General features: G+C 43.2%; 51 protein-coding genes and 3 pseudogenes (1 of these 54 cut by a window edge). 38 read left to right on the top strand and 16 right to left on the bottom strand.

Annotated elements, in window-relative coordinates:
* Positions 1 to 269: 269 nt before the first annotated feature.
* Positions 270 to 1433, bottom strand: a complete 1164-nt coding sequence (locus L0M13_RS04355; protein WP_235198491.1) for a hypothetical protein — start codon at positions 1431 to 1433, stop codon at positions 270 to 272.
* 143 nt (positions 1434 to 1576) lie between these two features.
* Entirely contained in the window at positions 1577 to 2482 is a 906-nt protein-coding gene (locus tag L0M13_RS04360; protein ID WP_235198492.1) for an oxidoreductase, read from the bottom strand.
* Positions 2483 to 2680: 198 nt separating this feature from the next.
* On the opposite strand from L0M13_RS04360, the gene L0M13_RS04365 reads away from it, so the two are divergent.
* From L0M13_RS04365 to L0M13_RS04405, 9 genes are all read left to right on the top strand, one after another.
* Entirely contained in the window at positions 2681 to 3580 is a 900-nt protein-coding gene (locus tag L0M13_RS04365) for a 3-hydroxyacyl-CoA dehydrogenase (RefSeq protein ID WP_235198496.1), read from the top strand.
* 145 nt (positions 3581 to 3725) lie between these two features.
* Complete coding sequence (locus L0M13_RS04370; protein WP_235198497.1) at positions 3726 to 4517, top strand: alpha/beta fold hydrolase; 792 nt, start codon at positions 3726 to 3728, stop codon at positions 4515 to 4517.
* On the top strand, positions 4514 to 5149 hold the full coding sequence (locus tag L0M13_RS04375) for a CPBP family intramembrane glutamic endopeptidase (protein ID WP_235198499.1): 636 nt from the start codon (positions 4514 to 4516) through the stop codon (positions 5147 to 5149). The genes L0M13_RS04370 and L0M13_RS04375 overlap by 4 nt, the downstream gene beginning before the upstream one ends.
* Before the next feature lie 153 nt (positions 5150 to 5302).
* Positions 5303 to 5863, top strand: coding sequence for an MEDS domain-containing protein (locus L0M13_RS04380; protein ID WP_235198500.1), 561 nt, complete (start codon positions 5303 to 5305; stop codon positions 5861 to 5863).
* A gap of 109 nt (positions 5864 to 5972) precedes the next feature.
* Positions 5973 to 6662 (top strand): response regulator transcription factor, encoded by a 690-nt coding sequence (locus L0M13_RS04385; protein ID WP_052652580.1) that lies wholly within the window; start codon positions 5973 to 5975, stop codon positions 6660 to 6662.
* Positions 6655 to 7671: a sensor histidine kinase gene (locus tag L0M13_RS04390; protein ID WP_235198501.1), complete on the top strand. Its 1017-nt coding sequence runs from the start codon at positions 6655 to 6657 to the stop codon at positions 7669 to 7671. The genes L0M13_RS04385 and L0M13_RS04390 overlap by 8 nt, the downstream gene beginning before the upstream one ends.
* A 245-nt stretch (positions 7672 to 7916) precedes the next feature.
* Positions 7917 to 8684, top strand: coding sequence for an ABC transporter ATP-binding protein (locus tag L0M13_RS04395; RefSeq protein ID WP_235198502.1), 768 nt, complete (start codon positions 7917 to 7919; stop codon positions 8682 to 8684).
* Positions 8677 to 9018, top strand: coding sequence for a hypothetical protein (locus tag L0M13_RS04400; RefSeq protein ID WP_235198503.1), 342 nt, complete (start codon positions 8677 to 8679; stop codon positions 9016 to 9018). Before L0M13_RS04395 ends, L0M13_RS04400 begins: the two co-directional genes overlap by 8 nt.
* Positions 8955 to 10652, top strand: a complete 1698-nt coding sequence (locus tag L0M13_RS04405; protein ID WP_235198504.1) for an FtsX-like permease family protein — start codon at positions 8955 to 8957, stop codon at positions 10650 to 10652. The genes L0M13_RS04400 and L0M13_RS04405 overlap by 64 nt, the downstream gene beginning before the upstream one ends.
* A 51-nt stretch (positions 10653 to 10703) precedes the next feature.
* On the opposite strand, the gene msrB is transcribed toward L0M13_RS04405, so the two are convergent.
* On the bottom strand, positions 10704 to 11816 hold the full coding sequence (gene msrB, locus L0M13_RS04410; protein ID WP_235198505.1) for a peptide-methionine (R)-S-oxide reductase MsrB: 1113 nt from the start codon (positions 11814 to 11816) through the stop codon (positions 10704 to 10706).
* 20 nt (positions 11817 to 11836) lie between these two features.
* Positions 11837 to 12361, bottom strand: coding sequence for a TlpA family protein disulfide reductase (locus L0M13_RS04415; protein ID WP_235198506.1), 525 nt, complete (start codon positions 12359 to 12361; stop codon positions 11837 to 11839).
* 381 nt (positions 12362 to 12742) lie between these two features.
* Between L0M13_RS04415 and L0M13_RS04420 the strand changes: the two genes are divergently transcribed.
* Complete coding sequence (locus tag L0M13_RS04420) at positions 12743 to 13864, top strand: NADH-dependent flavin oxidoreductase (RefSeq protein ID WP_235198507.1); 1122 nt, start codon at positions 12743 to 12745, stop codon at positions 13862 to 13864.
* 128 nt (positions 13865 to 13992) lie between these two features.
* On the opposite strand, the gene L0M13_RS04425 is transcribed toward L0M13_RS04420, so the two are convergent.
* The 6 genes and pseudogenes from L0M13_RS04425 to L0M13_RS04450 all read right to left on the bottom strand — a co-directional run bounded on the left by L0M13_RS04425 (position 13993) and on the right by L0M13_RS04450 (position 19307).
* Entirely contained in the window at positions 13993 to 14238 is a 246-nt protein-coding gene (locus L0M13_RS04425; protein WP_235198508.1) for a hypothetical protein, read from the bottom strand.
* Positions 14216 to 14742: pseudogene (locus L0M13_RS04430) on the bottom strand (RNA polymerase sigma factor). The gene L0M13_RS04425 and the pseudogene L0M13_RS04430 overlap by 23 nt, the downstream one beginning before the upstream one ends.
* Before the next feature lie 10 nt (positions 14743 to 14752).
* Positions 14753 to 15130 carry a group-specific protein gene (locus tag L0M13_RS04435; RefSeq protein WP_235198509.1) on the bottom strand — a complete coding sequence of 126 codons (378 nt, stop codon included), beginning with the start codon at positions 15128 to 15130 and terminating at the stop codon, positions 14753 to 14755.
* 252 nt (positions 15131 to 15382) lie between these two features.
* Complete coding sequence (locus L0M13_RS04440) at positions 15383 to 16303, bottom strand: DMT family transporter (protein ID WP_235198510.1); 921 nt, start codon at positions 16301 to 16303, stop codon at positions 15383 to 15385.
* 111 nt (positions 16304 to 16414) lie between these two features.
* On the bottom strand, positions 16415 to 17377 hold the full coding sequence (locus L0M13_RS04445) for an AEC family transporter (RefSeq protein WP_235198511.1): 963 nt from the start codon (positions 17375 to 17377) through the stop codon (positions 16415 to 16417).
* A gap of 97 nt (positions 17378 to 17474) precedes the next feature.
* Positions 17475 to 19307 (bottom strand): LTA synthase family protein, encoded by a 1833-nt coding sequence (locus L0M13_RS04450; protein WP_235198512.1) that lies wholly within the window; start codon positions 19305 to 19307, stop codon positions 17475 to 17477.
* Positions 19308 to 19545: 238 nt separating this feature from the next.
* Between L0M13_RS04450 and L0M13_RS04455 the strand changes: the two genes are divergently transcribed.
* From L0M13_RS04455 to xylF, 8 genes and pseudogenes are all read left to right on the top strand, one after another.
* On the top strand, positions 19546 to 19992 hold the full coding sequence (locus tag L0M13_RS04455) for a putative immunity protein (RefSeq protein WP_235198513.1): 447 nt from the start codon (positions 19546 to 19548) through the stop codon (positions 19990 to 19992).
* A 194-nt stretch (positions 19993 to 20186) separates the two neighbouring features.
* Positions 20187 to 21320 carry a sugar ABC transporter substrate-binding protein gene (locus tag L0M13_RS04460; RefSeq protein ID WP_235198514.1) on the top strand — a complete coding sequence of 378 codons (1134 nt, stop codon included), beginning with the start codon at positions 20187 to 20189 and terminating at the stop codon, positions 21318 to 21320.
* 88 nt (positions 21321 to 21408) lie between these two features.
* Positions 21409 to 22929, top strand: a complete 1521-nt coding sequence (locus L0M13_RS04465; protein WP_235198515.1) for a sugar ABC transporter ATP-binding protein — start codon at positions 21409 to 21411, stop codon at positions 22927 to 22929.
* 12 nt (positions 22930 to 22941) lie between these two features.
* On the top strand, positions 22942 to 24117 hold the full coding sequence (locus tag L0M13_RS04470; protein WP_235198516.1) for a sugar ABC transporter permease: 1176 nt from the start codon (positions 22942 to 22944) through the stop codon (positions 24115 to 24117).
* Between the two features lie 137 nt (positions 24118 to 24254).
* The gene (locus L0M13_RS04475; protein WP_235198517.1) at positions 24255 to 25232 is read left to right on the top strand and encodes a sugar ABC transporter substrate-binding protein; all 978 of its coding nucleotides are present in this window, start codon (positions 24255 to 24257) and stop codon (positions 25230 to 25232) included.
* The gene (locus L0M13_RS04480; protein ID WP_235198518.1) at positions 25229 to 26677 is read left to right on the top strand and encodes a sensor histidine kinase; all 1449 of its coding nucleotides are present in this window, start codon (positions 25229 to 25231) and stop codon (positions 26675 to 26677) included. The genes L0M13_RS04475 and L0M13_RS04480 overlap by 4 nt, the downstream gene beginning before the upstream one ends.
* A pseudogene (locus L0M13_RS04485) lies at positions 26670 to 28228 on the top strand (response regulator). The gene L0M13_RS04480 and the pseudogene L0M13_RS04485 overlap by 8 nt, the downstream one beginning before the upstream one ends.
* Positions 28229 to 28246: 18 nt before the next feature.
* Positions 28247 to 29335 (top strand): D-xylose ABC transporter substrate-binding protein, encoded by a 1089-nt coding sequence (gene xylF, locus L0M13_RS04490; protein WP_235198519.1) that lies wholly within the window; start codon positions 28247 to 28249, stop codon positions 29333 to 29335.
* 457 nt (positions 29336 to 29792) lie between these two features.
* On the opposite strand, the gene ald is transcribed toward xylF, so the two are convergent.
* Together ald and L0M13_RS04500 are read right to left on the bottom strand one after the other, a co-directional pair.
* Positions 29793 to 30923, bottom strand: coding sequence for an alanine dehydrogenase (gene ald / locus L0M13_RS04495; protein ID WP_235198520.1), 1131 nt, complete (start codon positions 30921 to 30923; stop codon positions 29793 to 29795).
* A 111-nt stretch (positions 30924 to 31034) separates the two neighbouring features.
* Entirely contained in the window at positions 31035 to 32285 is a 1251-nt protein-coding gene (locus tag L0M13_RS04500) for a PucR family transcriptional regulator (protein WP_235198521.1), read from the bottom strand.
* A gap of 181 nt (positions 32286 to 32466) precedes the next feature.
* Here L0M13_RS04500 and L0M13_RS04505 point away from each other — a divergent pair, with 181 nt between their 5' ends.
* Both L0M13_RS04505 and L0M13_RS04510 read left to right on the top strand, forming a co-directional pair.
* Positions 32467 to 33327: a PPK2 family polyphosphate kinase gene (locus tag L0M13_RS04505; RefSeq protein WP_235198522.1), complete on the top strand. Its 861-nt coding sequence runs from the start codon at positions 32467 to 32469 to the stop codon at positions 33325 to 33327.
* A 286-nt stretch (positions 33328 to 33613) separates the two neighbouring features.
* Positions 33614 to 34414 (top strand): SDR family NAD(P)-dependent oxidoreductase, encoded by an 801-nt coding sequence (locus L0M13_RS04510; protein WP_235198523.1) that lies wholly within the window; start codon positions 33614 to 33616, stop codon positions 34412 to 34414.
* A 76-nt stretch (positions 34415 to 34490) separates the two neighbouring features.
* On the opposite strand, the gene L0M13_RS04515 is transcribed toward L0M13_RS04510, so the two are convergent.
* On the bottom strand, positions 34491 to 35459 hold the full coding sequence (locus tag L0M13_RS04515; protein ID WP_235198524.1) for a sugar phosphate isomerase/epimerase family protein: 969 nt from the start codon (positions 35457 to 35459) through the stop codon (positions 34491 to 34493).
* A gap of 195 nt (positions 35460 to 35654) precedes the next feature.
* Here L0M13_RS04515 and L0M13_RS04520 point away from each other — a divergent pair, with 195 nt between their 5' ends.
* The 5 genes from L0M13_RS04520 (at position 35655) to L0M13_RS04540 (ending at position 41374) form a co-directional block, all read left to right on the top strand.
* Positions 35655 to 36644 carry a LacI family DNA-binding transcriptional regulator gene (locus L0M13_RS04520; RefSeq protein WP_235198525.1) on the top strand — a complete coding sequence of 330 codons (990 nt, stop codon included), beginning with the start codon at positions 35655 to 35657 and terminating at the stop codon, positions 36642 to 36644.
* A 100-nt stretch (positions 36645 to 36744) separates the two neighbouring features.
* Positions 36745 to 37743: a substrate-binding domain-containing protein gene (locus L0M13_RS04525; protein ID WP_235198526.1), complete on the top strand. Its 999-nt coding sequence runs from the start codon at positions 36745 to 36747 to the stop codon at positions 37741 to 37743.
* Between the two features lie 79 nt (positions 37744 to 37822).
* Positions 37823 to 39337 carry a sugar ABC transporter ATP-binding protein gene (locus L0M13_RS04530; protein WP_235198527.1) on the top strand — a complete coding sequence of 505 codons (1515 nt, stop codon included), beginning with the start codon at positions 37823 to 37825 and terminating at the stop codon, positions 39335 to 39337.
* Positions 39330 to 40304 (top strand): ABC transporter permease, encoded by a 975-nt coding sequence (locus L0M13_RS04535; protein ID WP_235198528.1) that lies wholly within the window; start codon positions 39330 to 39332, stop codon positions 40302 to 40304. Before L0M13_RS04530 ends, L0M13_RS04535 begins: the two co-directional genes overlap by 8 nt.
* Before the next feature lie 11 nt (positions 40305 to 40315).
* Complete coding sequence (locus L0M13_RS04540; protein WP_235198529.1) at positions 40316 to 41374, top strand: Gfo/Idh/MocA family protein; 1059 nt, start codon at positions 40316 to 40318, stop codon at positions 41372 to 41374.
* Here L0M13_RS04540 and L0M13_RS04545 read toward each other — a convergent pair.
* The 3 genes from L0M13_RS04545 to L0M13_RS04555 all read right to left on the bottom strand — a co-directional run bounded on the left by L0M13_RS04545 (position 41369) and on the right by L0M13_RS04555 (position 43794).
* On the bottom strand, positions 41369 to 42241 hold the full coding sequence (locus L0M13_RS04545) for a GNAT family N-acetyltransferase (RefSeq protein WP_235198530.1): 873 nt from the start codon (positions 42239 to 42241) through the stop codon (positions 41369 to 41371). The two genes, L0M13_RS04540 and L0M13_RS04545, sit on opposite strands and share 6 nt — an antisense overlap.
* Positions 42242 to 42339: 98 nt before the next feature.
* Complete coding sequence (locus L0M13_RS04550; protein ID WP_235198531.1) at positions 42340 to 42684, bottom strand: hypothetical protein; 345 nt, start codon at positions 42682 to 42684, stop codon at positions 42340 to 42342.
* Between the two features lie 285 nt (positions 42685 to 42969).
* Positions 42970 to 43794, bottom strand: coding sequence for an STAS domain-containing protein (locus L0M13_RS04555; protein ID WP_235198532.1), 825 nt, complete (start codon positions 43792 to 43794; stop codon positions 42970 to 42972).
* A 325-nt stretch (positions 43795 to 44119) separates the two neighbouring features.
* Between L0M13_RS04555 and L0M13_RS04560 the strand changes: the two genes are divergently transcribed.
* The 13 genes and pseudogenes from L0M13_RS04560 to L0M13_RS04620 form a co-directional block, all read left to right on the top strand.
* Positions 44120 to 45187, top strand: a complete 1068-nt coding sequence (locus L0M13_RS04560; protein ID WP_235198533.1) for an S-layer homology domain-containing protein — start codon at positions 44120 to 44122, stop codon at positions 45185 to 45187.
* Positions 45188 to 45375: 188 nt separating this feature from the next.
* Positions 45376 to 45555 carry a glycine zipper domain-containing protein gene (locus L0M13_RS04565; RefSeq protein WP_235198534.1) on the top strand — a complete coding sequence of 60 codons (180 nt, stop codon included), beginning with the start codon at positions 45376 to 45378 and terminating at the stop codon, positions 45553 to 45555.
* A 259-nt stretch (positions 45556 to 45814) separates the two neighbouring features.
* Positions 45815 to 48193, top strand: coding sequence for a glycoside hydrolase family 65 protein (locus tag L0M13_RS04570; protein WP_235198535.1), 2379 nt, complete (start codon positions 45815 to 45817; stop codon positions 48191 to 48193).
* Between the two features lie 64 nt (positions 48194 to 48257).
* A complete protein-coding gene (locus L0M13_RS04575; protein ID WP_235198536.1) occupies positions 48258 to 49511 on the top strand; it encodes a sugar ABC transporter substrate-binding protein in 1254 nt (417 codons plus the stop codon).
* Positions 49512 to 49604: 93 nt separating this feature from the next.
* Complete coding sequence (locus L0M13_RS04580; RefSeq protein WP_235198537.1) at positions 49605 to 50480, top strand: carbohydrate ABC transporter permease; 876 nt, start codon at positions 49605 to 49607, stop codon at positions 50478 to 50480.
* On the top strand, positions 50480 to 51316 hold the full coding sequence (locus L0M13_RS04585; RefSeq protein ID WP_235198538.1) for a carbohydrate ABC transporter permease: 837 nt from the start codon (positions 50480 to 50482) through the stop codon (positions 51314 to 51316). The genes L0M13_RS04580 and L0M13_RS04585 overlap by 1 nt, the downstream gene beginning before the upstream one ends.
* A gap of 23 nt (positions 51317 to 51339) precedes the next feature.
* A complete protein-coding gene (locus tag L0M13_RS04590; RefSeq protein ID WP_235198539.1) occupies positions 51340 to 52065 on the top strand; it encodes a YesL family protein in 726 nt (241 codons plus the stop codon).
* Between the two features lie 15 nt (positions 52066 to 52080).
* Positions 52081 to 52800 carry a LacI family DNA-binding transcriptional regulator gene (locus tag L0M13_RS04595; protein WP_235198540.1) on the top strand — a complete coding sequence of 240 codons (720 nt, stop codon included), beginning with the start codon at positions 52081 to 52083 and terminating at the stop codon, positions 52798 to 52800.
* Positions 52760 to 53140 (top strand): annotated as a pseudogene (locus tag L0M13_RS04600) (substrate-binding domain-containing protein); the annotation flags it as partial. The gene L0M13_RS04595 and the pseudogene L0M13_RS04600, both read left to right, overlap by 41 nt.
* A 44-nt stretch (positions 53141 to 53184) precedes the next feature.
* Entirely contained in the window at positions 53185 to 53868 is a 684-nt protein-coding gene (pgmB, locus tag L0M13_RS04605) for a beta-phosphoglucomutase (RefSeq protein WP_235198541.1), read from the top strand.
* Positions 53869 to 53928: 60 nt separating this feature from the next.
* Complete coding sequence (locus L0M13_RS04610; RefSeq protein ID WP_235198542.1) at positions 53929 to 56205, top strand: glycoside hydrolase family 65 protein; 2277 nt, start codon at positions 53929 to 53931, stop codon at positions 56203 to 56205.
* A 393-nt stretch (positions 56206 to 56598) separates the two neighbouring features.
* Positions 56599 to 57306 (top strand): helix-turn-helix domain-containing protein, encoded by a 708-nt coding sequence (locus L0M13_RS04615; protein ID WP_235198543.1) that lies wholly within the window; start codon positions 56599 to 56601, stop codon positions 57304 to 57306.
* A gap of 96 nt (positions 57307 to 57402) precedes the next feature.
* Positions 57403 to 57671 carry the 5' portion of a hypothetical protein gene (locus L0M13_RS04620; RefSeq protein ID WP_235198544.1) on the top strand. It continues 67 nt past the right edge of the window, so the window shows 269 of its 336 coding nt (coding positions 1-269); it begins with the start codon at positions 57403 to 57405; its stop codon lies off the right edge, out of view.

Here is a 57671-nt window from a genome sequence, read left to right on the forward strand (position 1 = left end):
TAAACGGACGCTTCCGCTTTTCTTTGTCCAGACTCCAGCAGCCAGATTCTCGGGACATAAGCCAGCCCATTGTCCAGTCTTCAACACCTAGCTCTTCGGGGCATAAGCCAGCCCAGCTGTGTGGCAAAGAACGCCACTTGGCTATTCCGTCTTATGCCCGTCAGAGCTGGACAGGCGTTTCCGCATTTCGGGGTTGCGCGGCAAAGAACGCCACTTCGCTGTTCCGTCTTATGCCTGTCGAATCTAGATGGCTGCTTCCGCTTTTCTTGCTACCAAGCGGCGTCTTTTGGCTTGCTGCCTGGAGCAGGCTGCGGCATTCTTTTGACGACTACGTACGGGATCCAGATGAACGCCGGGAGGAGCAGCGAAGCCGATCCTATTCCTAAGGCTAGTGCACCTTCTGTCTCGGCCGCGATAAAGCTGACGAAACCAAGAAACAGGACCATTGCATAATAGATAAGCATGTAATGCCAGCGAAGATAATTTTTCAATAGAAAGAAGAAAAGAAATCCGCCAAACAGGAAGATAGCAATTCCGGGCAATACATTGGCTGATTGAACATTATAGGATTGGCCAAGCTGCGTAACCATGAACATTAAAATCCCCATTAGCTGCAGAGGGAGCACGATGGAAATGATCCATTTCCGGAACGAATGTTTTTGGCGGGCTACTTTTAAAGCAGGATCTTTTGCTTCTGCTCTTTCCAGGTTTTGTGTTTCGACTTTTCGCCAGGCCGTTAATGCGAAAGGTTCGTCTTTCAGCCAAGAAGTTTGAAATGGAAACGCTACATTTTCATCAGTTGACAGCAAATATTCTAGGCGCTTTTCATCGCTTAAGATAGGTGTGTCGGTCCTGAACATCTGCCGCGCATTATATAGAAGGGGAATTTGGTTTTCTGTGCAATGCTTGAACCATAGATTGATTCCTTCGTCGCCGTGATTTGGAAAAAGCACATTTTGTATTTGCTTGCCTTCATCAGTCGTATAGATGATGTAAAACATCGGGGCATTTTCAATGCTGCCGTCGTTTATCAGTCCTTGGGGAAGAATTTCCCTTACGATGTAATAAGAGGCAACCACTGAAACGATATTTTCAAAATGAATCGTTCGCTGCTTTGGCACCGATTTGAAAAGATCTGGCCACTCCAAGGTTTCAATTTGATTTTCGTAGAGGACATAGCGTGCACGGTGCCGTTGTTTCCATAGAGTGGTTTTCCATAAACGCAATAGGCTCCCATTCAATAAGATTCCTGCGATGAAAAATGGAATTGTAAATAGCACCCACCATGTCTGGTACTCTAATAGAATAAGAAACGGCACAACGACCATTGAAAGGCCGAGCAGCAGCATGAACCCTGTGATGAACCAAAATACGATCCGCCAGAATCCTTTCATTTTCGGTTCGGTATATGTATGGATTAATTTACTGGTCATAGGGCCTCCTCGACGGCGTGAAATAATGTAGAGAAAGTGATCTCATCTTTTATTGTACGATAAGGACTGGGAATTGTTTCAATTTTTTCTCTAGCTGTTCAGGCATATAAGAAAACGCCTCCCAATAAGGAAGGCGTTAAAGATTATTCAGAAGTTGAAAATGAAAACGTAACGCCGGTGAGTTGTTCCGAGACTTCCCAAAGTTTAGCTGAGACGGCTTCATCGTTCGCAGAAGCATGGGGTGTATCAATCGCCGGGGAGCCTTTTCGCTGCCCTTTGCCGTCTGGACCGATATATTCTCCGCCTTTTAGATCCGGATTGATCGCTGCATAGACGGTGGGAAGTGCGCCCATTGCAGGTGGCTGCAAGAAACGGTGCATCAAGGTCTTCATCCAGCCCGGCGCATCCGATTTTCCGAATTTAAAAAGGTTTGTGGCAGATATCCCGGGATGGCAAGCAAGGCTGATAGTGGGCAAGCCATGCTGTTTCAGGCGCTTATCCAATTCTTGTGCGAACAAAAGGTTAGCGAGCTTGCTTTGGCCGTAAAACTTCATGGCTTTATAGCCTTTCGAGCCGTCTAAATTGTCGAAGTCAATCGCTGCTCCTTTATGCGCCAAGCTGCTCAAACTCACCACACGAGAGCCTTCTGTCTGAATTAGTAAGGGCAAAAGAAGTCCGGTCAACGCAAAATGGCCGAGATGATTGCCGCCAAATTGCATTTCAAATCCATCTTTCGTTTTTGAATAAGGAGGCGTCATCACTCCGGCATTATTAATAAGAAGATCTACTGTTGGAAGCTTTGCTTTCACTTCTTCAGCAAATGTCCGGACGCTTGATAAGTCAGCCAAGTCTAAATGCATAATATCGATTTTCGCTTCCGGATGCCGAACTAAGATTGTGTTTTTTTCTGCTTGGGCTTTTTCTTCGTTTCGGACAGCCATGATTACTGCTGCACCTTCATTTATAAAAACTTTCATCGCTTCTAATCCAATGCCGCTATTGGCACCGGTGATGATGGCCGTTTTTCCTTTTAAATGCTTTAAAGCCATTTTCTCCAACTCCCTTTTAGAAATATCTTTTCTGTCTCATTTTCTATTCCCAAAATAACATAACTCAACCTTAGTACTAACTATTCAGATTGGCATAAGACTTTGTGAGCAGATAAATAGCATTCTATAAAAAATCGGCGTAAACTACAAAAATGTAGGGAAGTTATTTATTAATACGAGGAATAGAGGAGAATGGATATGAATTACAAAAACGTAACCGTAGCAGGAAGCGGTGTACTTGGAAGCCAGATCGCTTATCAAACAGCTTTTAAAGGCTTCAACGTAACCGTCTATGATATTAATGATGCCGCAATCGAAGCTTCGAAAGAAAGAATTGCTAAGCTTCAGGAAAATTATAAAAAAGATTTGAATGCAAGCGACGAAGAAGTGAAAGCTGCTTTTGAGCGCATGGCTTTCCATACGGATTTGGCAACAGCCGTGGCGGATGCAGATCTTGTCATCGAAGCAATTCCGGAAGTGGTTGCCATCAAAACCGAATTCTATACAAATTTAGGCAAAGTGGCACCGGAAAAAACGATTTTTGCCACAAACTCATCAACTTTATTGCCTAGCCAGTTCGCGGATGCAACTGGACGCCCTGAAAAATTCTTGGCGCTTCACTTCGCCAATACGATCTGGTTGAACAATACGGCTGAAATCATGAAGCATGCGAAAACCGATATGCAGGTATTTGATGATGTGGTTGAATTTGCAAAAGCGATCGGCATGGTGGCATTGCCATTGCATAAAGAACAGCCAGGCTATATTTTGAATTCTTTGTTGGTGCCGCTGCTTGACGCGGCTGAATTGCTCTTAGTGAATGAAGTATCAGATGCTGAAACAATCGATAAAACGTGGATGATTGCAACTAAAGCACCGATGGGTCCTTTTGCGATATTAGACATAGTTGGCATCAATACAGCTTACAATATTGTATCAGCGAAAGCTGAGGCAACTGGCCGTGAAGACTACAAGAAGCTCGCTGCCATGCTGAAAACCGACTATATCGACCAAGGAAAATTAGGGAAAGCAACAGGGGAAGGGTTCTATAAATATCCGAAGCCGAATTATTTGAATCCTGATTTTTTGAATAATTAAGAGTGATACTTTAAAGCCATCCGCAGCAGCTGCTGCGGTGGCATTTTTATTAGCGTTTTGTTCAAGTGGGAATTAGGGTATTCTGTACTACTGGCAATATGCCTGGAATGTTCAATGGACACCATCTTCGAAGGAGTGAAAATAGATGCCATATGCCAAAATCGATGAATCTTTATCGCTTTATTATTATACGCAAGGACAAGGGCTTCCGATTGTTTTTATCCATCCTTTTGTTATGGGACATAATGTTTTCATGCACCAGGAAAGCCTCGCTGAAAATTATCGGCTGATTTTCTACGATTTGGCTGGCCATGGACAAAGCACAAGCGGCAATACTTCTCTGACTATCGAACTCCTCGCGAATCATTTGAAAAAATTATTGGATCATCTAAAGGTGGAGAAAGCAGTAATCTGCGGCTATTCCCATGGAGGGTTGATAGCCCAGGAATTCGCGTTGCAGTATCCTGAAAGGACGTCTGCTTTGATTTTAGCCGGTGGCTATTCGGAATTGAATAATTTCACACCGAAATTTTTTATCAAATCCGTCATGTATATGGCGAAATTCCGCCAAATTCCTTTAGCTGCCAAACTGCAGGCAAAACTGAATAAATATTTTCCAGAAGATGAACAAAAGATATATGAGTATGCCAAGCATACGGATGCGGAACGGGCTTATGAATTCTGCAAGACGGGCCTTCACTACAAATCCACATATTCCCTTTATCGCTTAAAAATGCCGATCCTGCTTGTCTATGGGGAGTTGGAAAAACCGATGCACCATTACCGCTTCCCGTTTGAAAAGGCAGCTCCCCAAACGCAAGTGGTGTTTGTCGAAAAAGGAACCCATCAAGTACCGCCTCAATTTTTCATGGAATTCAATGCAGCGGTTAATGGATTTTTAGAACCATTAACTGATGTAAGGAGGGACACACGATGAAAAATGCCATCCGCTTGATTGGACCAACGATCATGATCTTTATCGGGCTGTGGTTTTTTGAAAACGTCGTTATCACATTTCTTCTTTTCTATAGCTGGCTCCTGTTTGTACCGATGATCGACAAAGCGTTTCCAAAAGAGCAGTTAAAGTTAACGAAGAAATCAGCTATATTAGGGATCATCAGCGGCCTGATTTTCTTCCTTTTCATTTATGGAGGCTTGGAATGGCTTCATGTGTATTTACTGGATATTGACAGTTTGAGGGTTCTATTATTGGAGTGGGGATTTTCTGGAGCTGGTGAAATCGGGCTTGTTTTAGTTCTGCTGCTCGCCAACCCAATCTTAGAAGAAGTTTATTGGCGGGGCTATATGTTCAATCGGCTCCGGCAGAAAGGGACAGCATTTTCAGCCATCGCGCTGACCGCTCTTTTTTATACCTTATATCACCTCCTGTCGATCATTCCTATATTTGCAGCAGGATACAGCTTTGCCGCTGTCATTCCTGTCTTGATTGCCGGTTTGTTCTGGGGCTTTATCCGTGAAAGGACCGGTTCTATTTCAGCAACAATGATTGGCCATGTCCTGGCAGATTTTGGGATTATGTGTGTCTATTGGTTTATCATTAGAGGATAAACTGATCCGTACAAAAAATGGGGATTTCAACCGTTTTTTTTATGATGTATATCGTTCGGCCTATATTATTCTTTGGAAATTAAAGGGTATATTAGAGAGAGAGTTTACGAGAAATCATCGCGCAGGAAAATGCGAATAGGGGGTAGGCCGTTCATGAGAGAAGCAAGTGTCGAATTGGCAAAGCAAATTGGCCAAACTAAAGGTGCCCATGTTTTTTATAGTTACAACCAATTGGAATCGTATATTGAAAATGCGGTATCGTTTATTGTCCAAGGGCTGGCACAAGGAGAGCGTGTGCTGTTTGTCGAAAATAGACGCATTTCTCCAATGGTCTTTAAAGAGCTGCAAAATTCATTATCTGAAAAAGAGATGGAAGGCATCCATTTTATCAATAACTTTGATTTCTATTGGCGCAACGGGAATTTCCATCCTCCGACTATTTTAGCCCATTTTAAAAAAGCGACCGATGTTTTTGTTGAGAATGACTTAGCCTTCCGGACATGGGGGCATATTGAGTGGGGACACGAGCAAGACATTCTCAATGAAATTGAACTTTATGAAAAAAATGTAGCCAGCGAAGTGGAAGAGCGAAACGCGATTTCTGTGTGTGCTTACGATGCTTCCCATGTCTCTGATGATTTAAGGCGGCGGCTGATTGCTTGCCACGGCTATTTAATGACAGACGACTCGATTACTTCTTTGACTGCGAAATAATAAAGGCGTTTCAGGAAATTCATTTCCTGGAACGCTTTTTGCTGTCTGCAAGAACTTCGGCTAAACTAGAAGGAGCATTTGGAATCTACTAAATGATTGGACTGAGAGCATGTTTAAAATCATGATTGTTGAAGATGATTTAACGATTGCAGGCGTTTTGAATGAAGAATTGAAGAAATGGAATTATGAAGCTTTCATTGTGGAGGATTTCGGCAAAGTGATGGAGGAATTTGCAGAAAAGAACCCTCAGCTTGTGCTGATGGATATCCAATTGCCGAGTTTCAATGGCTATTATTGGTGCCAGGAAATCCGCAAAGTTTCCCAAGTCCCGATCATTTTCATTTCTTCGCGCAATGAAAACATGGATATTGTCATGGCGATCCAGATGGGGGCAGATGATTTTATCAGTAAGCCTTTTGATCTGACGGTCGCGATTGCCAAAACCCAAGCGCTTCTCAGAAGGACTTATGATTTCAATGAAAGTGATAATTTCCTGAACTTCAATCGCGCGGTGTTAAAACCTTCGGAATCGAAATTGTATTATGCCGAACAAGAAGTGGATTTGACCCGGACTGAACTCAGAATTTTGGAATTGCTGTTTTTACATAAAGGCGATTACGTCGCAAGAGAAGAAATCATGGTTAAATTATGGGAAGATGAGTCGTTTATCGATGACAATACCCTGGCTGTGAATGTGGCCAGACTGCGGAAAAAATTGACGCAAGTCGGACTGTCGGATTTAATTGTCACGAAAAAAGGAGTGGGCTATGCGCTCAATAAAGAGGCCGCCCATGCGTAGTTCTTTTAATCGGACCATCGCACGGAATTTTCTCTCGGCGATACGCGGACAACTTCTGGTCTTTTTTGGCATGCTATTCATTTTTGGACTCATTTATATATTAGGGAAATTGCCAATCGGCCTTTTTCTTTATAGCGTGGAACTCTCGGCTTTTCTTTTTGGCATTTATTTAATCATTCGTTATATCCAGTATGCTGAGCGATACAAAACGATTGAAGCTTTTCATACAGCTGACATCTCAAGAGTGGTTGAGCTTTCAGAAGCGGTGCATTCCACGGATCGATTGTATCTGCAGAAAATCGCTTTTTTGCTGGAAGAACTGAAAGAGAAAGAACAGACCCATCTCGTGCGGCAAGCCGATCAGCTCGATTATTTCACCCTTTGGCTCCACCAGATTAAAACGCCGATTTCAGCGATCAGTTTGTTGACGCAAAGTTCAATGGCGAAAGAAGCCAAGCAAATTTCGCAGGAATTGCTGCGGCTTGAAGATTATACCCATATGGCGCTGAATTATGTGAAATTGGAAGAAACCGGTGCAGAGATGGATTTGGCTTTAGTGGATTTAGACGAAGTGATTAAGAGAGCCGTTAAGAAATATTCCATCCTCTTTATCTACAATGGCATCAAACTCAATTACGAGCCGCTTCAGTTGAAAGTGCTGTCCGATGGAAAATGGCTGCAGAACTTAATCGAGCAAATCTTGTCGAACAGCTTAAAATACACGGCGAGCGGCTCCATCTCCATTTATGTGGATCCGTCCCATCCGCAAACCCTGCTCATTGAAGATACAGGCATCGGCATCCGGCCGGAAGATTTGCCGAAAGTTTTCAAGAAAGGCTATTCGGGATTTAATGGCCGCCTTCACGAAAAATCAACAGGGCTCGGGCTATTTCTCGGCCAGAAAATTGCTGAGCGTCTTGGCCACACGCTCAGCATCCAGTCTGAGCTTGGCAAAGGAACGCGTGTGGCGATCCAGATGGCGAGAGAAGAATACACGGATTTTGACTGACGGCGCTTTCGCTTTCCTCGTTGTCCAGACTTCAACAGCCAGGTTCTCGGGTCATAAGCCAGCCCAGCTGTGCGGCAAAGAACACCGCTTCGCTGTTCCGTCTTATGCCTGTCGAACCTAAGCGGCTGTTTCCGCTTTTCTCAATCATTCTTACGAAATCGTAAGATACGTTTTGTCTTTGTAAGAATAGGTACAGGCACCCCGTTTTCGAATGGCCTATGATTAAATGCAAGGAGGGGTTCGCAATGGCCTTATTGGAAATCAAAAACCTTAAAAAAATATATACAGCCCGTTTTTCTGCTCAGCAGACAGAGGCGTTATCAACAGTCAATTTTTCAGTGGAAAAAGGGGAATTCGTTTCCATTATGGGGGAATCGGGTTCCGGGAAAACCACTTTATTGAATATCATCTCGACTTTGGACGATGCCACATCAGGGGAAGTTTACCTTGACGGCAATCCTTTATCCAAAATTAAAGACAAAGAGGTTTCAGCATTCCGCCGCAACACGTTAGGATTTGTGTTCCAGGATTTTAATTTGCTCGATAACTTCTCGATCAAGGACAATATTTTATTGCCTTTAGTGTTATCGAAAACGCCAATTGATGAAATGGAGGCCCGGTTGACGCCGATTGTCCGGAATCTTGGAATCGAAGCGCATATCGATAAATATCCGTACGAAATTTCAGGCGGCCAAAAGCAGCGGGTAGCGGTGGCACGCGCTTTGATTACACAGCCCAAAATAATTCTGGCGGATGAACCAACAGGAGCCCTCGATTCGAAAGCTTCTCAAAACTTGATGGAAATCTTAAAAGGCATCAATGAGGAAGGGCAGACGATTTTAATGGTGACTCACAGTACGCGTGCTGCGAGCTTTTCAAAACGGGTGCTGTTTATCCGGGACGGATCGGTTTACCACGAAATTTACCGGGGAGACCAAACGGCAGATGAATTCATGGATCGCATTTCGCAATCATTGACGGTGTTATCGAGCCGGGGTGAAGGGCATGAATAACCGTTTCTTTTCATCGTTAGCGCTGCGGAATATCAAGTCGAATAAAACCTTATACATTCCGTATTTGCTATCATCCATCGCAATCATCATGATGTTTTATTTGATGGCATCGTTGTTGGCGAATCAATTTGTGCAGCAACGTTCTTCTGCTTTGCCTACTCTGTTTTCGCTTGGTGTCATCGTCATCGCGATTTTTTCAGTCATTTTCATTCTTTATACGAATAGCTTCGTCATCAAGAAAAGAAAAAAGAAATCGGCCTTTACGGAATCTTGGGTCTGGAGAAAAGGCATGTCGCGAAAATCTTATTGTTCGAAACAATGTTTACAAGCTTGACCAGCATTTTGACAGGACTGGTGGCAGGACTTGTTTTTGGCCGCCTTTTCTTCATGCTGTTGAATTATTTACTGAAGCTGCCAACGGATATCGCCTATGTCGTAGCCATCAATCCGATGCTTTGGACCATCCTGCTGTTTTTGGCAATCTTTGCGATTACTTATATTTATAACGTGAGCCAATTCACTTTCTCGAATCCGATTAAGTTATTGAAAGGCAAGACGGAAGGGGAAAAGGAACCGAAAGGATCAATCATCCTCTTTATTTTGGCACTTGTGTTCCTTGGCTGGGGATATGGAATTTCGTTGACGATTCCTGACCCGATCAGCGCCATTTCAAAATTCTTCTTGGCCGTATTTCTTGTGATTATCGGCACCTATCTGTTATTCATCTCGGGATCGATTTTCATTTTAAAAGCGCTGAAGAAAAACAAGCGAATTTATTATCGTCCAGGTGCATTCATCTCCATTTCCGGGATGCTGTACCGAATGAAACAGAATGCAGTAGGCTTAGCGAATATTTGTATTTTAGCTTCCATGGTCATCATTGCGCTGTCGACGACTTTGACGATTTTTATCGGCAGCGAAGAAACTCTGGAAAATCGTTATCCCTTTGAAAACAATATGAGTTTATTCGGTGATCCGGAACAGCCGGAACTTATCCAGCAGCAATTCACTGAGCTGCAAGCGCATTACTTGCAGGAAACGGAAAAGTTGGGGCTTGAAGTGACAGAGATGGAGGCGCTGCGTTTCCAGTCCATCTACGGCTCGCTTGACAATAATCGCTTTAATTTTACAGGGGCCTTTGATGGCTTGGAGCTCAATGTGTTTGGGCAAGTTATCCCGTTGGAAGATTACAATGGAATGACTGGAAAAACCATTGAACTGGCAGAAGATGAAGCCTTGTTTTACCATTCAACTGGAAAGTATACAAAGGAAGAACTGGTCATCGGCGACCGTCTTTACCAATTGGCGCCGATTGAAAATGACTTCAGCTCTGAAACGGGATTGACGGAAACCATCGTCCTGGTTGTCCCTGATATGTCTCATATTGAGGGGATGATGGCGGCTTATCAAGAGCAATTCCCGGATGCGCCGGTTGTCGGTCTTTCTGCAGACATCGGCTGGAATACGACAGGTACGGAAGAAGAAAAGATGGCCTACGGCGATCATATCCGCATGCAATCTTACTCGGTCGAAAGTGCAAACTATGAATCGCGGGGCCTTCAGCGTGAAGATTGGTACAGCACAAATGGCGGATTCCTGTTTCTTGGCATTTTCCTCGGATTGCTGTTTACCATCGGAACGGTATTGATCACGTACTTCAAACAAGTTTCGGAAGGATTCGATGACCGGGAGAAATTCCAAATCATGCAGAAAGTCGGATTGGATAAAGAAATGATCCAGGACTCGACCAAATCCCAGATTATTTGGATGTTCCTGTTGCCGATTGTGGTTGCTACGATCCATGTCATCTTCGCATATCCCATCGTCAGCAAATTATTGACGCTCTTTGGCATTACGAACGAAAAAACGTGGCTGCTATCCTTTATCGGCGTCGTTATCGCTTTTGCTGCCATCTATTGGATCATTTACCGCGTTACGTCAAAAGTCTATTACAGCATCGTGAAATAAAAAACAGCCGCTCTACCGAATGGAAATCCCGGTAGAGCGGCTATTTTTGTTTTAAAGTTTTCCTTCTAGGTAGCCGTAGCCTTTTTCAGCCATGTCTTCCTGTGGAATAAAGAGGATGGATGCACTATTGATGCAATAGCGGAGTCCGCCTTTGTCTTTTGGACCGTCATTGAAGACGTGGCCTAGGTGGCTGTCGCCTGCCCGGCTCCGTACTTCGATGCGGACCATATTGTAGCTGGTATCTTCATGTTCCGTTACAACTTCCGGTTCAATCGGCTTGGTGAAGCTCGGCCAGCCGCATTTGGAATCGTATTTGTCAGCAGAAGAGAAAAGCGGTTCACCGGTCGCCACATCCACGTAGATGCCGGGCTCGTAATTGTCCCAGTATTCATTGGAATAAGCCGTTTCCGTATCGTTTTCCTGTGTCACTTTGTACTGGGCTTCGGTCAATGTCGCTTTCAATTCTTCGTCGCTCGGCTTCGGGTAAAGGGAAGCGTCGATAAGCGACGGAACGTCTTGATCTTCAAGTGAATCGAATTCCACATGGCAATAGCCGTTCGGATTTTTCTCGAGGTAATCTTGGTGGTACTCTTCCGCCAAATAATAATGCTCGAGCGGTTCCACTTCGGTCACGATTGGATCATCGTATTTGGATTCTTCCGCAGCCATCACGTTTTCAATCACAGCACGGTCCGCTTCGTTTTCATAATAGATGCCGGTGCGGTATTGTTCTCCGCGGTCGTTGCCTTGCTGGTTCAGCAGTGTAGGATCGATGATCATGAAATAATGGCCGAGCAGCTTTTCGAGGTCGACACGTTCCGGATCGTAGCGAACATGAACGGTTTCAGCGTGCCCGCTATTTTCTTTTGTCACGTCCTCGTAAGTCGGATTTTCCGTATTGCCGTTTGCGTAGCCGGAAGTCACATCATAGACACCGTAAACGCGTGCCATATAAGCCTCGACTCCCCAGAAACAGCCGCCCGCAAGCCAGATGTCTTCCAGTTGATCTTCATTAAATTGCAATCCTTCATTCGGGTTGTCCGGAAATTTGGATTCTGCCTCAGCTGAACTTGAGCCTGCCGCATTCAAATTCAATTGCGAACATCCTGCTGCGAGGAGAAGCAATAATAGCCCAAGCAGTAAACCCACTTTTTTCGTTGCCATCATTGTAAGCCGCCTTTCTTTTAGTTGATCGATTCGAAGGTTTCTTTAATTTCTGCGTTGCTGAAATGCCCGGGAGAGCTTTTCACAAGAGTTCCGTCAGAGCCGATATAGGCAGAAGTCGGGTAGGCAAGAACTCCATATTCATCGAAGAACGTACCGCCTTCGTCCAATAACACTTGGATATTCTCGGTGTTTTCGACGCCTTTAAACCATTTCTTAAACGACTCGCTGTCTTTCTCTGCATTTGAGCTTGGTGAAACGATGGACAACACGACAAAATCATTTTCTTCTCCAGCAAGCGTATTCAACTCTTCCATGCCGGCCAGGCAAATCGAACACCAGGAAGCCCAGAATTTCACGTATACTTTTTTGCCTGCGTATTCGGACAAATCATGGGTCTTGCCTTCTAAATCGGTAAGTTCGAAAACAGGAGCCGGTTTGCCCGGATTGGATTGCTCGGCATTTGCTACAGACTCTTCATTAGAACAAGCGCTTACTATTAAAATGAGCGACATCAGCAAGATTAGGGGGACCATCGCTTTCATTCGGATCATCCTTTCCTGTGTAGTTTTCTTAGTTAGTTTGGCAAATCTCTCTCTTTCCATCATATAGCGCTTTTCAAGGAAATGATAACGAATGGACTTGATAGAAAACAAGAAAATGACAGATAAGTCAATAAAACAGTAAAAGGGTTTATTTCGTATAACGCGCTTCTATCTTTTGGTAGGGAAATTGGAAAAAAGTTCTTTCATTTGAAAAAACACTTTCCGGTTCAGCCAAAAGACTGAATTATCATGAGATGAAAGCATTTATCTACAATTTCGATTTTCTATCCTTTAAGATGAGTAAGGAGACAACCGTTTTAGAATATCCTTGAAGGGTATTTAACATACAACGAGTAATCATCGACTTGAGGAGGAATAGGGATGGCGATAAAGATTGATAGCATATTCGAACCATATACATTTACGGCAGGATTAAAAGTGAAGAATCGCGTCATGATGGCACCGATGACGACTTCTTCATCGGATGCAAACGGAGACGTGACAGAAGATGAATTGAAATATTATCGTCGCCGCGCGAAAAGCGGACTGGGTGCTATCATTACGGCATGTGCACATGTTGAGCCGCTTGGAATCGGCTTTCCGAATGCGTTCGGTGCCGATTCCGATGACCGGATTGGCAGCCTGACGCGATTGGCAGACGCCATTCACGAAGGCGGAGCAAAAGCGATTTTACAGATTTACCATGCTGGCCGCATGTCGAACTCGAAATTATTGAATGGCGAACAGCCGATTTCAGCGAGCGACATTCCGTCTGTCCGCCCGAATGCTGAAACACCGCGTGAAATGTCGGAAGCCGAAATCCAAGAGTCCATCAAAGCTTTCGGAGAAGCGACGCGGCGCGCTATCGAAGCAGGCTTCGACGGCGTGGAAATCCACGGCGCCAATACGTATTTGATCCAGCAATTTTTCTCCCCACATTCCAATCGCCGGACGGATAAATGGGGCGGGGGCGTGATGGAACGCATGGCATTCCCGCTCGCAGTAGTGGAATCGATTCAAGAAGCGGTAGCGAAATATGCTGAAAAGCCGTTTGTCGTCGGTTACCGGGTCAGCCCGGAAGAACGTGAAGAGCCGGGTATCACGATGGATGATACCTTAAAATTTGCTTCGGCTTTAGCCGATAAAGGAATCGATTATGTGCACGCTTCCGTCGGCAAATTCTTCGGCGGTTCCATCCGCGAAGAAGATAACCGTTCACGTGTCGCAATGCTCCAGGAGCATGTCGGCGACCGTGTTCCGGTCATTGGAGTTGGCGGTTTGCAGACGATCGACCAAGTGAAAGAAGCATTGGACGTCACTCCATTTGTTTCACTTGGACACGCGTTGATCATGGATCCCGATTGGCTGCTAAAAGTGAAGAAAAGCCAGGAACACGAGATTTACCAAGCGCTCTATTTGAGCAAAAAAGACGAATTGGATATTCCGGAAGACCTTTGGAATACCATCGTCAACATTCCAGGCTGGTTCAAGATCGAAGATTGAGAAAAGCTGCTCTAAAAGAGGCATCTATTGGCGGATGCCTCTTTATTTGCGTTCAGAGAAATTTATAAGCGCTCAGCGAGATAACTATTCAAAAAAGCCGGTTGCACACATGCGCAGCCGGCTTTATCTTATAGGAGAAATAAAAACTGGGCAGCGACTAATGCTGCACCCCCGACAGCAGGGAGGACTTTTAAGGAAATGATGCCCGATTTTGTCGCAACAAACGGTTCAAATGGATCCTGCGCAGGAGAACCTAAATAGTGAAGGAACCGGTTCCACTTGCTTGCTTTCATGGGGAAGTCCGGAACTTCCACCAAGTCTTCCTGCAGCTGTGCCAGCAAAAGCAGGTCTTTATCGGATGGCTTTTGATTCATCGTAAAATCCCTCCAAATCGTTTTTTAGTCGTTTCGTCGCCCGGTGCAGCCGCGATTTCACGGTGCCTTTTGGAATGCCGAGAATCTGTGCCATTTCTTCTTGGGATAAATCATGGAAATAAAATAAGAGAATGACTGCGCGTTCCGTTTCAGGAAGATTGGCCACAGCGTTCCTCACCGTCATCTGTTCCGGCGGAGACAACTCTTCTTTAGAGCGGGGCACCAAAAACGGCAGAAGAGACGACAGTTTTTTGCGCCGGTTTAATTTATTGACCATTAACCGGTACGCAATTTGAAAAAGGAAGCTTTTGAGCGTCCCTTTCTGTGGATCGAACTTTTGTTTATGGTCCTGCAGCTTCATGAACGTATCCTGAACAATATCAATGCTCAGCTGCTCAGCTGCTCATCTCGGGTATAACGGAAAATGAACGAATACAGCGGCTTTTGCATCAAGCGATAAATGCTGTCTAAAGCATTGGCATCACCTTGTTGGTAAGCCGTCATCAACTGCTCCTCAGATTTCTCCACTTCCGTCTCCCCACCGTTCTTTAATGGTTTTCAATGTAATGGAAACGCGGCTGATCAAGTAGATGATGGTGACGAGCGACCAGACTTGGGATTGATTCGTAAAAAATTGCACATAAGGGTTTTCGACAGATTGCCCGGTGGAAATCAGCAAATTCAATGCTTGTATACAAATGATCGTATAAATCGCCAGTGCCAAAGTCAAGCTATCAAAAACATTCCAGCGTAAATAAATCGTTGTTTTTTTATAATTGATCTTTCGGTTCTCCCTCACAATATACTTTCTATCCATCGGTATGGCGATGCCTAAAATGACCGTCATCATCACAGCGACTACGATTAATGAAACAATCCATCCTGTTCCCATTGTTTCCACTTCCTTTTTGTATGATTACTTACTATACAAATGAGAAGAGGAAAAGGTTCATCTAGATTGCTTTTTTTAACGATGCGCGCGTTTATCCGAAAATGCGCGCGTTCAAATCGATTTGTGCGCGCTCATATGAAAATGCGCGCGCCTGCAACAAGATACGCGCGTTCAGAGAAAATTAAGCGCGTTCAGCAAATTTATTCCATAAAAAAAGCCATTTGCAAATTGCAAATGACTTTTTCTACCAGATTAAGCCGAAGATTCAGCAGCTTGATCCGAAAGGCGCCGCTGTTTTTCTTGCCGCTTTCCGAGGAAATTGACAATGAGTACACCGCTGATGGCGATGACGCCGCCGATAAGCGAAAGTGCAGATGGAAGTTCATGCAGCCACATCCAGGCGACGACTATCGCAACCGCAGGTTCCAGGTAAATCAAGCTGGAAACGGAGCTCGCATTCGCAAGCGATAAAGCGGTTGCCCATGTGACGTAAGCGATCGCGGCAGGGAAGATGCCGACATAAAGCGTAGACAGATGAGCTTCGATGGTGGCATTTTGTAAAGCTGAGAAAATGCCGGATGAAAAAATTAGGAAAGGCAACGTGCCGGCCCACGTAAAGTAAGCGGTCAGCTCAATAGCAGAATAACGTGTCAACAGCGGTTTCTGGAAAACGAAAAACACGGCGGAAGCGCATGCTGCAATCAAGACCAGGACAGCACCGTTCGTCAACGTCAAGGAAGCATCGGCAGAACCGAATGCAATGAATAGAATTCCGACAAACCCGATTCCGAGTCCGATCCAGCCGATTCTGGTCAATCGCTCTTTCAAAAAGAAAGCCGCGATGAGTGCCGTGAATATCGGTCCGGATCCGACGAGCATACCGGCGGTTCCTGCAGAAATGGTTTCCATGCCGAACGTAACGAAAATATGGTAGAGGCTGATGCCGATCCAGCCAAGCAGCAAGATTCTTAAAAGATCGCTTTTTTGCGGCAGGCGGAATTTCGTTCCCGGCCATAAAGCATAAATCAGAAAAAGAATGGAAGCGACCATGAAGCGGACAAGGACATTTTGGCCGGCATCATAGCCGCCTTGTAAACTGACCCGGATGGCAGCAAATGAAGAGCCCCAAATCAGGACAGAAAATAAGGCTAATGAAAAAGCTTTCGAATTCAAAAAATCTCCTCCGGTACCGATCAATTACTGTATTTTCCTTTTGATAAAAAAGAGGAATGTTTTTACAGACAGCTTCTATTATATTCGCTATTAGGAGAAATGTCTTTGGTTTTACATTAAGGCTACAAGCAATATGGGAATTGTAATCAAGCTCGCGACTGTGCTGATGAACATCGCACTGGATACCATATCCGGATTCATCTTAAAGTTAATGGCTAGCAGTGTGGTGGTAGCAGCGGCTGGAGTGGCAGCAGAAAGCAAAAGCACCCGTGTTTCAAGGGAAGCAGCCGGATAAAGCAATAACAGCAGAAGATAGGCAATCAATGGAAAAATCGCAAGTTTCAAAACAGTTGCAGTCGCAATGAACTTGATGACATTTTTGATTTGGATGGAAGCCAATGTCACGCCGAGCAGCGTCAGCATCGTTGGAATCGCCGCTTGACCCAATAAGCCTGAAGCATTTTCAATCGATTGCGGCACAGGAATCTGAACCAGTTTCAAGAAAAGCGCTGTTAAAATGGCGATAAAGCCCGGCATCCGGATGATGGTCCGGAAAATATCTTTTTGAGAAGTTTTGCCGTTGCTTGAAGCATAGTAAATACCGGCGGAATTCATCAGAAAAGATTGCGTGACAACATAAATGATCGCGATGGCCACACCTTCATCCCCGAAGGCGAAGAGCACAATCGGCAGCCCGTAATTTCCGGTATTGGGAAATCCGCTCGCCAGCATCATGGTATTTTTATAAGCCAGTTCCCATTTGAAGACAAATGCTGCAATTTGGATGAATACCGCATAACAGGCAAATAAAAGCAGTGCGAAACCGGCAATTTTGGCTAAGTCGTTCAATTCCAAAGAAGAAACCGTCACGGAGTGGAAGAAAAGTGCCGGACTGAAAACATAAATGCAAAGGTCCGAAATGGATTTGGAATGAAGCGTCATATATTTCCCGATAAAAAAGCCGATGCCCAGCAAAAGAAAAACAGGAAGGATTACATTGAGGATTTCTGCAATTACCAAAACAATCATCTCCAATAACACATCAATCAAATTTATTTGTATGTTTATTATCATAACGTAAATTTCTAGGCACAAACGGATAATCGAGATGATTATCCAATTGAAAAATAAAACAAGCTTCAGGAAAAATGGAGTCCTGAAGCTTGTTTTATTAAGGGCGGCTGGACTGCCGCAATTCATCCAAAGCGTTTTCTTGGATGATCATATCCGAAACTTGCAGCTGTTTAGCCGCCTTGCTGATTTGTGGTTCACAGCGGTCAAACGGAATTTCCTCTTCCGTTTCAATGGAATAACAGGTGCCAGATCCAACCGGCTCTGTGAGATCGGGCAAATAATAGACATCTTCATAGCGGAAAGAACCGTCGCGGAAGACCGTTAGATTTTCTTCCTCGTCCATCAAAGACTGCCCGAGCACATAAGGTTGGCTGATGCCAAGAATGGCTAAAATGGTCGGTGTGATATCGATTTGGCCACCGCTTTTATCGATGGTCTCACCTTGAACAAGCTTTGGCGGCTTGATGAATAATGGCACTTGCCGGTTGAGTTCAAACTGGTCGACCCTAGACTCGACTTCTAATTCCTTGGCCATTTCGCTGCCGTCTTTTTGAAGGCCGCTGTCATGGTCGCCATAGAAGACAACGAGCGCATCATCCCAGATGCCTTTGTCTTTCAGCTCTTGGACCATGGCCCCAACAGATCCATCCACATAATGGATGGTCTGGTAATAGCCTTTTAAGAGCGGATCCTCGTAGCTGGATAAATCAAGGCCCCGGTCTTCTTCCGGAATTTCATACGGGATATGGCTCGTCAATGCGACAAGAAAAGCAAAAAACGGCTGTTCCAACCTTTCCATATGGCTAATGGAAGTCGTAAAGAATTCCGTATCATTCACCGCCATCCCAATTTTCTTTTCTTCCGGGTAATCTTCTTTGCTGAAAAACTGATCAAAACCGATATTTTGATAGAAGCTGTCCCGGTTCCAGAAATCTTTTTCGTAAGCGTGCATGGCGGCAGTGGTATAGCCATTTTCTTCTAAAGCTGCCGGCAGCGAATCGAATTCATTTTCTTCGTACTGCGTATAGACAGAGCCCGAACGCAGAGGCTGCAGCGAAGTATTCACGATGAATTCGGCATCGGATGTTCTTCCTTCATGTGTCTGGTGATAGAAGGACGGGAAGTACAGCATTTCTTCAGTGAGCTTATTTAAATTCGGCGTCAATTCCTGGCCGTCCACTTCGTGGTGAATGACACTGCTTTGGAAAGACTCAAGCTGCACGAGGATGACATTCGGCTGCTCTTCGGCAGCTTCGGTATTTTCTCCGCCTTTATTGGCTTTTCGAATGAGTGATTCTTCCTCAGCTGTTACGCGATTTTCTTTGCTGACGAGATCAATTCCGCCTTTGGCGAGATCAAGTCCATGATAGCCCCAAAACCCGAATTGATAATAATCCTGCATATCGGCGATAGTGGGATCGAGTGGGGAAGCGCCTTTTACAAAATAATCCGTCAGCATCGGCATAGCATATAACCCAATTCCGGCAGCTAACACAATGCCGGCATATTTCTTCCGATTTACATTTTGGATAGAAGCATGGCGTTTCCTTGAAAACCAAATGACTGCGCCAAATAAGAGCAAGTCTGCAAAAAAGAAAAAGTCAGTGGCTTGGATCAACGTTAAAAATCCACCGCCGACATCATTGATTTGAGTGATATCAGACAGCAAGGAGATGGAAAGGAAATCTTCAAAATAGCGGTAATACCATAAGTCGGAAATCAATAAGGTGCTGTGGAGAAAGAGCAGAAACAGAAGGATCCATTGCCTTGTTTTTGCTTTTAATAGCAAGGTCCAGCAGGAGAGAATCAGGACAGTGGCGAGATTCAAGAGGAAAAAGCCAAATTCGAATTCAGTTCCGCTTAAAGAGCTGAATAAAAAGATTTTGGAAATGGACATTATAATGTAAATGATGTAATCAAAAAAAAACATGAAAATCCCTCCGCAGCATTAACTTTCAAATCATCTGTTGTCTTCCTCCTTACCTCTTTTAAAGAAGACAAAAACCTTTTCGACAGAGAGATTTAGTTTTAGAGCTTCAAGGATAAGGTATAAAGAAGGGAAGAACTCTTAAAGAAACAGAGTCGCCGTGGAAAAAACGATATCACATTGAATTTTCTCCATTGGAAAATAAGCTTTAAACCATAATCCAGAAAGGACCGGTGTGAAAATGGCATCGCAACACTTTGTAGATTCCGACATCAAAGAAAAAATTGAAGAACAGCTAGGGAAAATCGATCATTTTACAGCGGTGCGCTGGGCAGCTGATTGTGCGGAGCATGTGCTTTCCTATTATGAGAATTTATTTCCGAAAGATCAGCGTCTGCATAAAGCCATAGAAGCAGCTCATTTATGGACAAAAGGCGAAGTGAAAGTAAGGGAAGCACGCAAAGCAGCATTCGAAGCCCATGCTGCAGCAAGAGAGACGGAAGATGAGGCGGCCGCGTCAGCAGCGAGAGCTGCCGGACAAGCAGTGTCAACTGCCCATATGGCCGAGCACGCCATCCATGCTTCCACCTATGCGGTCAAATCAGTCGCTTTTGCAAAAGATTTCAGCGAAGATGCAGTGGCAGAAGAACGGAAATGGCAATACCAGCGGCTCCTGGAAATGGAGTGAAAACAGATTCAGCGTAAAACCGAGAGGAAACTCTCGGTTTTTTTTATTTTTCTGGACTATTTCTTCATTATGTTTTTCGAACATTGAAAAAGTATAGATGAAATTAAAAGAGTGCTAGTGATAGCGCTTACATCGTTTTGTTTCCTAGCTATACTGAAAAAGAAGACGAACAAAAGATTGAAAGGGGAATGGCAATGAAAACTAAGGGGAAAAAGTTTACATTATTTCTTGTCTTAATGATATTTGCATTGATTACTGCAGCTTGCAGTGATGAAGGCGGAGATTCAGGCAGCGGTGGAAGCAGCAACGGACAAGTAGACGTTGGGATCGTCTTGCCGACAAAAGATGAACCAAGATGGGTTCAGGATGAGCAGCGTTTCAAAGATGCATTGGCAGAAACAGATTATTCAACTGAAATTCTCTTCAGCCAAGGATCGTCTGCAAAAGAAAAAGAGAATGTTGATATTTTATTGAATAAAGGGATTAAGGTATTGATCATCAGCCCGCACGACGGGGCAGCGGCTGCAGCAGCGGTTGAATCGGCTAAAAAAGACGATGTGACAGTCATCGCTTATGACCGATTGATCACAGATACAGATGCAGTAGATTATTATGTAACATTCGACAGCTTGGCAGTAGGTGCTGCACAAGGGCAGTACTTGATCGACAACGCTGAAGGCTCAGGTGTTCCTTTGTACCTGTATGCAGGAGCTTCTTCTGATAACAATGCTTTCTTATTCTTCCAAGGCGCTTGGAGCGTATTGCAGCCGAAAATTGCAGATGGCACATTTAAGATTGCCAACTCAAGCGAAGCGGAAGCATTAAAAGATACAGCGGAATTATCGCGCGACCAATTGAGCAAAATTCTTGGACAAGTGACGACAAACTGGGATCCAAATGAAGCGAAGAACAAAGCACAAACTCATTTAACGGGTGTAGCTGCTGATATGAAAGGCGATGTATCCATCTTAGCGCCGAACGATGGAACAGCACGTTCGATTGCGGATGTTTTCTCTTCTGATGGAGACATCACAAATTACACGATTACGGGACAGGATGCAGAAAAAGCGTCTATTCAATACGTAATTGATGAAAAGCAATCGATGACCGTTTTCAAAGACGTCCGCACACTTGTAAAAGATGCAATCGACATGGCTGTTACAGTTCTTGACGATGGAACTCCAGAAACAACGGGTTCTTATAATAACGGAACAGCTGATATTAAAGCGAAGCAAACAGATGTTATCGTTGTCGATAAAGAAAATGTGAAACAAGAACTGATCGATTCCGAGTACTACGAAGCAAGCGAATTCACGGGGCTTGAATAGAATTGAAAAGGCAACAGCGAAATAGTGATAGAGCCATCTATCACTATTTCGCCTTTCTGCTAATTGTTTGCTTAAAGGAGGATTATCAATGAGCGAATATATTTTGGAAATGAAAGGGATTTCCAAGGAGTTTACAGGAGTTAAAGCACTCAGCAACGTAAATTTCAAAGTGAAAAAAGGAGAAATCCATTGCTTGATCGGTGAGAACGGAGCCGGCAAATCGACGCTTATGAAAGTACTCAGCGGGGTCTATCCTCACGGGAATTATGATGGGGATATTATCTACGAAGGAGAAGTCCAGAAGTTCAGCAATATCAGCGATAGTGTAAAAGCGGGCATTTCCATTATCCATCAGGAACTGGCTTTATTCCCGGATTTGACAGTATATGAAAATATATTTGCTGGGAACGAAGTAAAGCGAGGGGCGTTCGTAGATTGGAACCAAACTGTCGTTGAAGCCCAAAAAATGTTGAAAAAAGTAAATTTAAAAGTGAATCCAGAAACTTTGGTAAAGGATTTAAGCGTCGGCAGACAGCAATTGGTTGAAATTGCAAAAGCCTTGAGCAAAGAGGTTAAATTGCTGATCTTGGATGAACCGACTGCCGCTTTGAATGAAGACGATAGTGAGAATTTATTGGAATTATTAAAAGGCCTGAAACAGGAAGGCATCACGTGCATCATGATTTCGCATAAGCTGAAAGAAGTCATCTCTATTGCCGATAAAGCGACCGTCCTGCGAGATGGACAAACAATTTGTACGCTGGATGCTGCAGACGGACCGATTTCAGAAAGCATCATTATTCAAAACATGGTAGGACGCGAGATTAAAGACATTTATCCGAAACGGCCGAATAAGAATATCGGCGATAAGATTTTGGAATTGCACAATTGGAGCGCTTTTGATGTGGAATTGGGCCGCGAAGTGGTAAAAGATGTGGATTTCCATATTAAAAAAGGGGAAATTGTCGGCATTGCCGGGTTAATGGGTGCGGGGCGAACTGAACTAGCCTTGAGCATTTTCGGCAATCCGAAATCGTATAAAGTTCAAGGCGACCTTTTGCTGAATGGGAAGAAGCGCAAGTTTACCCACACAAAAGATGCGATTAAGGCAGGCATTGCTTACGTCACCGAAGACCGTAAAGGCAACGGGCTTTTCCTGCTCCAGGATATTAAGAGCAATGTATCAGCAGCAAACTTAAAAGGCATTTCTTCAAACGGTATTTTAAACGGCAACGAAGAAATCAAAGTAGCGACAGAATACAAAAAATCCATCAATATCAAAGCTTCTTCTGTCGAACAAAATGTCGGGAATTTAAGCGGCGGAAACCAGCAGAAAGTATCACTTGGAAAATGGCTGTTTGTCGGCCCGAAATTATTGATCCTGGATGAACCGACGCGCGGAATCGATGTCGGCGCGAAGTTTGAAATATACACCATCATGAATCAGATGATCAATGAAGGCTTGAGCATCATCATGATTTCTTCAGAACTTGGAGAAGTGCTTGGCATGAGCGACCGGGTTTATGTAATGGGCGAAGGGCGGATCAAAGGCGAAATGGCCATTGAAGAAGCGAGCCAAGAAAAAATAATGCAACTTGCAACGCATTAGGAGGTAGAGCCAGTGGGGTTTATTACAGAAGTTAAAACATTAATTAAAGATAATATCCGTGATTATGGAATGTATATCGCACTTGTGGTCATTTTGCTGACCTTTACCATCATGACGGATGGTCTCTTCATGTCGTCGCGGAATATCAGTAACTTATTGGATTCTGCTGGATACATTGCCGTACTGGCAGTCGGGATGACATTGGTCATCGTTATCCGGCATATCGATTTATCTGTCGGTTTTGCCGCCGGATTTCTCGGCGCAATCGCAGCCATTTTCCTGACGCAGATGGGGGTATCGGTTTATATCACGGTACCGGCCATTTTGATCTTCGGAATCGTTGCCGGATTGTTCAATGGATTTCTCATCGCCCAGCTCGGCATTCCGGCTTTTGTTGCGACTTTAGCTGCGATGCTCATTTTCCGAGGCGCTTTGCTGCGGGTTACAGAGCAGACGGGAACAATCATTGTCAACGATGATAAATTCAATGCCCTCGGGAACGGATTTATCCCTTCACTTATGGAAGTGAATGGACTGCATCTTCTTTCGCTGATCGTCGGATTAATCGGTGTTTTGCTGTATGTATACAGCGAATTCTCCAATCGGCGCAATAAAGTGAAATATAAATTTGATGTGCCGTCGAAAGGCATCTTCGCTTTAAAACTCATTTTAGTTTCAGCGGTCATCGCTTATATCACCTGGATCTTAGCAGGATATAATGGCTTCTCATGGACGGTCGTGATCATGCTGGTCGTTGTAATCATCTACCATTTCATGACGACGAAGACAGTGCTTGGCCGCCATATTTATGCGGTCGGAAGCAATCCTGAAGCAGCGCATTTAAGCGGGATCAATGTAAAGAAAATTACGTACATCGTCTTCGGTTCGATGGGGATGCTCGCTGCTTTGTCCGGAATCCTGTTTACATCAAGGCTTCAATCGGCTACAACTACAGCTGGTACGCTATTTGAACTTGATGCCATCGCGGCAGCTTATGTCGGCGGTGTTTCCTCAGCCGGGGGTGTCGGGAAAGTCACCGGTGCGATCATCGGTGCCATCGTTATGGCTTCTCTGACTAACGGCATGAACTTGCTCGGTGTCGGTATTTCGTATCAATACATTATCCGCGGCGGTGTTTTAGCAGCTGCCGTCATCTTCGATGTCATGACGCGCAGAAAACGAGGTTAACTTTTAAGAGGGGCTTTAAAAGCCCCTCTTTTTGCCATCTATCGCCCCGTCCATTTAGAAGAAAACCGAGTATTGTGCATCATTTCTTATGTGGTATGATAAAAAATATTGACTATTCAAAAAAGGGGATATTTCCCGTGCGAAAATTCGGCTTGGCTTTAATCGGTCTCTTATGCATCGTCCTATGTTATTTCACCTTGTTGTCAGCGGAAAAAGTTTTTCGTACAAACGGGCAATTGCCGGCCGCCGCTGGGTCGGCGGAAGGCAAACCGCGCCTCATTTTAATCACTAAAAATTTGGATACACCATTCTGGGATCAAATTGCAAAAGGCGCTCTCGAACAAGCGGAAAAAGAAGGGGCAGACCTGGAGGTATGGGGAAGCTACGGCAATAACCAGGAAGATTTTTTAGAGAAAATTGAAGTGGCTCTTTATTCAAAAGTGGATGGAATTATTGTGCAAGGATCGGATTCCGAAGAATTCAATGACTTGACGAAAGTCAAAGCGTCTTTCCATGGAATCCCCATTATTACGGTCGCAAACGATGTGCCGAAGGAAAAAAGCCTGCGGAAAACCTATGTGGGGTCCGATCAGTTCTTGGCCGGCAAAATGATTGCAGAGCAATTGGTATCAGATATGGGCGCTGCGGGCAAGGTAGTGGTGATGGCCAATATGCGCCATGAATACTATCAAGACCAGCGGCTTGAAGGGCTTCGTTCTGTGCTCGATGCTTATGTTGGTATCGATTTGATCTTTTCTGAAACAACGGAAGTGCGAAAAGATATACTTGCAAAAACACAGCAAATTTTAAATGAGTCCCCAGATTTAGATGGGTTTATCGCTTTAAACGCCGATTTTGCATCGCCGATGATCCAGGAAATAAGCAAGCGTTCTCAAGTGGAGCCTTATTATATTTACTCGTTTGATGACGGACCGGAGTCTTTGGCGTTATTCGAACAAGAAAAATTGGACGGCATCATTAAGCAAGCACCGGATACTATGGGGCGAACCAGTGTCAGTTTAATGATGAACTGGCTAAAGGATGAAGCCTTGCCGCTTGATATGGACGGCTACCTTACCGATATCCGCATGTTGAAAGTGAAGGATCAGCGATGAATAAAATACAGAAAAAAGTATGGATGCTCGCACTCGTCGTTTTGTTTATCATGTCGGCTATCTGGATCACTTTGACTTACTACAACCAAAAGACGCAAAGCCAATACAATGATGTGCTTCAGCGCTATTTAAGTTTGAATGAAGTGACGGTTATCAGCCAACAGCTGGTGACCGATTTAAATAATTATTTGATCAAGCCAACACCTGACAATCTGGAAAAGCTGGATGCCAGCAAAAAACAGATCCATGAAGCGAAAGATGAAATTTTTGATTTGCGCAACGAAGAAAATGAATTTGCGCTGACAAATTATACAAATCTTTTAGAGAGTTTAGTTGAAACGACAGACCGCTCCATGATGCTGCAATCCGAGCAAGAAGCAGAAGGATCAAACGAGGAATTTTCGGAAGCCACCCGCATTTCCACATATATCTCAGAGATGACTTTGACAATCATTGATACGGAGCTAAAAACTTACGAACGCTTTTATCGAAGCATTATTGAACAATCCGAAGAGTTGAAGCAGCTCGGCATTTGGCTGCTTTTGCTGATTACGTTCGTGCTCCTGCTTTTGACTTATTGGTTTTCCATCAGCATCACGAAGCCGGTTCAAATGCTGACTCAATCAGCAAACGAATTATCGAAAGGCCGATTTGATCTGGAGATTAAAGTGGATTCCAATGATGAGATATCTTTCTTGGCCCAAACGTTTGACCGTATGCGCATCAATATCAATAATCTCATCATCGAAATTCAAGAAAAAGCGCAATTGGAGCGGGAATTACAGCAAAATAAGCTTTTATTGCAGGAAAGCCAGCTATTGGGGCTGCAAAGCCAGATCAACCCTCATTTCCTATTTAATACCTTGAATATCTTATCGAAAAAAGCGTATTTGGAAGGAGCCGAAGAAACCAGCGATTTGCTTGTGAGTGTTGCAGGGCTGCTTCGCTACAATTTAAAGCGCTTAGACCGGCCAGTAACGCTTTACGAAGAGCTGATTGTGTTAAAGCAATACATCGAAATTCAGCAAGCCCGCTTCACCGATCGTTTAAATGTCCATATGGAAGTGGATGAATCTTGTTTGAATGTGAAGATTCCAGGGCTTACTTTGCAGCCGATTATTGAAAACGCTGTCATCCATGCCATTGAACCCGAAGAAGACGGGGGACATATATGGTTCCGGGTCATTGATAAAGGAAATGCAGTCATTATTGAAATTGAAGACGATGGAAAGGGCATGTCGCATGAAAAGATCAATCAGCTGTTAGGTGGACAAAAAGTGCCGGCTGAAGGGCATTCTACAGGAATTGGCTTTGCCAATGTCGTTCAGCGTCTGCGGATTTTCTATCGTGCTGAAAACGTTCTGGGCATCGAAAGTGAAGAGGGCAAGGGGACGAAAGTAATCATGACTTTGCCAAAAATGGGGGAGGAAAAACAGTATGGCTAAGCTTTTGATTGTCGACGATGAGCAGATTGAACGAGAAGGACTTGAAGCGATTTTGTCGAGGGCTTATCCGGAATTGGCGATTGAACAAGCGAAAAATGGCAGCGAAGCGGTTCGGTTGGCAGAAGAGTTTCATCCGGATTTGATCTTAATGGACATTAAGATGCCGGGAATGGGTGGATTGGAAGCCATTGAAATCATCAGCGGAAAATATCCTTCCATGAAGTTTGTCATGGTTACAGCTTTTGATACCTTCGATTATGCACGTCAAGCCATCAAACTGGGCGTCAAAGACTATCTTTTAAAACCGAGCAAAGCCAGTGAAATTGTAGCAACGGTCGGAAAAGTGCTTGCCCAAACAGAAGAAGAGCGAAAAGTCATGGCCACGAGCGAATTTCAACAAAATGCCATGCAGCAAGCTTTGACACTGGTTGAAACGGATGTAGTTACGCAATTATTATTTGACCATGTCCATGAAGTGCATTTGGATATGCTTGTTGAAATGCTCGATATACGGTCAACTAATGAAAAATTTGTCATGAGTGTTTTATTGCCTGCTGGATCGGGAGATCAATATTCAGCAATTAAAGAAAAAGTGAGAATGACGAAAAGCGGATGGGTTGGGGCATTATACGGCAGGCAGCTTCCGATTATCGTATTTAGGGAACCGGAGAAATCGTACCGTTCTCAAGCAATTTCATTGGCTCAGGAAATCCTGTCTTTGCGGAAAACAGAAGCAGAAGCCGGGTGGTTTATCGGAATTGGACAAGTTTGCGGTTCGCTGGACCAAATACGCCAATCCTATCAGGAGTCGCTGATTGCGACCATGGATTCCACATTGCCGGTCAAATACCGGTTTTATTCGGATGTGCCGATTCTAAGTGATGGGTTTAGCCCTCAATTGGCGAAACACGGCGAGAAGAAGCTGTTTGACCATATCCGTTTAGGGCAATGGGAAGATGTCAGCTATTATGCACTCGATCTCATTCAAGTCTACGAGAACGGGGGAGCGGACCTTCTGCAAATTCAACAGCGGGTGTTGGAACTGATGTGGGTCATTTCGCGGTCATGAGCGAAGTGGGAGTTGAGACAGACACGCCGCTGTATTCTTTCCAGGCGCAAGATTGCCGGCAACTGCGGTCAGAAACCAGCTATTTGCTAGGCCGCATGAAAGAATCCTATACAAAACATTATGGGAAGTTGGAAGCGGATGCCATTCAGCAGATCAAGGTCTACATCAGCGAGCATTCGAATGAAGACATTTCTTTGGACGTCTTAGGCCAAAGAGTAGGATTGAGCCCAATTTACATCAGTAAAATGTTCAAAGAAAAATTAGGCATCAATTATATCGATTTTTTGACGGAATGCCGGATTGATAAAGCGAAGAAACTTTTGGCGGATCCCGAGAAAAGCATCAAGGAAATCACTTTTGAAGTGGGGTACCACGAACCGAATTATTTCAGTAAGGTGTTTAAGAAAAACACAGCCGTTTCACCGAAAGAATACCGTAAATCATTATTCGGGAAAAAAGGGTTAGCGGCAACAAAGAGCTGATCTTAAGGAGAGAAATCGATGAAGCTGTCCATTTATCAAGTGCTGTCCCTTTTTCTCTTGTCGGTTTTGTGTATGGTGTGCGTTTCTGCTTGTGTGGAAGAGACGCCGGAAGAAGAGCTCTTGGCAGAAAAGGAAATGCCGGTGGAAGAATCTGATCAGATAAAGCCGGTTGAACAGCCGATTAAAATCGGATTTTCGATGGATACGCTGCTAGAAGAGCGTTGGTTGAAGGACCGGGATCTGTTTAAGGAATCTGTAGAAGAGCTCGGAGCAGAAGTGGAAATCTTAGCAGCAAACGGCAATGATGCCCTGCAGATCTTACAGGCTGAAAAACTGATCAGCGAAGGGGTCGACTTGCTGGTTATTGTTCCACATAATGCGGAGGCAACAGCAGCAGTGGTCAATAAAGCACACCAAGCGGGCATCAAAGTCGTTGCCTATGACCGGCTCGTAAAAAATGCTGAAATTGATCTGTATATTTCTTTTGATAATGAAAAAGTGGGAGAGCTCCAAGCGAAAGCCATGCTAGAAAAGGCGCCGAAAGGAAATTACGTCTATCTAGGCGGAGCAGAGACAGATAACAACGCCCATTTGATGAAAAAAGGGGTTTATAATGTATTGCAGCCATTGATAGATAAAGGCGATATAAAAATTGTCTATGATCAATGGACTCAGGACTGGGCTCCGGAAAATGCAAAGGAAAATATGGCGGCGGCTTTATCCGCTAACGGCGGAAAGGTCGATGCCGTCATCGCTGCAAATGATGCAACGGCAGGCGGTGCCATCGAAGCGCTGGAAGCCTATGGCCTGGCTGGAGAAATTCCGGTTGCGGGGCAAGATGCAGAACTTGCGGGGATTCAACGGCTCGTACAAGGCACCCAGATAATGACCGTCTACAAACCGATCAAGACATTGGCGAAAGAAACGGCTGAATTGGTCGTAGCACTCGCAAAAGGAGAGGAAGTGGCGGTCAATCGGAAAGTCCATAACGGGAAAGCAGAAGTGCCGGCAGTGTTTTTATACCCTTTAAGAGTAGATGAAACCAATTTGGAAGATACCGTTATCGCTGACGGCTTCCATTCAGAAAAAGATATTTACGGACCGTAATAATAAATTAAAACCCCTCGCATTATCCAGGAATAATGGATAATGCGAGGGGTTTCTGTTTCTATATCGCTGCGCTGGCTTCGAAACATGAAAAAGAATTGCCCTAAAAGTAATTTTGGGCACCTCTTTTTTCAGGCTGTCGAGAAACTTTTGGCAGCTTTTTCATTCCGCTTCAGCCGGACGCTTTCCGCGGGCTTGCGCCGAGCCGCTTCGTCGCTGCGCTCCTGCAGGGTCTCGGCCCTTCGCTTTCCCCGCAGGAGTCGCCGGCTTCCGCTACGCAAGACGCCGAGGGCGTCCGTCTGTCCAAGAACAGGCTTTCCTGACAGCCGCCACGCAAAATATCAAAAAATGGCCCTCCTTCTAGCCAGGAGGGCTTAAAAAATCAGCAGCTTTCATTTTTTGATAACCTGCCAAGTTCTTTTCTAATAGCAAAGAGTTACTCAATACTCTTTTTTGCTTAGTTCAACGCTGCGATTTTCTCAAGCGCTTCTTCTGCTGATGTGTAATCGTAGCCTAAGTCTTTAGCAACAGCTTCATACGTGATGCTGCCATTTGCTGTGTTAAGGCCAAGTTTCAAAGCTGGGTTTGAAAGGATGGCGTTTTTAACGCCTTTGTTAGCGATCTGCAAAGCGTAAGTCATTGTAACGTTTGTCAAAGCGATCGTCGATGTTCTTGGAACAGCTCCCGGCATGTTCGCTACCGCATAATGCACCACTCCGTGTTTTACGTAAGTCGGGTCATCATGAGTCGTAATGCGGTCGGAAGTTTCAAAAATTCCGCCTTGGTCAATAGCGATATCTACCACGACAGCTCCAGGCTTCATCGATTTGACCATTTCTTCTGTCACTAATTTAGGCGCTTTTGCACCCGGGATTAAAACAGCGCCGATGACCAAATCAGCTTCGCGTACGGATTCTGCAATATTGAACGGATTCGAGATTAATGTAGTTACATCGTTTCCGAAGATATCATCCAATTGGCGAAGGCGTTCCGGATTCAAGTCAAGGACTGTTACTTGTGCACCAAGGCCCACAGCCATTTTCGCCGCATTCGTACCAGCCACACCGCCGCCGACGATTGTTACTTTGCCGCGTTGGACACCTGGAACTCCAGACAATAGGATGCCTTGTCCGCCGTAGATTTTCTCAAGAAATTGAGCGCCGACTTGTGCAGCCATGCGTCCAGCCACTTCACTCATCGGTGTCAATAGAGGAAGAGTCCGGTTTACAGAAACGGTTTCATATGCGATTGCAATCACATGCTTGTCAGCCAATTCTTTCGTCAATTCCGGTTCTGCAGCAAGGTGAAGATAAGTAAATAAGATCAAGCCTTCACGGAAGTATACGAATTCAGAAGCAATCGGCTCTTTTACTTTCATGACCATTTCCGCCGCCCAAGCTTCTTTAGCAGTGGCAACGATTTTTGCTCCAGCATCGATGTAATCCTGGTCTGTAAATGAGCTTCCCATTCCTGCTTGTGTTTCAACTAGGACCGTATGTCCATCTCTAAGGAAAGCGTCCACTCCTGCAGGCGTGATCGCTACTCGGTTTTCGTTATTTTTGATTTCTTTTGGAATGCCAATAATCATTTCTTGTTCCCCCTTGAAATAATGTTGTGCGTGTAAAATCCATTATAGGGGGTAAAAAGGAGTTTTACTTTGTGTTAAATGAAAAAACCAAAAGCTCTGATTTGTGAAAAATCACAAACGATTTTGCTTCTCCCATTGGCGAATTTTCAAATCCAAGAATACCGCCATTTTTTCATGTGTACTTTTAAGATTCAATTGGCTGATTTCAGCTATTCTTTTTAATCGGTAGCTCATCGTATTCGTGTGGATAAACATCTTTTTCGCGGCTTCATGGACATTGCTGTCCTGCTGGATAAAAATCTCCAGGGAAGCGAGCAGATTTGTTTTATTGTGCTTGTCGTATTGTTCGAGCAGCGCGATAGCCGGATGTTCGTAATGGCTGGACCTTTTTTCTTCGATAAGGGCATCGAAGTATTTGAATATGCCGAGTTGATGGTAATGGGTGGCTTCTGCCAAATCATCAGGGAAGTAGGCCCTCAACTGAAGGACTTTTAACGCTTCCTGGTAACTGGTTTCTGCTTTCTCAAAGTCTTTATAGACGGTTCCTGAGCTGCCCTTGATGCCATTGACCGCAAAACGGTTATTCATCGCTGAGATGAAAAAAGAAATGAAATCGTTGAATACTTTTTCATCCGGCTGCGTGGGGTGGGGCGAGGCGATTAAAATGACCTCATTTCGCATCACTACCATGAAATGGTTCGTAATCTTTTGGCTTGTCGTAATCAAATACGAGATGTTCTCCTCGATCTTGCGGCTGATTTCTTCTTCAAATTGAAAGACAAGAACCGCGTATTGAGCCGGCATCTTCAAATGCAGTTGGGCGAATTTCTTTTGGATATCTTCGCCTGACTTGAATTGCCCCGTCAACAATTGCCAAAAGAAATCCTGGTAGTTTTCCTCTTTCTCTTTCCGCTGGCGGTGGAGCTTCAATAGGAGCGGCAAAGCGGCAGCGGCTGCATCTTTTAAAAGCGCTAATTCTTCATCGGATAACCGGTCATTTTTCTCGAGTGCCCAAATATAGCCGAGCACTTCTGTATTTCTGCGAATTGCAATCGCGACTCGATCACGCAATCCGATTTCTGCAATTTCAGGAATCCGCAAAGCGGCATCCATATTCATCAACTTAGGAATAATCCGTTCTTTCCATAAACGGTTAATAACTATTTCCGGGACACGCTGGCTCATGATAGTGCCGATTCTGGCAGAATCCGTGGCGTCTTCATGCGAGCTATAAGCCAGTAAACGATGATTGGCGTCTTCAATTGTAGCGGGGCAATCCAATACCTCTTTCACGCTGTCGGCTAACTCTTGAAGGGTGCTGAATGGTTTTTTAAACGGGTTGTCCAGATGGGTTTCTTTCATAATACAGCTCCTTGCATCACGTGCGATTCTATAAGATAAGTATAGCGAAAGTGAGTAGGCTGTGCTAGACAAGCAATGGACATAAATTAGGCAGTCCGCCTCGTTTGCTGTAAATGGCTGTTGGGTACTGTAGAAAGAACGGTCGCACAAAACTTTGCAGATACAAAGAAGGAGGGCCAGTATGGATACGAGTAAATACTTAGTAAAAAAAGAGGAACGTGTAAAACTTGAAAATTACGGCACAGCCGAGGACCATAAAGTCATTGGGGATGAATCAATAAATGAAAAGATGCCTGAACGCGTAGAACGGCTAAAACAATTGCACACGAAACTCCTTGCCGAAGAGGAAAAAGGGATTGTCGTGGTGCTTCAAGCGATGGATGCTGCAGGGAAAGATGAAGCCATCACTTATCTTTTTTCAAATTTGACTGCTCAGGGGCTTAAGACAACATCCTTTAAAAAGCCGAGTGAAGCCGAACTGAAAATGGATTATTTGCGCAGGTTTCAAAAAGGGCTCCCGGAAAGAGGGCAAATCGGCATTTTCAACCGTTCCTATTATGAAGAGGTCATTGCGCCTCGCGTCCATGACTTATTAGGGGAAACACCACTGCCGGATGAGTTGATTGATGAACAGATCTGGGATGTGCGTTATCGCCAAATAAATAACTTCGAACAATATTTGGTGGAGAATGGATTCCCGGTCGTCAAATTCTTTTTTAATGTCTCCAAAGACGAGCAAAAGAAAAGATTATTGAAGCGGATGAAAGATCCGGAAAAGAACTGGGAATTCTCATTCAATGATGTGAAAGAACGGCAACATTGGGATGGCTATCAGGAGATATTCGAAGACTTATTAAATAAGACATCGACTGAATTTGCTCCTTGGTACATCCTGCCAGCGGATAATGAAGAATTTTCAAGATACATCATTACGGAAGTCATGATCGAACTTCTGGAAAAAATAAACCCTCAATTCCCTGAAATTTCAGGGGAAGAAAAAGAGGAATTAGAAGAAGCGGTCAAAATGCTGGAAAACGAATAAGACAAAACAGAAGAAAAGCTTCTAGGGGATGGATCCCTTAGAAGCTTTTCGGTTTATAGGAAAATTAAGTTGATCAAAACCGTCAAAATGATGGATAGGATAATCGAAACGATAAGGCTCCCCATACAAGACATGCGTATATTCATATTCATCCCACCTTTATCAATCTTAGTCATTCTTTACCTATATGAAAGATTTTCAAACCTGATCTTTCTGTCTGGCGCAAAGTTTGAGCAAGGTTGAAAAAGGAAAAAGAGGAGCAAAAGCAAAATGAAGGAGGCAGCCTATGAGTATTTTTTCTAATGAAGCGTTAGCGCATAAACATATTCTCATAACTGGAGCAACAGGAGGAATTGGATACGAAACTGCAAAAATCGCTGCATCGATGGGAGCGAAAATTACGGCAACGGGAAGAAACGAAGAAAAGCTGCAGAAATTGAAAGAAGAGCTGCTGCAGCTGACAGATGAAAAGAATCTTTTTTTCATGCCCGCAGATTTAGCAGATTCCAAAAGCCGTGAAGAATTGGTGGCAGCGGCAGAAGAAAAGCTCGGGTTTATCAATGGGCTGGTAAATTCTGCAGGAGTCGGGGGCGGGAATGTTGTAGAAGCGCTCGATGAAGAAACTTTAGAGCAGGTGATGAATTTGAACTTTAAATCGACCTTGCTTCTGACTCAATTGGTATATAAGCGCATGCTCGAGCGGAAAGAAGGAGATATCGTCAATCTTGCTTCTTTATCCGGACTGCGCGGGACCCATGGCAATTCCGCATATGCTGCCAGTAAATTTGGGGTAGTTGGATGGACCCAATCCATGGCGGTGGAAGCGATTGAACATAATATTCGCGTCAATGCAGTATGTCCCGGATATGTCGATACCGAAATGGCTTGGAACAGCATCCGGAAAAAAGCAGATAAGAAAGGGATCTCTTTTGAAGAAGGGATGGAGGAAGCGAAAAAAAGCATTCCTTCCGGACAGCTTTCGACGCCGCAGGAAGTCGCGAATGTCATCGTCTTTCTTTTAACAGACGCCGCACCGAATATAGTCGGTGAATCGCTCAAGATTTCCGGGGGCAGCGTTATGAGGTAAAAGAGGTATCAGTTCACTTTAAATAGGCATTAGAGAAAGATTCATTCTTTCTCTAATGCCTATTTGTTTTCTCAGTTTAAGCCCACCACATTTGCCCGACGGACTCTTTGACCAAAACAGGCTTTAAATTTTCCACCGCTTTTGTGAAACCTTCATCGATGGACATCAAGCCGTCTTCGTGTTCGATGCTGACCACATAGTCATAGCCGTATAAGCGCAGTGCACTGATGATGTCTGCCCATGTTTTTTGGTCATGGCCAAATCCCACCGTTCTGAAATACCACGATCGGTCCTGCATATTGGCATAATCGGTCATATCTGTCACACCGTTGCGATTCGTATTCGGCTGATCAATCATGGTGTCTTTCGCATGGAAGTGATGGATGGCATTTTCTTTGCCTAAAATCTTGATCGCTTCAACGGGATCAATTCCTTGCCACCATAAATGGCTCGGATCTAAGTTTGCGCCGATTGCTGGACCGCAAGCTTCCCTTAAGCGAAGCAATGTAGCTGGAGTATGGACTGAAAATCCGCCATGGAGTTCCAAGCCGATTTTCACATCGAGCGATTCAGCCAGATCATTTTTTTCCTTCCAATAAGGAATCAGTTTTTCTTCCCATTGCCATTTTAATACTTCTTGGAAATCATGCGGCCAAGCCGCTACAGGCCAGTTCGGATAAAGTGCGTGTTCATGGTCTCCTGGGCAGCCAGAGAAGGTATTGACTACTGGAACGCCCAATTTGGAAGCAAGCTTCAATGTTTTTGTGAGCGTCTCATCTGCTTCGGCAGCAATCGGTTTTTGAGGATGAAGCGGGTTTGAATGGCAGCTTAACGCACTGATCATCAACCCATGGTCAGCGATTGTCCGTTTGAAATCCTGCAGCTTGCTTTCATCTCTGAGCAGTTCATCCACTTTGCAATGCACATCCCCGGGATACCCGCCAGTTCCGAGTTCGATTGCTTTGACTCCTTTTGAAGCGACGTAGCTGAGCATTTCATCAAAATTTTTATCCGCAAATAATACAGTAAAAACTCCTAAATCCACTAGAAAGCCCTCCTTTTAACTAAAGTCAGAAAATACAGAAATGTAATCCGTTACATTCAAAATATAGCGATAAATCTGAAGGAAATCAAGGGAATTGAAGAAATAAAATAGTTATTGACAGATAATTCTGAATAATTTAAGATGAAAATGTAATCGATTTCATTGATAGTGATCGAATGGGAAGTGGGAATGCCTATGGCGAATATTCAGCAAGTAGCTAAACATGCAGGGGTTTCGGCAGCTACAGTTTCAAGAGTATTGAACGGGCAGAATAGTGTATCGCAAAAAACACGCATTAAAGTTGAAGAAGCCATTTCACTATTAAGATATGAGCCCAGTATGCTTGGCAGAAATCTGCGTAATTCAGAAAGCAGAATTATTTTAATCTTAATTCCAACCATTTCGAATCCTTTTTATTTGGAAATTATTAAAGGAATCGAAAATACAGCGCTGGATCATCAATACAATATTCTTTTATGCGAGACTGATTCAAATCCGGACAAAGAAAATATTTACTTTGACCTTGTCCGCAAGAGAATGGCAGATGGCATCATTTCGATGGACCCGGCAGTCAATGTCGAAACTTTAAAGCAATTGGCCGAAAAATACGCCATTATTCAATGCAGCGAGTACGGAGGAGGGATAGGAATTCCCTATGTAACGATCAACAATGAAATGGCTTCCTACCAGGCAGTCAGACATCTTATCCACATGGGGCATGAAAAAATTGCTTTGATGAATTCAGATGAGAAATTTCTTTATGCGAGAGAAAGGAGGGCGGGATATGAACGAGCTTTAACGGAATACGGCATTCCGGTCCGAAAAGAATATATCCACTATACACAACATCTTGGATTTGAATACGGCCAACAGGCGATGAAAAAAATTTTAACGCTGGAGGAACGGCCGACCGCTGTTTTCGCGGTCTCCGATTTATTGGCGATCGGTGCTTTAAAGGAGATAAACGCATCGGGCCTCTCTGTGCCAGGAGATCTTGCTGTTATCGGATTCGATAAAATCGATTTTTCCAATATGACCAATCCTACACTTACGACGATTGCACAGCCCATGTACAAGATGGGGATCGCTGCCGCTCAAATGTTGATTGATAAGATTCAAGGCAAGCCAATTGACAGTATCATTTTTGACCATGAATTGATCATCAGAGAATCGACATCAGGATGAAAGCCAAGCCTAGCGCTCTATCGGTACATTGGATTGGGGATAGAGCGCTGGCCTTGGTTATGAAATGTAACCGTTTACAAGAAAGGGAGCATGAGAAAAAATGAAGGGGTGGATGATGTTGAAGAAATTCCTGCTTTTATTGTTGATGTTCGTAACTGTTTTCGGATTAGCTGCCTGTGGCGATGAACCAGCTTCGGGAAGTGGAGAGGGAGCAGAAAATGATGGAGAAGAAACCTTGAAAATCGGGATTTCATTGCCTTCTGCAACACATGGATGGATGGGGGCTTTGATCGACAGTGCTGAAAAACAAGCAAAAGCGTTGCAGGAAAGCGATGGCATTGAATACGTGATGACCAATGCTGCAGATCCGAATAAGCAAGCGAACGATGTAGACGATCTCATTGCTCAAGATGTAGACGTCATTGTCATGCTGCCTATTGAATCAGCCGCACTCACACCTGTTGGACAAAAAATCAAAGATGCTGGAATTCCTTTGGTCATTGTCGACCGGGAACTTGAAAACGATGCCGCTACTGTTGTTGTAAAAGGTGATAATGAAGGAATTGGGGTTAATGCAGGTAAATTCTTTGTGGAACAATTGAATGGAAAAGGAAAAGTAGTCGAAATATCCGGGCCTCCTAGTTCGGTGACCGAACAGCGCGGTTCAGGATTCAAAGAAGCTGTTGAAGCAGCTGACGGAATGGAAATCATCGCATCACAGAGCGGGGATTTCTCGACAGAAAAATCATTGGAGGTCATGCAGAATATTCTCCAGGCAAATCCGGAAATCGATGCTGTCTTCACCCAAGATGATGGAATGGCATTAGGCGTTCTGCAAGCCATTAAAGAAGCTGGACGGACCGATATCCAATTTGTTACAGGGGCTGGCGGTGCTAAGGAAGTGTTTGAAGATATTCAAAATGACGGCTTGATGAAGGCGACTTTCCTCTACTCTCCAACTATGGTGGAAGATGCAGTTTCCATTGCAGCTGACATTGCAAAAGGAAATGATCCGGCAGAAGCGATGGTTGTGAAAGAAGCGACCCAAGTAACAAAAGAAAATGTCGAAGAATTCTACGATCCAGAATCGAAATTTTAATTGAAATCCAGGAAATGCGCTGGACGGTGCAGCACCCGGCGCATTTCTTCTTTTCTGATGAAGAGGGGGAATTGGAGCAATGACGGCTGAGCCTTTTTTAACAATGCAAACTATCGATAAATCATTTAATGGAGTCCGCGTGTTGAAAAATGTTTCGTTGAATATTGAAAAAGGAGAAATTCATGCGCTGCTTGGCGAAAACGGAGCCGGAAAATCTACCTTAATGAACATCCTTGGCGGTGTGCATCAACCGGATCAAGGGATTATTCAGTTAAACGGAAAAATGGTGAAAATGACAAATCCGCGAGTCTCCCAGGAACAAGGAATCAGTTTTATACATCAGGAGTTAAACGTGGTATCCGATTTAAAGGTCTATGAAAATATGTTTTTAGGATCGGAAATCAGGAATCGTGCAGGTTTTTTGAATGTAGAGAAAATGCTCAGAGAAACGCATGATATTATGGCGCAATTGGATGTAGACATAAATCCCAAAGAGTATGTGCGGAATTTGGACACTTCTTACAAACAATTGATTGAAATCGCCAAAGCATTGCTGCATAACTCGAACCTGATTATTATGGATGAACCGACTACTTCACTGGCTGAACATGAAGTCCATCGTTTATTTGAATTGATGAGGAATTTAAAAAAGAAAGGCGTTTCCATCATTTATATTTCCCATAAATTGAAGGAAATCAAAGAAGTATGCGACTGCTATACGGTATTGAGGGACGGACAAGTTGTCGGAACGGGCAGCATGAAAGAAGAAGATTTAGAGACGATTACTCGAATGATGGTCGGAAAATCAATTTCACAGGAGCGTTTCCTTCATCTTCATCCTTTTGGGGAAACCGCTTTACAAGTAGAAAATCTATCCAGTGAAGGACTTTTCAGGAATGTCAGTTTCTCTGTTCGCAAAGGAGAAATTGCAGGGTTTACTGGGCTTGCGGGAGATGGAAGAACGGAATTATTTGAGAGCTTATTCGGATACCGCAAAAAGTATCGGGGAGAAATTAAAATCCACGGCCGCTCTGTTAAGCTTAACCATCCAAGAAAGGCGTTAAAAGCGGGTCTAGGTTTTGTGCCGAAAGACCGAAAGGAAAATGGCATTATCAAGGATTTGAGCGTCATCCACAATATGAGCTTGTCCGCCATGGGGAATTTTGAACGAGTGGGTTTTGTTCAAGAGCAGACTGAAAGGAAGAAATTTCAGCATTATAAAGAGATGTTAAATATCAAAGTCCATAATCCGCGCGTGACAATCGATAAATTGAGTGGGGGCAATCAACAGAAAGTGATTATCGCTAAATGGTTGGAAGCGCAAACCGATATCCTTATTTTTGATAATCCGACTCAAGGGATTGATATCGGTGCAAAACAAGAAATCTACCAGGAAATTATTGCACTTTCGAAACAGGGGAAAGCAATTATCATTCTTTCTTCAGAAGCTCCGGAAGTCATGAGGATCTGCCACTCCATTCACGTTATGTACCAAGGTGAAATTACAGCCAGTTTTAAAGGGGAAGAGGCGGAGGAAGAGGAAATCATGCAATATGCCACTGGTTCAAAAAGGGAGGCTGTGAAAATTGACTAACGCTAACATTAAAGAATACGAACCCCAACCTTCGACGATGAAGAGCCGACTAGCCTGGTTATGGTCAGAGTATAGCGTCATCATCGCTTTTGTCCTTATTTTCATCGCATCGTCTATTCTGAACCCACGATTTTTGGATATGAACAATCAGCTTAATATCTTGATGCAAGTATCCATCATCGGCATTATTGCAATGGGGATGACTGTGGTAATGCTCTCTGGCGGCATTGACTTATCAGTCGGTTCTGTCTTGGCATTGGTTGGGGTTATTTCGGTTTTGTCTTTAAATGCTTCCGGCAGTATCCTGATTGCGGTATTCACGGCTCTTTTAGTGGGAGCATTCGTAGGATTTCTTAATGGATTGATGGTAGCAAAAGGGAGAATTGCCTCTTTTATTGCAACCCTCGGCATGATGGCTGCAGCAAGGTCGATTGCTTTATACATTGCTGAAGGCGGCAGTGTCTCAGGGGAAGTTTCCGGATTTACTGCAATTGCTAACAATAATTTATGGATTTTCGATTATCCAGTCATTATTTTCTTGGCTATGACGGCATTGGTTTATGTATTGATGCATAAAATGCGCTTCGGCCGCTATGTCTATGCATTAGGAAGCAATGAAAAAGCTGCCTTGCTGTCAGCGATCCGTGTAGACCGCATCAAGATCGGCGTCTATACACTTACGGGTTTGCTGGTCGGCGTCGCAGCGATCATTGAAACTTCCCGGCTCAATTCCATTTCTTCGTCCAGTTCAGGCGTGCAATATGAACTGGATGCCATCGCCGCGGTTATTATCGGGGGCACGCGGATGACTGGCGGCCGGGGGAAAATCATCGGTACTTTATTTGGTGTTCTGATCCTCGGCATCTTGAATAATATGATGAATTTGATGAACGTCTCTCCGCATCTTCAAGGTTTTGTGAAAGGCCTGATCATCATTATCGCTGTAGTGTTCCAAAAAAGGGAATAGGGGGCAGTTTTATGGGAATGAAAGTCGGAATTATCGGCTGCGGCTCGATTACGAAGATGCGCCATGCACCTGAATATCAAGCAAATCCGTTTGTAGAAGAAATCATTTTTTACGACCGCAATATTGAACGTGCAGAAATTTTGGCTGCTCAATTTTCAGGGCGGGTTGCAAAGACGGTTGAAGAATTGTTCGAAGATCCGGAAATCCAAGCCATCAGTGATTGCTCATCGAATGAGCACCATCATCTTTTTTCAACAAAAGCTTTATTAAGCGGCAAACACGTCCTTTGTGAAAAACCGATCTCATTAACTGTTGAAAATGCGGCAGAAATTCTTGCAGCCCAACAGATGTCCGGAAAAAAATTGATGATTGACCATAACCAGCGATTTACTCAAGCCCATAAAAAAGCCAGGGAGATTATCGCTTCCGGGGATTATGGGAAAGTGCTGACTTTCCGGACGACTTTTGGCCATGCAGGGCCGGAAACTTGGGGCATCAATAAAACCAATTCGACCTGGTTTTTTAAGAAAGAGCGCTCCGGTTTAGGAGTAGGCGGTGATTTGGGCATCCATAAAATCGACTTGCTGCATTTTCTTTTGGATGATGAAATTGAACAGGTGAGCGCCTTTCAAGGATCTTTGCATAAAATCAATGAGAATGGACATGTAATTGAAGTTGCTGATAATATTGTCTGCAGTTTAAAAACAGCCAAAGGATGTTTAGGGACGGCTTCATTTTCGTGGACCCATTACGGAGAAGAAGACAATAGCACCATTATCTATTGTGAAGGAGGCATTATTAAAATTTATAGCGACGATGAATACCAACTGGAAATTTTGGCAAAAGACCATACGAAAATAAGGTACCAGCTAGAAGACATGCAAACCAATGAGAAACAGACGAATTCCGGGGTCATTGACGCGTTTATCGAAAGCATACGCCTTGACCAAAAGCCGCCTGTCACTGGCCAAGATGCTTTAAATGCCCTTAAAGTGATTTTAGCAATCGCAGAAGCAGCAGAAACACAAAAAGTGGTAATCATTGAAAAAGAGTCTCTCCAATTTTTATAGGAGAGACTCTTTTTTTGCAGGTATTCCGTATAACATCCAGGGAGAAGAAAGCGTGAAAGAGTGATTTTTAGGAAGTGAATGGGCTGCTTGTTTCGTTAAATCCATCCAAACAAAGCATTCTCCCTCTGCTTCTTCTGCTAGTTTCCGGTAATCAGCTGAAATGGTTTCCCATAAACCGGGCTGTTCCATAATATCGTCCCACGGGTAAATGGCCTGCAGGAAATCATGTTTTTTAAAGTCTTTTTTCGTAATAAGGATTCGTGTCCTTTCTTCATTTTCATAGAACCCCCATTGCGCAAGCTCTTCGTCTGTAAAAAGGTCACGAGTTGCCGGGAAAGGATAATAGCATTCATACGGAAATACAGCACCGGTCTCAATATAAAGGCGCTCCACCCAGGATTTTTTAAGGGAAAGTTCTTTTATTTCCGTCCAAATTCCGTTGTTGTTTTCAAGCATGGATAGATCTTGGGCTGTAGCTCCGTAATCAGCTGAATAAACAGTTAAACCGAGCTTTTCCAAGACGCGGCGAGCCGGGAGATTTTCTTCTTGTGTATTTGCTCCGACCCATCGGATTGTTTCATCATTTTTCGCTATGTTGAGTACGTATTTTGTTAATTGTGTCGCTAAGTCTTTTCCGCGGTAGCGCACATCGCTGCGGATCCGCCCAATCATCGCATGGCTTTTGCCGAAAAGCGTGTAGCCGCAAACGCTTGCCAGATGCTCTCCTATAAATAAACCATATAGATGGTTCTGCCCTGCTACAAGCCGTTCGAAGATCCGCACCACATAATCATCTTCAATTCCGGTTTCCATCGCTTTTAAGTAAGGATAATCTTCTAGCTTCAAAGGCCGGATCACCTGTTCCATTCTGTTCCACTCCCTGTTTAATTGATGCTTTTATTATAAACAATAGAGGGCAGACTTTCTTGTGAAAAGAAAATCCGGAAATTACAGGGGAGAAGACCTTATGATTTTTTAATGGAATAAGGCGTTATGGTATATAGTTCTTTAGGATTGCTCATTGAGATTTTATATAAATCCTTAAAAACTGCTTCTGAAATTGCGTAACGGAATATTTGATCGGGCAGTTCTTTCAATTTTTCCGGGGCATCTTCATATTTCAATTCATCAATATCAACCCAAAACGTATCTGTTTTGCTATATGTATGCAGCAAGTCAGAATAAGTTGTTTCACGGGAAAGGCGGCAAAAGAGAGTGATGGTAGGAGAATCGTCTTCATCATTAAAATCCTTGGACTTTAAAAAGTAGTAATGGACAGCTTCTTGGACGATTATTTGTTTTTGGGGCATATTATTTGAACTCCTTTTCATTTGAATTCGATGAAGACCCGTGAAAAAGCAACAAATGATATAGAGGATGGTAAGCATAAAATACTATGAAATGTTTTCTTTTATAGTTTATATGGTTCATAAATAATTAGTCAAGTGTAAATACTCACAAAATTCTAAAAATAAAAATAACTAAAAGGCCTACCAATTATTCAAAAGAAGGCACCGCGCAAAAAAATGCACTTCCTTCAAGAGGAAGCGCATGTGAAATGAGATCTATTTATTTCATTCAAAAATTAAAAAACCTTAAGCAACCAAATATTCTTTCAATGCTTGTTGGAGTGTTCCGAGCGTTTTCGTTTTTTGATCGAATTTTAAATCGAGGTTAATCATTTTTCGGACGACTTCAGCCCGCAGGCCAGTTATTACTGATCTGCAGCCCATCATAGCTGTCCCGTCAATAATCTTCATCAAATGGTGGATGACTTCGACTTCCATGTCTGCAATTCCCGACATATCGATGATCAAGGTCTGGATGCGGGAACGTCCGATTTCTGTAAGGACTTTTTCTTCTAAAATATTGGTGCGGAAAAAGTCAATGGTTCCAATAAGCGGCAAGATGCAAACTGAAGAGTTGATCGGGATGATCGGAACTGAAAGGTTTTCAACTAATTGCCGGTGGGCAAGAATCAAGGAATCTTTGTATGTAGAGTAATTGATGAAAAATGTATTTAAAAATGAATCAAGCCCTGTATTGACGGCTTTTTCTAACTGAAAGAAATCTGACGCCAGTTCTTTGTCTGTTTCTTCATCGAATTTCTCGATAAACGTCCAAAGTGTTCTGCGGATAGCCTGGATCCATTCGAGTTTAAAGGCAAGGTCGATAGAATGGGTGGCCCAGGCGATGCCTTCTTGTTTTGCGAATAGACGCAGATCTTCTTCTTGCCCATCGACGATATAGCCGACCAGTTTGTGAGCATTCGTAATTAAATCTATATTTCCGATAGTAAGTATTTCATTAATTTTGTCTTTTACATTTACTGCTTCTGAAAGAAGTTTATTTTCAAATTCGGATTTATAACCCTGGAAAAATTCTTTTAGTTCAACTGAATTTTGCAACGTATCTGCCATTTAAATTTCTCCTTTAATTTTGATGTACAACATTTACCTGTACCTCAAGGTGTATGTCTTTAAACCTAATAAGTTAAAAAAAGTGAAAAATGAGTCCAAAATCAAGAAAATATTGAATTTTGTATAACTAAATTTCTGTTGAATAATTATATTAGCACACGGCCAAAAGAAATAAATAGGTATTTTTACTTTAATTTAATTTATGGAGAATTCAAAAAATTTGTATGAAATTTCCGATTATTTGTCTTCTTCTATTATTTGGATTTCAAATTAATCCTTGTTATACTAATTTTATCAAAAAAACATTATAAAAAGGAGAGGTAATATGGCTGCATTCTTTAAAAGAAATAAAGTAGTTTATCCACTGAGCGTTTTGGTGCTGGCCTTTGTTTTGGTTTTTTCGGCTTTTTCAAGTGAAGTTCAAGCAGCTTCGAAGTTTAAAGACGTCTCTGAAAATTATTGGGCTTACCCAGCGATAAAGGAGTTAACTGATGAACAAATCATTCTTGGCTATACAGATGGAACATTTAAACCGCATGCTGCGGTTACGCGAGCTCAAAGTGCCATGTTTATAGTCCGTGCACTTGATATTCCAACAACAGAGTATGCAAATCCTGGATTTTCTGATGTTTCTACAAAAACTTCCGGTTATGCAGAAATTGCAGCTTTAGTGGATATGGGTGTGTTAAGCAAGGCGAAGAAGTTCAATCCATCTGAACCGGCGACGCGCGGCCAAATGGCTAAAATGCTGGCCCTTGCTTTTGAATTGAAAGGAACCAGCAATAAAACAAATAACTTTAAAGATGTGTCCGTTAACAATTCCTTCTATCCTTTTATCAATGCATTGGTAGCTAATGGGGTTACAGAAGGGACAGCTATTGATCGTTTTGGAACATACGATAACGTGACGCGTGTTCAAATGGCGGTATTTATCAAAAAAATACTGGATTTAAACGAAGCTCCTCCAGCTAATGGGTTGCCGGGGGTTCCAACTGTTTCAGCAGCCAACGAAAAAATTATGGATGAAATTGTTGTGTTGATCAATAAAGAAAGAGCAAAGGTCGGTGCTAAAGCTTTGAAAGTTCATGAAGGCGTGGAAGACATTGCACTGATTAAATCGAAAGATATGGTCGACAATAATTATTTTGCGCATGAGTCTCCAACTTTAGGGTTGTATTCCGATTTGCTGAAGAAAGCGGGAATCTCTTACCGGGCTGCGGGAGAAAACTTAGTGGCAGGCTATACGACTGCAGAAAGTGCTGTGGATGCTTGGATGAGTAGCCCGGGCCATAAGAAAAATCTTTTGAACCCCGTTTATACGCATACAGGTGTCGGTACCTATACAGGTGGCTCTTATCGTATGTACCATACACAAATCTTTATCACACAATAAAAGTAGAAGCGAATGCGATCGCTTTTACGGCAAAAAATCGCCGCCAAATTATTTTGGGGCGATTTTTTGTGTTACTATTCCGGCAATTTATTTGGAATTAAACGGCCGATGTTTTATGATGAGGGAGAAGAAAGAAATCCGGATGTGGCCAAAGGAAATCCTTTATAGCGATAAAAGGAGTGGTGAAGATGGCTGGTAGAAACGATGGTGAAGAAAAAAAGCCATTTATTGGGGCAGGCGTTGCGTTAGGTGTAGCAATTGGAGCAGCTCTTGGGCAATTATTTGGAAATTTGGCAGTGGGCGTCGGTGTGGGTATTGCTGTGGGGGTAGCTATCGGTGCTGCAGTTGAACAAAAGCGCATTCAATAATAATAGCCGCTCTATTAAAATGTGACAGATGAGTCCCGTGGTCTAAGCGGTAGGTAAAATTACAGTCTAATATCCTGGAATTGATTGACTATTTTGATTTTAAGATTTATAATGCGGGTAGAAAGCAATAAGCTGGGTAATGAACATCACGTTTTATCGAACAGTCCTGTAGGGTCTCGGAATAAAACGTATATATTTTTTTATTTTACAAAAACGTTTTCGTAAAAAATGATACCGCTTACATAAAGGGGGCATCTCGATGCTGGATTATTCAAGGGGAGAAGGGGAACTTGAGAATTGGATAATTTCTGAAACCGGGTTCTCTGAAAGTGAATTAGGCAAGTGCGAGGCAATCATGTCTTTGGGCAATGGGTATATGGGACTTCGGTCATCAACGGAAGAACCGTATTTGCAGGAGCAAAGAAATTTTTTTATAAATGGAACTTTCAATCGCTCAGAGCAAAATGAAGTAACAGAATTGCCGAATCTTGCGGACATCGTTCGACTGGATATCCGGGTGGATGGAGAACGTTTTAGTTTAGAAGTGGGAAAGACAAGCGATTATGTTAGGCAATTAAATTTAAAGGCGGCGGAATTAAGCCGATCCTTCGTTTGGATTTCCCCGAAAGGCAAAACTTTATCCTTCAAATTTAGGCGGTTTGTTTCATTGGAACATCATCATCTAATTGCCTTTAAAATGGAAGTGAAAAGTTTATCAGGGGATGTTCAGTTCGCCTTTGATTCCGGCATCAATGCCCAAATGACGAATTCGGGATCCCAGCATTTTCTTGAAGGGGAACGGCGCGTTTTCGATAACCGTTTTCTTCAGTTAACACAAACGACCAACGAATCCGGGATCGATGTAATCCATCAAGCGACTCATCGAGTGAATTGGAACGGCAAAGAAATCGACATTGAACCTGAGATGGACATGGAACGCCGGAGGGTCTGGCTGAACTATGCATTCGATTTGCAGGAACAAGACGTCTTGACGATTGAAAAATTGGCAACAGTACATACAAGCCGCGATAAAGAAAACTTACGTGGCGGCTATGAATTAACAAAAATGCAAAATGGCGCAATGGAAGAATTAAAACAGTTTGCTTTAAAAGGATATGAAAAGCTGTTCGAATTGCATCAGCAAGCTTGGCAAGAAAAAGTTTGGAATTTATATGGCTTTAAAGTGGATAGTGAAAAGGGCATTGACGAATTAGCCATCCGTTTTGCAATCTATCACTTGACGATTATGGCCCCTGCACACGATGAGCGAATGGGGATTGCGGCAAAAGCGTTAAGTGGCGAAGGATACAAAGGCCATGCTTTTTGGGATACCGAAATCTTTATTTTGCCTTTTTTCATCTTCTCCAACCCCGAAATAGCCAAGTCGCTTTTGGTTTATCGGTATCTCGGATTAGAAGGAGCCCGGAAAAAAGCGGCTGTACATGGTTATAAAGGGGCAATGTACCCGTGGGAAATGGCCTGGCCAGAAGACGGGGAAGTGACCCCGGAATGGGGAGATATTGATGTCGTCACAGGCAAACAATCAAAAATATGGTCCGGTTTGATTGAACACCATATTTCTGCAGACATCGCTTTTGCAGTTTACCAGTATGAACAGGCGACCGGAGACCAGGAATTTATGGATGCCTACGGCTACGAAATGGTTTTCGATACTGCAACATTTTGGACAAGCCGCTTGGAATGGAGCCGCCTAAAAGAGCGCTACGAAATAAACGATGTAATCGGGCCGGATGAGTATAAAGAACATGTCAATAATAATGCGTTTACCAACCATATGGCGCATTTCAACTTGAAATTGGCGATTCGCTATTACGTGGAGTCTAAAGAATCCAATCCGGAATTATTCAAAAAGCTATCGGAGAAGTTGGATTTGGAAGTGGCCTATAGTGAATGGCAAGAAAAAGCGGATAAGGTATATTTGCCAGAGCCGCGAAAAGAAGATTTAGTCATTCCACAGGACGATGCATATTTTGGGCTCGAGCAAATCGATTTATCGAAGTATAGGAACCAGGCGAAGGTCAGGACCATCTACCGCGATTATAATTCGGAGCAAATCAATGAGCTTCAAGTAACCAAACAAGCGGATGTCCTCGTTTTGCTGTATTTGTTGGAGCAACTTTCCATTAGTGGAATCCGGCAATTCCCTGAAGAAATCAAAAAAGCGAATTTTGATTTTTATGAGCCAAGAACTTTGCACGATTCTTCTCTTAGCACCGCCACCCATGCCATTTTAGCCAATGATATAGGCTACAGCAATCTCGCTTATTCCTTATTCCAGAAAAGCATCGAAATCGATTTGGGTGAGCGGATGGACACGTCCAACGATGGAATCCATGCTGCTGCGATCGGCGGCCTTTGGAAAACAGCCGTATTTGGCTTTGCAGGGATTCGCATCAGGCAAGGGCAATTGAGCATCAATCCTAAAATTCCTCGCAATTGGCGTTTTATGGAATTCAATATATTGTGGCAAGGGCAGATTCTTCACTTGGCCATTGGAAAAGATTTGTTTACGGTAACCGTAGAAGGGCCGGGGAAAGTCGCTTTTGAAGCATTCGGTCAGATGTTCGAATGTGAAAATAGTATCCAGATTCCAGTACAAGCTAATTTAAATCGGTAGTTATAAAATGATCCATCATTTTATTTACTATAGTAATCCAAACTTTTAGAAGGGGGAGTTTACATTGACAAACCAGAAAAAAGTATTGCGTACACTTTTTTTGGCGATGGTCATGCTGGTTTTAGCAGCGTGCAGCGGAGGAGGGGACGATGACGGCGGAAGCTCAGAAGATTCAGGCGGAGACTCGTCAGGGGAAAAAATCACAATTTTCCAAAGTAAAGTTGAAATTTCTGATCAGTTGGAAGCATTGGCCCAGGAATACACGGATGAAACAGGCGTAGAAGTAGAGGTCTTAGGAACAACCGGAGACGATTATTTCCAACAGCTTCAAATCCGGATGAACAGCAACCAAGGGCCCTCTATTTTCAGTATCCAAAATATTACAGAAGCGGAACGGTTGGAATCTTATCTTTATGATTTAAGTTCAGAAGAATACGTAGCCGATATTGCACCTGATATGGAATTGAAAGTGGGCGACAAAGTTGTGGGCGTTCCTTATGGTGTAGAAGGATTCGGTTTGATTTACAACAAAGATCTGGTCAAGCCGGAAGATGTACAAGATTATGAGTCATTTGCCAGCACACTTGAGAAATTCAAAGGCGAGGACATTACAGGCCTTGGCTTAGCGCAAGACGCTTATTTCTTGATTGGGCATATGAGCAACTATCCATTTTCTGTGCAGGAAGATCCATATGCATTCATTGAGCAGTTGAATGCAGGAGAAGTAACAATGGCTGAAACACCGGAATTCCAGGAATTCGGTAAGTTTATGGAAACGATCAAAGAAAATACACCAACGCCTCTAAGCGTAACGTATGACCAGCAAATCGGGGACTTTGCTTCAGGCAAATCAGCCATGATCCATCAAGGAAACTGGGCCTGGGGAATGCTGTCTGAATTCGATATGGATTTCGAAGTCGGCATGCTGCCGTTCCCGCTTGATGGCAACGATAAGCTTGCAGTCGGCGTCGGCAGCAACTGGGCTGTCAACGGTGAAAAAGATGAAGCTGAAATCCAGGCTGCCAATGATTTCTTGAATTGGATGTTTACGAGTGATACAGGCCAACGCTATATTGTTGAAGAATTTGGCTTTGTCCCAGCGATGACGAACATTGAAGCGGGAGATCTTGATCCATTATCGCAAGCGGTATTGGAAGCTAGTAACAGCGGGGAAACAATTCCATGGTCGCAAGGTGCATATCCTGCAAACATCGTACCAAACGACTTGACGCCAGTCGCTCAACAATTCTTTACAGATGATATGTCCGGTGAAGAATTCATTGAAGCGATGGATGCGGCATGGCAAGGCGCACAGTAAATAGGCATTGAATAGCTGGGCACGCCTCTTCGGCGTGTCCACTATTCCTTATTTTCCTCTTTATATTCCAGAGATTAGAAAGAAGGGAAAGACGTGGCAAATAAAAACAAAAGAAAATGGTTCGTCTTGTTCGTCGTGCCGTTGCTATTTATTTTTACGACCGTAGTCATCATTCCTTTTATTATCGGCATCTATTATGCCTTCTTCGAGTGGGATGGAATTGCAGCCAATCCGATGGAGTTTGTGGGATTGGACAACTTCGGGAAATTGTTTGACGATGATCAATTCTTACGGTCAGCTTGGCTGACTACGCTCTTTACAGTTTTGTCGGTCATCACCATCAATGCGGTAGGCCTCGCATTTGCGTTGCTGGTTACGTCAAAGATCCGGACAGCGAACGCAGCGAGAACTCTTTTATTTATGCCTTATTTAATCGGCGGGTTGATTCTCGGGTATATTTGGCAGTTCGTGTTCCTGGACGTTTTTGAGTTTCTGGGGGAATTGACCGGACTGACAGATGTTTTCTTCAACTGGCTGATTGATCCTGAATTTGCTTTATATGCGCTTGTGTTTGTCTTTACGTGGCAGATGGCAGGCTATGTCATGATTGTCTATATTGCAGGAATCCAGGCGATTCCAAATGATGTAGTAGAAGCAGCTAAAATCGATGGGGCCACTCCTTGGCAGCGCTTTATGCGGATTACATTGCCGCTTTTGATGCCCGCCCTGACGATCAGCTTGTTCTTAACTTTATCATCCGCTTTTAAAATCTATGACGTCAACCTTTCGCTGACAGGCGGGGGGCCGGCAAATGCTACCGAATTGTTCGCGATGAATATTTACAACGAAATTTTCGGCAGCGGCAATTATGGATTTGGTCAGGCAAAAGCCATTATTTTCTTTGTCATTGTAGCTGCGATTACGTTAACACAAGTTTATTTGACGAAGAAACGTGAGGTGGAGATGTAATGAAGCAAGCTTCCGGATGGGTTAAATCTATTTTATTGATCTTGTTGGCGCTGTTTTTCCTTTCTCCGATTTACATCATCTTCGTCAACTCATTTAAAGACCGGCAGGAGCTGTATGAAAATGCTTTGTCTTTGCCTGAGAATTTCAGTTTTCAATATTATATAGAAGCGATGGAAAAGATGAATTTCATGAGCGCGTTGTTGAATTCGCTTTATGTCACGATCGTTTCCGTCATCTTCATTGTTATTTTGTCTTCCATGACTGCCTGGATGCTCGTGCGCACAAACAATAAATTAAGCACATTTATCTTTATGGCTTTTATTGCAACGATGCTCATTCCATTCCAGACCTTAATGATGCCGCTGATGCAATTTATCAGTACCATCACTCAGGACTTGAATATCCCGATGTACAACACGCATGAAGGGTTAATCTATATGAACATCGGATTCCATTCGGCATTATCGGTATTTCTCTATCATGGCTTTATCAAATCAATCCCCATTACGCTGGAGGAAGCTGCGACGATTGATGGCGCCTCAAAATTCGGTGTGTTTTGGCGCATCATTTTTCCAATGCTGAAACCGATTACGGCAACGGTCATGATTTTGAATGTCATCAGCATCTGGAATGACTTCCTCTTGCCGTCCTTGACCTTGATCGATAAAGACCTGCGGACGATTCCATTATCGACATTCTACTTCTTTGGTGAATTTACGATTCAATGGAATTTAGCTATGGCTGGATTGACTTTGACTATCATTCCGGTCATCATTTTCTACGCTTTGGCGCAAAAGCACATTATCAAGGGGATTGGCGAAGGGGCCGTGAAATAATACGCTGAAAAGGAGGGATAGAAATGCGTGATTTCAATGGATTTACTGGAATTTTATATGCAGCAGCCGAATGGATCATGCGCTTTTCAGTGGTGAATATTTTGTGGTTTCTGTTCAATCTGCCAGTATTATTGATCATTTCCAGTATTTATTTAAATGGTTTTGAGGCAGGATTCGTCTGGTATTTGTTGCCGCTCCTGCTGTTCATTCCGCTATTGTCTGTACCAAGCACGATTGCCGTCTTTTCGATGGTGCGCGATTGGATAATGCAGACAGGGCAGAGTTCACTTGTGAAATCGTATTTTTCTTATCTGAAAAAAGGCTACCGGAAAAGCCTTATCGCTGGAGTTATTCTGCAGTGCTTTTGGGCCGTTTGGATAATTGATTTTTATTTTTTCAAAGCAGAGAGCAGTTTGCTGGAAATTGTGTTTATCGTCATCGGAGTAGGGTTGTTTGTTTACACCATCAATTTCTTTTCGTTGGCTGCACATTATCAGATGCGTATCCGTGACATCATGAAAAACGCTTTTTTCATTACGGTCGGCAATCCTTTAATGAGCGGATTCATCGTGATTTGCAACTTGTCGCTCCTCTATACAGGAATGACTGAATTGCTGTTTTTATTCCCATTTTTCATCTGCAGCTTAAGCGCTTATCTCTCTTTCCTTGCTTTTTACCGGTTTAGCCTTAAAGTCCAAACGAAAGCACAGCTCGATAAAACAGGGAATCTTTTGCAAAAGAGTGGCTGAAAACAGCTTTAGAAGATGATTACTAGAAACGATTGGGATGTGAGAAAATCATTGACGACCATTAAAGATGTGGCAAAAAAAGCGGGCGTTTCGATCAGTGTGGTTTCCAAAACCTTTAATAATTATGCAGATGTCAGTGAAGAAACTCGCCAGCGCATACTAGAGATAGCCAAAGAGCTGGATTATTCGCCTAATATTGTCGCGAAGAATTTATCGTCGAAAAAACAGCTGACGTTCGGGCTGATTTCTTCAGGTGTTTTGAACAATAACGAAAAAGACAATAATGCCTTTGATATTTTTAAAGGCGTGTATAAAGCTGTTTCTGAGAGTCCTTATGAATTATCGATTTACTTGATCGATTCACTTAGCCAGAAACAGCAGAGCTATCTCCAATATTGCCGGGAACGGAATATTGGAGGGGCGATTCTGCAAGGAATCCGGACGGATGATCCCTATTATAAAGAATTGATCAATACCAATATCCCATGTGTTGTGCTTGATATCATGACCGAAACTGAAAATGGATTAATCGGAAGTGTATCGATTAATAATGCACAAGCGGGCCGGGATATAGCGGGCCATCTATTAAAGAATGGCCACCGCGATATCGTAGTCGTAAGCGTGGACACGCGAAACCTACGTCAACAGCGAAAGGTTAAAAGGCGTTCAGCAGGCTTACCGGGAATCCGGTTTAGCATTAGAAGAAAACCACATCGTCTATGCGGATTTTTCTGAACAAGAAGCTTTCAATGCAGCGAAAACACGGCTGGAATCGAAGATGCCTAAGCCTACTGCCTTTCTCTGTTTCAGCGATCTGATGGCATTCGGTGTGATGAAAGCGATTGCGGAAGCCGGGTTTTCGGTACCGGAGGACATTTCAGTGACAGGCTTTGATGATTTGGTTTTCAGCAGCTACACGCAGCCGGCATTGACAACCATTCAGCAAGATTTCGTTGAAATTGGCAGCAAGTCGGCAAAGTTGCTGCAAGAGTTGAAGGAAGGAAAGCAAAAAGGCCAGCATCTGTATGTAGCGCATCAATTAGCCGATCGGAAAAGCGTAAGAAAGCTGAATTGACTCGCCGACTTCTAGCGACTAACAGATAGAAAGGACAGGATGGCATGACATTTTATCCGAAAGCTTTTATCTATGATCTTGACGGTGTCATTACAGATACCGCAGAATATCATTTTCTTGCTTGGCAAAAGATTGCAGAAGAACTAGGCATTCAAATCGACCGGAAATTCAATGAACGGTTGAAAGGGATAGGGAGGATGGAATCGCTTTATTTAATTCTTTCGCTTGATCCTTCTACGTCTAATTTATCTGCTGAAGAAAAAGAGAAACTGGCGCTAAAGAAAAATGAGTATTATTTAGAGATGATTGAAAGGATGGGGCCAAAAGACATTTTGCCTGGCATTAAAGAATTATTGCAAGCCAATAAGCAGCATGGAATTTTAACTGCCCTTGGCTCAGCAAGCAAAAATGCAAAACATGTCCTGGATCTGCTCGGCTTAACGGCTGAATTCGACTATATTGTGGATGCGTCCAAAGTGAAAAAAGGAAAACCGGATCCTGAAACGTTCACGGCTGCAGCAGATGCCTTAAACGTGCCTTACGGTGAATGCATCGGAATTGAAGATTCGGCAGCCGGACTAGAAGCAATCAATGGAGCCAATATGTTTTCGGTGGCGGTAGGGGATCAAGCGCATCTTCCGAATGCCGACTATTTGGTCGCAGCCACAAATGAATTGAAGTTCGAGAAAATCATTGAGCAATACAATCAAAAGAAGGCATTGCATTAATTTGTTCGATGTCTTTTTAATGAGTTGCTGCAGAGGGAAGCAATTGAGGAGTGAAACGTGATGGTTTGGAAACTGACAAAGACTGAAGTGGATAATCATAATCTTCTGCTTGATGAAAGCATCTTGTCTCTAGGAAATGGTTATTTGGGGGTGAGAGGAAATTTTGAGGAAGGATATCCGGATGCATTCAGCTCGATTCGAGGGACCTACATCAATGCATTTCATGATGAAACGGAAATCACATATGGGGAAAAATTATATGGATATCCGGTCATGCAGCAAAAAATCCTGAATGTCATCGATTCGCAAGGCATTGAGATTTACTTGGATGATGAAAGGTTCTCTGTTTTTGAAGGTGAATTGCTTCATTTTGAACGGAATTTGCATATGGATAAAGGATTTGCTGAACGGATTATCCATTGGAAGTCGCCGAAAGGAAAAGAAGTGAAGCTCCATTTCAAACGCATCGTTTCTTTTATTACCCGTGAATTATTTGCGCAGGAAGTGACAATCGAAGCTATCCGGGGCATTCAGGAAGTGAAAATCGTTTCAAGTGTGGAAGGAGAAGTCTCCAACTTTGTGGATCTCAATGATCCGAGAGTTGCATCCGGACATGCGAAGCGGCTTCATGTTATCGAAGTGCGAAGAGAACCTGAGTACAGTGTCATCAGGAATCTGACTTACGTTACAGAACTGGAAGTGGCTTGCATCAGTTCTTCCCGTATTCAAGCTGGCGATTACCACTATACTCAATCTGTCGGAGAATCGAGAATTGAAGAAGTGTATACTTGTGTTTCTTCGAAGGAACCGGTCCGATTTACCAAATACAATATTTATACCGACTCGCTGCGGCATGGAGATGAGTTGATCGAGGTGGCGCTTCCTTTGCACGAAAAAGTGAAGCTTCAGGAATTCGACGAATTGATAGCGGAACAAAACGAATACATGGCCCGTTTTTGGAAGAATTCCGATGTGATTATTGAGGGAGACGAAAAACTTCAAGAAGGCATTCGCTTTAACCTCTACCAGCTCCTTCAATCGGTCGGGAAAGATCCATACAGCAATATTGCGGCAAAAGGGCTTTCTGGAGAGGGCTATGAAGGGCATTATTTCTGGGATACGGAAATCTTCATGTTCCCGGTATTTTTGATGACCAATCCGGAAATCGCGAAAAATTTATTGCTGCACCGCTATTCGATTTTAGACAGCGCACGGGCGAGAGCGAAAGTGATGGGCCATGAAAAAGGGGCGCTGTTTCCTTGGCGGACGATTAACGGACCGGAAAGTTCAGCTTTCTTTCCAGCCGGCACGGCTCAATATCATATAAGTGCGGATATTGCCTATAGTTACATCCAATATTACCTCGTGACAAAAGACGAGGATTTCCTGCAGGAATACATGGCTGAAATGTTGTTTGAAACAGCCCGGTTATGGGTGGATACCGGACATTTCCACAACAATCAATTTAAAATCGATAGTGTGACGGGGCCAGACGAATATACATGTGTCGTCAACAATAACTATTATACAAATAAGATGGCTCAGCATAATCTCTTATGGGCTGAAAAAGTCTATCAGCTATTGAAAGAAAAAGCGCCTTCACGATTTGAGGAGTTGGCAGAGCAGCTCGAAGTGACGGAAGCGGAAGCAGAACAATGGCGGGAAGCTGGAGAAAGAATGTATCTTCCTTATCACGAAGAACTGAAAATCCATGCACAGGATGATAGCTTTTTACAGAAATCGAGATGGGATCTGGAGAATACCCCGGCTGATAAATTCCCGCTCCTGCTCCATTATCATCCATTGACGCTTTATCGCTATCAAGTGTGTAAACAAGCGGATACGGTCCTTGCCCATTTCTTATTGGAAGACGATGTCGATGAAGAGACACTTAAGAATTCATACGATTATTACGAAGAAATTACGACGCATGATTCTTCTCTTTCTTATAGTGTTTTCAGCATCATGGCTTCTAAACTCGGCTACCGGAGAAAAGCGTATGATTATTTTCAGGAAACCGCCAGATTGGATTTAGACAATACTCATGGCAATACAAAAGATGGTTTGCACATGGCGAATATGGGTGGAACATGGCTAGCGATCGTTTATGGATTTGCTGGACTTCGTGTGAAAGAAACAGGGCTCCATTTAAATCCGTCGCTTCCTGACCAGTGGCAGTCGTTTAATTTTCATTTCCACTATTTGGGGCGTCTGATCAACATCCACATTGAAAAAGATGCCGTTTCTTATGAGCTGTTGGAAGGCGAGGATTTGAGCATTTGGCATCGCAGGGAAGCGATAACATTAAAACAAAACCGCCAACTTCAAGTAACATGATGTGAAAATGAAAAAGAAATCGACTGATACTATTGAGATAGAAAATTTTATAAAAATGCTTAAAACCGGAAATAATCATTTCCGGTTTTTTAATTTTTATGAAATAATTTACAATAACTTTAACTTATTTTAAAATGAGTACTATTGACCGTAGCCAACTTGAAGTTTCATTCCTATAATCATGATAAGAATTTGAGTCGTAAAAGAAAGGTGGGTCGAAAAACTTAGTTTATTTAATCATTATTTCCTGCATTTTGATTTATTTTTCATGGTTCAAGACTTTAATGAAATATAAATTATCAAAAAGTCAAAAAAATATCTTTTGAAATATAGCGTTAAAAAGTTATCAAATATATAATAAAGCTATGAGTAACCTAGAACAGGAGAACTGCTGTGGATGTATTGAAAGATTTTGGCAAACGTATAAAAGAGCTTCGTATAAATGCCGGGATGACACAAGAAGCGTTAGCCATACGAGCTGAATTGGACCGTTCCTATGTTGGGGCTATTGAAAGAGGAGAGAAGAATGTTTCCTTAGTCAATATCGAAAAATTGGCAAATGCAATGGGGATTGATTTGTTTTATCTTTTTGAGGATGAGCGTTTTGCTACACGTCTAGCGTTAGTGAAAAAAGAGCTTAAAAAGCCGCTGGATTCGAGATTTACCTGTCTCGTAAGTTTGGAACATCATTTTATTTGGCTGCGAATTACTGGGCCTCTAAGTAAAAATGACGTTGAACTTATCTCCAAAAACATTAAAAGCCAAACTTTGCTGTTAACTAAAGGCGAGATTAGGATGCTAATCGACAATCGGTCTATGGTAAAGGAAGGGCAATCATTTGTTTTCACGCCAGAAGCCTACGACGTTTGGGAAGACCTCCAAATCTGGCTGCTGCCTTACCTCAAGAAGGTTGCGGTTCTTTGCAATTCGAAATTCATGAAAAATCAGCTGGAACGCATGGCCAATAGGAGCGGCGTGTCCAATATTTCAACACGCATTTATAACGAAGATCTTGAAACGGGAGACAAAGAAGCTTTCTCTTTTCTTGACATAACAGAAAATCAATTAGCTCAAATAAGAAGCAACAGCATGAAAACGTAAAGATTCAATCGGCTTATACAACTTTGAAAATTACATATGCCATTATCTGAAAGGCTGATAATCTCAATTTCATAGTGAAAAAGGAGATGTGTATATATGACTTGTCATCAATCCGTAAGCGCAGAAACCGTAAGATTTCTATTCACGCGTGTTAAAGATACGCATGAGGAAGACAATATTAAATACATTACCTTATTTGCTCGGTTAACGATGAAAAATGCCTATAAGTCAAAAAGTGTATGGGTAGAAATTGATGAAGTGAAATGGGATCAAGCATCTCAAAAGTTAAAGGAAATGCCCGATGCGATGCACTTTTACACAGTAGAAGAGCCTATCTTTAAAGAGTTGTACCAGATTTCGAAAGA

Origin of the sequence: Planococcus sp. 107-1, from assembly GCF_021513255.1 — a bacterium.
Taxonomy (GTDB): Bacteria; Bacillota; Bacilli; order Bacillales_A; family Planococcaceae; genus Planococcus.

What these genes read in the sequence shown, in the direction of transcription:
- L0M13_RS04355 (WP_235198491.1), bottom strand. Translation starts at nt 1,433, where the DNA reads ATGACCAGTAAATTAATCCATACATATACCGAACCGAAAATGAAAGGA.
- L0M13_RS04360 (WP_235198492.1), bottom strand. Translation starts at nt 2,482, where the DNA reads ATGGCTTTAAAGCATTTAAAAGGAAAAACGGCCATCATCACCGGTGCC.
- L0M13_RS04365 (WP_235198496.1), top strand. Translation starts at nt 2,681, where the DNA reads ATGAATTACAAAAACGTAACCGTAGCAGGAAGCGGTGTACTTGGAAGC.
- L0M13_RS04370 (WP_235198497.1), top strand. Translation starts at nt 3,726, where the DNA reads ATGCCATATGCCAAAATCGATGAATCTTTATCGCTTTATTATTATACG.
- L0M13_RS04375 (WP_235198499.1), top strand. Translation starts at nt 4,514, where the DNA reads ATGAAAAATGCCATCCGCTTGATTGGACCAACGATCATGATCTTTATC.
- L0M13_RS04380 (WP_235198500.1), top strand. Translation starts at nt 5,303, where the DNA reads ATGAGAGAAGCAAGTGTCGAATTGGCAAAGCAAATTGGCCAAACTAAA.
- L0M13_RS04385 (WP_052652580.1), top strand. Translation starts at nt 5,973, where the DNA reads ATGTTTAAAATCATGATTGTTGAAGATGATTTAACGATTGCAGGCGTT.
- L0M13_RS04390 (WP_235198501.1), top strand. Translation starts at nt 6,655, where the DNA reads ATGCGTAGTTCTTTTAATCGGACCATCGCACGGAATTTTCTCTCGGCG.
- L0M13_RS04395 (WP_235198502.1), top strand. Translation starts at nt 7,917, where the DNA reads ATGGCCTTATTGGAAATCAAAAACCTTAAAAAAATATATACAGCCCGT.
- L0M13_RS04400 (WP_235198503.1), top strand. Translation starts at nt 8,677, where the DNA reads ATGAATAACCGTTTCTTTTCATCGTTAGCGCTGCGGAATATCAAGTCG.
- msrB (WP_235198505.1), bottom strand. Translation starts at nt 11,816, where the DNA reads ATGGCAACGAAAAAAGTGGGTTTACTGCTTGGGCTATTATTGCTTCTC.
- L0M13_RS04415 (WP_235198506.1), bottom strand. Translation starts at nt 12,361, where the DNA reads ATGAAAGCGATGGTCCCCCTAATCTTGCTGATGTCGCTCATTTTAATA.
- L0M13_RS04420 (WP_235198507.1), top strand. Translation starts at nt 12,743, where the DNA reads ATGGCGATAAAGATTGATAGCATATTCGAACCATATACATTTACGGCA.
- L0M13_RS04425 (WP_235198508.1), bottom strand. Translation starts at nt 14,238, where the DNA reads ATGAATCAAAAGCCATCCGATAAAGACCTGCTTTTGCTGGCACAGCTG.
- L0M13_RS04435 (WP_235198509.1), bottom strand. Translation starts at nt 15,130, where the DNA reads ATGGGAACAGGATGGATTGTTTCATTAATCGTAGTCGCTGTGATGATG.
- L0M13_RS04445 (WP_235198511.1), bottom strand. Translation starts at nt 17,377, where the DNA reads ATGATAATAAACATACAAATAAATTTGATTGATGTGTTATTGGAGATG.
- L0M13_RS04450 (WP_235198512.1), bottom strand. Translation starts at nt 19,307, where the DNA reads ATGTTTTTTTTTGATTACATCATTTACATTATAATGTCCATTTCCAAA.
- L0M13_RS04455 (WP_235198513.1), top strand. Translation starts at nt 19,546, where the DNA reads ATGGCATCGCAACACTTTGTAGATTCCGACATCAAAGAAAAAATTGAA.
- L0M13_RS04460 (WP_235198514.1), top strand. Translation starts at nt 20,187, where the DNA reads ATGAAAACTAAGGGGAAAAAGTTTACATTATTTCTTGTCTTAATGATA.
- L0M13_RS04465 (WP_235198515.1), top strand. Translation starts at nt 21,409, where the DNA reads ATGAGCGAATATATTTTGGAAATGAAAGGGATTTCCAAGGAGTTTACA.
- L0M13_RS04480 (WP_235198518.1), top strand. Translation starts at nt 25,229, where the DNA reads ATGAATAAAATACAGAAAAAAGTATGGATGCTCGCACTCGTCGTTTTG.
- xylF (WP_235198519.1), top strand. Translation starts at nt 28,247, where the DNA reads ATGAAGCTGTCCATTTATCAAGTGCTGTCCCTTTTTCTCTTGTCGGTT.
- ald (WP_235198520.1), bottom strand. Translation starts at nt 30,923, where the DNA reads ATGATTATTGGCATTCCAAAAGAAATCAAAAATAACGAAAACCGAGTA.
- L0M13_RS04500 (WP_235198521.1), bottom strand. Translation starts at nt 32,285, where the DNA reads ATGAAAGAAACCCATCTGGACAACCCGTTTAAAAAACCATTCAGCACC.
- L0M13_RS04505 (WP_235198522.1), top strand. Translation starts at nt 32,467, where the DNA reads ATGGATACGAGTAAATACTTAGTAAAAAAAGAGGAACGTGTAAAACTT.
- L0M13_RS04510 (WP_235198523.1), top strand. Translation starts at nt 33,614, where the DNA reads ATGAGTATTTTTTCTAATGAAGCGTTAGCGCATAAACATATTCTCATA.
- L0M13_RS04520 (WP_235198525.1), top strand. Translation starts at nt 35,655, where the DNA reads ATGGCGAATATTCAGCAAGTAGCTAAACATGCAGGGGTTTCGGCAGCT.
- L0M13_RS04525 (WP_235198526.1), top strand. Translation starts at nt 36,745, where the DNA reads ATGAAGGGGTGGATGATGTTGAAGAAATTCCTGCTTTTATTGTTGATG.
- L0M13_RS04530 (WP_235198527.1), top strand. Translation starts at nt 37,823, where the DNA reads ATGACGGCTGAGCCTTTTTTAACAATGCAAACTATCGATAAATCATTT.
- L0M13_RS04540 (WP_235198529.1), top strand. Translation starts at nt 40,316, where the DNA reads ATGGGAATGAAAGTCGGAATTATCGGCTGCGGCTCGATTACGAAGATG.
- L0M13_RS04545 (WP_235198530.1), bottom strand. Translation starts at nt 42,241, where the DNA reads ATGGAACAGGTGATCCGGCCTTTGAAGCTAGAAGATTATCCTTACTTA.
- L0M13_RS04550 (WP_235198531.1), bottom strand. Translation starts at nt 42,684, where the DNA reads ATGCCCCAAAAACAAATAATCGTCCAAGAAGCTGTCCATTACTACTTT.
- L0M13_RS04555 (WP_235198532.1), bottom strand. Translation starts at nt 43,794, where the DNA reads ATGGCAGATACGTTGCAAAATTCAGTTGAACTAAAAGAATTTTTCCAG.
- L0M13_RS04560 (WP_235198533.1), top strand. Translation starts at nt 44,120, where the DNA reads ATGGCTGCATTCTTTAAAAGAAATAAAGTAGTTTATCCACTGAGCGTT.
- L0M13_RS04565 (WP_235198534.1), top strand. Translation starts at nt 45,376, where the DNA reads ATGGCTGGTAGAAACGATGGTGAAGAAAAAAAGCCATTTATTGGGGCA.
- L0M13_RS04570 (WP_235198535.1), top strand. Translation starts at nt 45,815, where the DNA reads ATGCTGGATTATTCAAGGGGAGAAGGGGAACTTGAGAATTGGATAATT.
- L0M13_RS04585 (WP_235198538.1), top strand. Translation starts at nt 50,480, where the DNA reads ATGAAGCAAGCTTCCGGATGGGTTAAATCTATTTTATTGATCTTGTTG.
- L0M13_RS04590 (WP_235198539.1), top strand. Translation starts at nt 51,340, where the DNA reads ATGCGTGATTTCAATGGATTTACTGGAATTTTATATGCAGCAGCCGAA.
- L0M13_RS04595 (WP_235198540.1), top strand. Translation starts at nt 52,081, where the DNA reads ATGATTACTAGAAACGATTGGGATGTGAGAAAATCATTGACGACCATT.
- pgmB (WP_235198541.1), top strand. Translation starts at nt 53,185, where the DNA reads ATGACATTTTATCCGAAAGCTTTTATCTATGATCTTGACGGTGTCATT.
- L0M13_RS04610 (WP_235198542.1), top strand. Translation starts at nt 53,929, where the DNA reads ATGGTTTGGAAACTGACAAAGACTGAAGTGGATAATCATAATCTTCTG.